The organism is Amycolatopsis sp. NPDC104587 (assembly GCF_055583645.1).
On record NZ_JBVJNO010000005.1, the window covers coordinates 332,494 to 387,507 of the forward strand.

At 71.3% G+C, this 55,014-nt stretch carries 59 protein-coding genes (2 of these 59 cut by a window edge); 17 read left to right on the forward strand and 42 right to left on the reverse strand.

What is annotated here, in order from left to right; genetic code table 11:
* Positions 1-256, reverse strand: partial view of a TetR/AcrR family transcriptional regulator gene (locus ACZ61C_RS17035; protein ID WP_465307628.1) — the beginning only. 305 nt of this gene lie to the left of the window's left edge; only the first 256 of its 561 coding nucleotides appear in the window; the start codon lies at positions 254-256; its stop codon lies beyond the left edge, outside the window.
* 135 nt (positions 257-391) lie between these two features.
* On the opposite strand from ACZ61C_RS17035, the gene ACZ61C_RS17040 reads away from it, so the two are divergent.
* Positions 392-1,816 (forward strand): MFS transporter, encoded by a 1,425-nt coding sequence (locus ACZ61C_RS17040; protein ID WP_465307630.1) that lies wholly within the window; start codon positions 392-394, stop codon positions 1,814-1,816.
* Here ACZ61C_RS17040 and ACZ61C_RS17045 read toward each other — a convergent pair.
* The 5 genes from ACZ61C_RS17045 to ACZ61C_RS17065 form a co-directional block, all read right to left on the reverse strand.
* Complete coding sequence (locus tag ACZ61C_RS17045) at positions 1,794-2,138, reverse strand: DUF3817 domain-containing protein (protein ID WP_284741204.1); 345 nt, start codon at positions 2,136-2,138, stop codon at positions 1,794-1,796. The genes ACZ61C_RS17040 and ACZ61C_RS17045 overlap by 23 nt on opposite strands.
* A gap of 10 nt (positions 2,139-2,148) precedes the next feature.
* Positions 2,149-2,541, reverse strand: coding sequence for a hypothetical protein (locus tag ACZ61C_RS17050; protein WP_465307632.1), 393 nt, complete (start codon positions 2,539-2,541; stop codon positions 2,149-2,151).
* A 66-nt stretch (positions 2,542-2,607) separates the two neighbouring features.
* Complete coding sequence (locus ACZ61C_RS17055) at positions 2,608-3,522, reverse strand: lytic transglycosylase domain-containing protein (RefSeq protein WP_465307634.1); 915 nt, start codon at positions 3,520-3,522, stop codon at positions 2,608-2,610.
* Between the two features lie 116 nt (positions 3,523-3,638).
* Positions 3,639-4,121: a helix-turn-helix transcriptional regulator gene (locus ACZ61C_RS17060; RefSeq protein ID WP_285483327.1), complete on the reverse strand. Its 483-nt coding sequence runs from the start codon at positions 4,119-4,121 to the stop codon at positions 3,639-3,641.
* 359 nt (positions 4,122-4,480) lie between these two features.
* Positions 4,481-4,648, reverse strand: a complete 168-nt coding sequence (locus ACZ61C_RS17065) for a hypothetical protein (RefSeq protein WP_465307636.1) — start codon at positions 4,646-4,648, stop codon at positions 4,481-4,483.
* Between the two features lie 104 nt (positions 4,649-4,752).
* Here ACZ61C_RS17065 and ACZ61C_RS17070 point away from each other — a divergent pair, with 104 nt between their 5' ends.
* Together ACZ61C_RS17070 and ACZ61C_RS17075 are read left to right on the forward strand one after the other, a co-directional pair.
* Complete coding sequence (locus ACZ61C_RS17070; RefSeq protein WP_465307638.1) at positions 4,753-5,526, forward strand: crotonase/enoyl-CoA hydratase family protein; 774 nt, start codon at positions 4,753-4,755, stop codon at positions 5,524-5,526.
* A gap of 273 nt (positions 5,527-5,799) precedes the next feature.
* A complete protein-coding gene (locus ACZ61C_RS17075; protein ID WP_465307640.1) occupies positions 5,800-6,330 on the forward strand; it encodes a GNAT family N-acetyltransferase in 531 nt (176 codons plus the stop codon).
* Here the strand turns inward: ACZ61C_RS17075 and ACZ61C_RS17080 are convergent.
* Both ACZ61C_RS17080 and ACZ61C_RS17085 read right to left on the reverse strand, forming a co-directional pair.
* Positions 6,327-7,463: a CaiB/BaiF CoA transferase family protein gene (locus tag ACZ61C_RS17080; RefSeq protein ID WP_465307642.1), complete on the reverse strand. Its 1,137-nt coding sequence runs from the start codon at positions 7,461-7,463 to the stop codon at positions 6,327-6,329. The genes ACZ61C_RS17075 and ACZ61C_RS17080 overlap by 4 nt on opposite strands.
* Before the next feature lie 11 nt (positions 7,464-7,474).
* Positions 7,475-8,626 (reverse strand): acyl-CoA dehydrogenase family protein, encoded by a 1,152-nt coding sequence (locus tag ACZ61C_RS17085; protein ID WP_465307644.1) that lies wholly within the window; start codon positions 8,624-8,626, stop codon positions 7,475-7,477.
* Positions 8,627-8,720: 94 nt separating this feature from the next.
* On the opposite strand from ACZ61C_RS17085, the gene ACZ61C_RS17090 reads away from it, so the two are divergent.
* The 3 genes from ACZ61C_RS17090 (at position 8,721) to ACZ61C_RS17100 (ending at position 12,178) form a co-directional block, all read left to right on the forward strand.
* Positions 8,721-9,338 carry a TetR/AcrR family transcriptional regulator gene (locus tag ACZ61C_RS17090; RefSeq protein WP_465307646.1) on the forward strand — a complete coding sequence of 206 codons (618 nt, stop codon included), beginning with the start codon at positions 8,721-8,723 and terminating at the stop codon, positions 9,336-9,338.
* Between the two features lie 85 nt (positions 9,339-9,423).
* A complete protein-coding gene (locus tag ACZ61C_RS17095) occupies positions 9,424-10,353 on the forward strand; it encodes a hypothetical protein (protein WP_465307648.1) in 930 nt (309 codons plus the stop codon).
* 214 nt (positions 10,354-10,567) lie between these two features.
* A complete protein-coding gene (locus ACZ61C_RS17100; RefSeq protein ID WP_465307650.1) occupies positions 10,568-12,178 on the forward strand; it encodes a succinic semialdehyde dehydrogenase in 1,611 nt (536 codons plus the stop codon).
* 126 nt (positions 12,179-12,304) lie between these two features.
* Here the strand turns inward: ACZ61C_RS17100 and ACZ61C_RS17105 are convergent, their stop codons facing one another.
* The 8 genes from ACZ61C_RS17105 to ACZ61C_RS17140 all read right to left on the reverse strand — a co-directional run bounded on the left by ACZ61C_RS17105 (position 12,305) and on the right by ACZ61C_RS17140 (position 21,646).
* Positions 12,305-15,328: a helix-turn-helix transcriptional regulator gene (locus tag ACZ61C_RS17105; RefSeq protein ID WP_465307652.1), complete on the reverse strand. Its 3,024-nt coding sequence runs from the start codon at positions 15,326-15,328 to the stop codon at positions 12,305-12,307.
* 61 nt (positions 15,329-15,389) lie between these two features.
* Complete coding sequence (locus tag ACZ61C_RS17110) at positions 15,390-15,599, reverse strand: hypothetical protein (RefSeq protein ID WP_465307654.1); 210 nt, start codon at positions 15,597-15,599, stop codon at positions 15,390-15,392.
* A 158-nt stretch (positions 15,600-15,757) separates the two neighbouring features.
* Entirely contained in the window at positions 15,758-15,961 is a 204-nt protein-coding gene (locus ACZ61C_RS17115) for a DUF397 domain-containing protein (protein WP_465307656.1), read from the reverse strand.
* Between the two features lie 13 nt (positions 15,962-15,974).
* Positions 15,975-16,877, reverse strand: coding sequence for a helix-turn-helix domain-containing protein (locus ACZ61C_RS17120; protein WP_465307658.1), 903 nt, complete (start codon positions 16,875-16,877; stop codon positions 15,975-15,977).
* Between the two features lie 378 nt (positions 16,878-17,255).
* Positions 17,256-18,152 carry an acyl-CoA thioesterase gene (locus ACZ61C_RS17125; RefSeq protein ID WP_465307660.1) on the reverse strand — a complete coding sequence of 299 codons (897 nt, stop codon included), beginning with the start codon at positions 18,150-18,152 and terminating at the stop codon, positions 17,256-17,258.
* Between the two features lie 36 nt (positions 18,153-18,188).
* Complete coding sequence (gene pyk / locus ACZ61C_RS17130) at positions 18,189-19,613, reverse strand: pyruvate kinase (RefSeq protein ID WP_465307662.1); 1,425 nt, start codon at positions 19,611-19,613, stop codon at positions 18,189-18,191.
* 83 nt (positions 19,614-19,696) lie between these two features.
* The gene (locus ACZ61C_RS17135; RefSeq protein ID WP_465307664.1) at positions 19,697-20,362 is read right to left on the reverse strand and encodes a DUF2461 domain-containing protein; all 666 of its coding nucleotides are present in this window, start codon (positions 20,360-20,362) and stop codon (positions 19,697-19,699) included.
* 60 nt (positions 20,363-20,422) lie between these two features.
* On the reverse strand, positions 20,423-21,646 hold the full coding sequence (locus tag ACZ61C_RS17140) for a glycoside hydrolase family 18 protein (protein ID WP_465307666.1): 1,224 nt from the start codon (positions 21,644-21,646) through the stop codon (positions 20,423-20,425).
* A 182-nt stretch (positions 21,647-21,828) separates the two neighbouring features.
* On the opposite strand from ACZ61C_RS17140, the gene ACZ61C_RS17145 reads away from it, so the two are divergent.
* The gene (locus tag ACZ61C_RS17145; RefSeq protein ID WP_465308264.1) at positions 21,829-22,137 is read left to right on the forward strand and encodes an ArsR/SmtB family transcription factor; all 309 of its coding nucleotides are present in this window, start codon (positions 21,829-21,831) and stop codon (positions 22,135-22,137) included.
* 7 nt (positions 22,138-22,144) lie between these two features.
* Here the strand turns inward: ACZ61C_RS17145 and ACZ61C_RS17150 are convergent, their stop codons facing one another.
* Positions 22,145-22,483: a winged helix-turn-helix transcriptional regulator gene (locus ACZ61C_RS17150; RefSeq protein WP_465307668.1), complete on the reverse strand. Its 339-nt coding sequence runs from the start codon at positions 22,481-22,483 to the stop codon at positions 22,145-22,147.
* A gap of 67 nt (positions 22,484-22,550) precedes the next feature.
* Between ACZ61C_RS17150 and ACZ61C_RS17155 the strand changes: the two genes are divergently transcribed.
* Together ACZ61C_RS17155 and ACZ61C_RS17160 are read left to right on the forward strand one after the other, a co-directional pair.
* Complete coding sequence (locus ACZ61C_RS17155) at positions 22,551-23,036, forward strand: group II truncated hemoglobin (protein ID WP_465307670.1); 486 nt, start codon at positions 22,551-22,553, stop codon at positions 23,034-23,036.
* 35 nt (positions 23,037-23,071) lie between these two features.
* Complete coding sequence (locus tag ACZ61C_RS17160) at positions 23,072-24,508, forward strand: aromatic amino acid ammonia-lyase (RefSeq protein ID WP_465307672.1); 1,437 nt, start codon at positions 23,072-23,074, stop codon at positions 24,506-24,508.
* Between the two features lie 23 nt (positions 24,509-24,531).
* Here the strand turns inward: ACZ61C_RS17160 and ACZ61C_RS17165 are convergent, their stop codons facing one another.
* Positions 24,532-25,557, reverse strand: coding sequence for a 6-phosphofructokinase (locus tag ACZ61C_RS17165; protein ID WP_465307674.1), 1,026 nt, complete (start codon positions 25,555-25,557; stop codon positions 24,532-24,534).
* 287 nt (positions 25,558-25,844) lie between these two features.
* On the opposite strand from ACZ61C_RS17165, the gene ACZ61C_RS17170 reads away from it, so the two are divergent.
* Entirely contained in the window at positions 25,845-26,930 is a 1,086-nt protein-coding gene (locus ACZ61C_RS17170; protein ID WP_465307676.1) for a 3-deoxy-7-phosphoheptulonate synthase, read from the forward strand.
* A 12-nt stretch (positions 26,931-26,942) separates the two neighbouring features.
* On the opposite strand, the gene ACZ61C_RS17175 is transcribed toward ACZ61C_RS17170, so the two are convergent.
* On the reverse strand, positions 26,943-27,431 hold the full coding sequence (locus ACZ61C_RS17175) for a polyadenylate-specific 3'-exoribonuclease AS (RefSeq protein WP_465307678.1): 489 nt from the start codon (positions 27,429-27,431) through the stop codon (positions 26,943-26,945).
* A 17-nt stretch (positions 27,432-27,448) separates the two neighbouring features.
* The gene (locus ACZ61C_RS17180) at positions 27,449-28,210 is read right to left on the reverse strand and encodes a lysophospholipid acyltransferase family protein (protein ID WP_465307680.1); all 762 of its coding nucleotides are present in this window, start codon (positions 28,208-28,210) and stop codon (positions 27,449-27,451) included.
* Positions 28,211-28,421: 211 nt separating this feature from the next.
* Here ACZ61C_RS17180 and ACZ61C_RS17185 point away from each other — a divergent pair, with 211 nt between their 5' ends.
* From ACZ61C_RS17185 to ACZ61C_RS17195, 3 genes are read left to right on the forward strand one after another with little or no spacing between them, the layout of a single operon-like run.
* Positions 28,422-29,189 carry an alpha/beta hydrolase gene (locus ACZ61C_RS17185; RefSeq protein WP_465307682.1) on the forward strand — a complete coding sequence of 256 codons (768 nt, stop codon included), beginning with the start codon at positions 28,422-28,424 and terminating at the stop codon, positions 29,187-29,189.
* The gene (locus ACZ61C_RS17190) at positions 29,186-29,719 is read left to right on the forward strand and encodes a hypothetical protein (RefSeq protein ID WP_465307684.1); all 534 of its coding nucleotides are present in this window, start codon (positions 29,186-29,188) and stop codon (positions 29,717-29,719) included. Before ACZ61C_RS17185 ends, ACZ61C_RS17190 begins: the two co-directional genes overlap by 4 nt.
* An 11-nt stretch (positions 29,720-29,730) precedes the next feature.
* Positions 29,731-30,870: a glutamate--cysteine ligase gene (locus ACZ61C_RS17195; RefSeq protein ID WP_465307686.1), complete on the forward strand. Its 1,140-nt coding sequence runs from the start codon at positions 29,731-29,733 to the stop codon at positions 30,868-30,870.
* Here ACZ61C_RS17195 and ACZ61C_RS17200 read toward each other — a convergent pair.
* Positions 30,867-31,709: an NUDIX domain-containing protein gene (locus ACZ61C_RS17200; protein ID WP_465307688.1), complete on the reverse strand. Its 843-nt coding sequence runs from the start codon at positions 31,707-31,709 to the stop codon at positions 30,867-30,869. The genes ACZ61C_RS17195 and ACZ61C_RS17200 overlap by 4 nt on opposite strands.
* 26 nt (positions 31,710-31,735) lie before the next feature.
* Here ACZ61C_RS17200 and ACZ61C_RS17205 point away from each other — a divergent pair, with 26 nt between their 5' ends.
* Positions 31,736-32,212, forward strand: a complete 477-nt coding sequence (locus tag ACZ61C_RS17205) for an SMI1/KNR4 family protein (RefSeq protein WP_465307690.1) — start codon at positions 31,736-31,738, stop codon at positions 32,210-32,212.
* 301 nt (positions 32,213-32,513) lie between these two features.
* On the opposite strand, the gene ACZ61C_RS17210 is transcribed toward ACZ61C_RS17205, so the two are convergent.
* From ACZ61C_RS17210 to ACZ61C_RS17235, 6 genes are read right to left on the reverse strand one after another with little or no spacing between them, the layout of a single operon-like run.
* Entirely contained in the window at positions 32,514-33,452 is a 939-nt protein-coding gene (locus tag ACZ61C_RS17210) for an ROK family protein (protein WP_400893338.1), read from the reverse strand.
* Between the two features lie 15 nt (positions 33,453-33,467).
* Entirely contained in the window at positions 33,468-33,881 is a 414-nt protein-coding gene (locus ACZ61C_RS17215; RefSeq protein ID WP_465307692.1) for a hypothetical protein, read from the reverse strand.
* Positions 33,878-35,005: an ArsA family ATPase gene (locus tag ACZ61C_RS17220; RefSeq protein ID WP_465307694.1), complete on the reverse strand. Its 1,128-nt coding sequence runs from the start codon at positions 35,003-35,005 to the stop codon at positions 33,878-33,880. The genes ACZ61C_RS17215 and ACZ61C_RS17220 overlap by 4 nt, the downstream gene beginning before the upstream one ends.
* Before the next feature lie 4 nt (positions 35,006-35,009).
* The gene (locus tag ACZ61C_RS17225; RefSeq protein WP_465307696.1) at positions 35,010-35,444 is read right to left on the reverse strand and encodes an SRPBCC family protein; all 435 of its coding nucleotides are present in this window, start codon (positions 35,442-35,444) and stop codon (positions 35,010-35,012) included.
* A gap of 27 nt (positions 35,445-35,471) precedes the next feature.
* Positions 35,472-36,266 carry a metallophosphoesterase family protein gene (locus ACZ61C_RS17230; RefSeq protein WP_465307698.1) on the reverse strand — a complete coding sequence of 265 codons (795 nt, stop codon included), beginning with the start codon at positions 36,264-36,266 and terminating at the stop codon, positions 35,472-35,474.
* Between the two features lie 11 nt (positions 36,267-36,277).
* Positions 36,278-36,688 (reverse strand): polyketide cyclase / dehydrase and lipid transport, encoded by a 411-nt coding sequence (locus ACZ61C_RS17235; protein ID WP_465307700.1) that lies wholly within the window; start codon positions 36,686-36,688, stop codon positions 36,278-36,280.
* Between the two features lie 127 nt (positions 36,689-36,815).
* On the opposite strand from ACZ61C_RS17235, the gene ACZ61C_RS17240 reads away from it, so the two are divergent.
* Positions 36,816-38,612, forward strand: a complete 1,797-nt coding sequence (locus tag ACZ61C_RS17240; RefSeq protein WP_465307702.1) for an AMP-dependent synthetase/ligase — start codon at positions 36,816-36,818, stop codon at positions 38,610-38,612.
* Between the two features lie 7 nt (positions 38,613-38,619).
* Here the strand turns inward: ACZ61C_RS17240 and ACZ61C_RS17245 are convergent, their stop codons facing one another.
* From ACZ61C_RS17245 to ACZ61C_RS17260, 4 genes are read right to left on the reverse strand one after another with little or no spacing between them, the layout of a single operon-like run.
* The gene (locus tag ACZ61C_RS17245; RefSeq protein WP_465307704.1) at positions 38,620-39,984 is read right to left on the reverse strand and encodes a GH1 family beta-glucosidase; all 1,365 of its coding nucleotides are present in this window, start codon (positions 39,982-39,984) and stop codon (positions 38,620-38,622) included.
* A gap of 16 nt (positions 39,985-40,000) precedes the next feature.
* Positions 40,001-40,885 carry a carbohydrate ABC transporter permease gene (locus ACZ61C_RS17250; RefSeq protein WP_465307706.1) on the reverse strand — a complete coding sequence of 295 codons (885 nt, stop codon included), beginning with the start codon at positions 40,883-40,885 and terminating at the stop codon, positions 40,001-40,003.
* Positions 40,886-40,894: 9 nt separating this feature from the next.
* Positions 40,895-41,815, reverse strand: coding sequence for a carbohydrate ABC transporter permease (locus tag ACZ61C_RS17255; RefSeq protein ID WP_465307708.1), 921 nt, complete (start codon positions 41,813-41,815; stop codon positions 40,895-40,897).
* Entirely contained in the window at positions 41,815-43,101 is a 1,287-nt protein-coding gene (locus tag ACZ61C_RS17260) for an ABC transporter substrate-binding protein (protein WP_465307710.1), read from the reverse strand. Before ACZ61C_RS17260 ends, ACZ61C_RS17255 begins: the two co-directional genes overlap by 1 nt.
* Positions 43,102-43,261: 160 nt before the next feature.
* On the opposite strand from ACZ61C_RS17260, the gene ACZ61C_RS17265 reads away from it, so the two are divergent.
* Entirely contained in the window at positions 43,262-44,299 is a 1,038-nt protein-coding gene (locus ACZ61C_RS17265) for a LacI family DNA-binding transcriptional regulator (protein ID WP_465307712.1), read from the forward strand.
* On the opposite strand, the gene ACZ61C_RS17270 is transcribed toward ACZ61C_RS17265, so the two are convergent.
* From ACZ61C_RS17270 to ACZ61C_RS17280, 3 genes are all read right to left on the reverse strand, one after another.
* Complete coding sequence (locus ACZ61C_RS17270) at positions 44,296-45,393, reverse strand: FAD-dependent monooxygenase (RefSeq protein ID WP_465307714.1); 1,098 nt, start codon at positions 45,391-45,393, stop codon at positions 44,296-44,298. The two genes, ACZ61C_RS17265 and ACZ61C_RS17270, sit on opposite strands and share 4 nt — an antisense overlap.
* A gap of 67 nt (positions 45,394-45,460) precedes the next feature.
* Complete coding sequence (locus tag ACZ61C_RS17275) at positions 45,461-46,429, reverse strand: ferritin-like domain-containing protein (RefSeq protein ID WP_465307716.1); 969 nt, start codon at positions 46,427-46,429, stop codon at positions 45,461-45,463.
* 116 nt (positions 46,430-46,545) lie between these two features.
* The gene (locus tag ACZ61C_RS17280; RefSeq protein ID WP_465307718.1) at positions 46,546-47,787 is read right to left on the reverse strand and encodes an aspartate aminotransferase type Ic; all 1,242 of its coding nucleotides are present in this window, start codon (positions 47,785-47,787) and stop codon (positions 46,546-46,548) included.
* Between the two features lie 63 nt (positions 47,788-47,850).
* Here ACZ61C_RS17280 and ACZ61C_RS17285 point away from each other — a divergent pair, with 63 nt between their 5' ends.
* Positions 47,851-48,327: a hypothetical protein gene (locus ACZ61C_RS17285; protein WP_465307720.1), complete on the forward strand. Its 477-nt coding sequence runs from the start codon at positions 47,851-47,853 to the stop codon at positions 48,325-48,327.
* Here the strand turns inward: ACZ61C_RS17285 and ACZ61C_RS17290 are convergent.
* The 8 genes from ACZ61C_RS17290 to ACZ61C_RS17325 all read right to left on the reverse strand — a co-directional run.
* A complete protein-coding gene (locus tag ACZ61C_RS17290) occupies positions 48,324-48,902 on the reverse strand; it encodes a DUF4760 domain-containing protein (RefSeq protein WP_465307722.1) in 579 nt (192 codons plus the stop codon). The genes ACZ61C_RS17285 and ACZ61C_RS17290 overlap by 4 nt on opposite strands.
* Before the next feature lie 63 nt (positions 48,903-48,965).
* Positions 48,966-49,448 carry a hypothetical protein gene (locus ACZ61C_RS17295; protein WP_465307724.1) on the reverse strand — a complete coding sequence of 161 codons (483 nt, stop codon included), beginning with the start codon at positions 49,446-49,448 and terminating at the stop codon, positions 48,966-48,968.
* Positions 49,445-49,912 (reverse strand): hypothetical protein, encoded by a 468-nt coding sequence (locus ACZ61C_RS17300; protein WP_465308266.1) that lies wholly within the window; start codon positions 49,910-49,912, stop codon positions 49,445-49,447. Before ACZ61C_RS17300 ends, ACZ61C_RS17295 begins: the two co-directional genes overlap by 4 nt.
* Before the next feature lie 5 nt (positions 49,913-49,917).
* Positions 49,918-51,153, reverse strand: coding sequence for an MCE family protein (locus ACZ61C_RS17305; RefSeq protein ID WP_465307726.1), 1,236 nt, complete (start codon positions 51,151-51,153; stop codon positions 49,918-49,920).
* Entirely contained in the window at positions 51,150-52,295 is a 1,146-nt protein-coding gene (locus ACZ61C_RS17310; protein WP_465307728.1) for an MCE family protein, read from the reverse strand. Before ACZ61C_RS17310 ends, ACZ61C_RS17305 begins: the two co-directional genes overlap by 4 nt.
* On the reverse strand, positions 52,292-53,485 hold the full coding sequence (locus ACZ61C_RS17315; RefSeq protein WP_465307730.1) for an MCE family protein: 1,194 nt from the start codon (positions 53,483-53,485) through the stop codon (positions 52,292-52,294). The genes ACZ61C_RS17310 and ACZ61C_RS17315 overlap by 4 nt, the downstream gene beginning before the upstream one ends.
* Positions 53,482-54,513 carry an MlaD family protein gene (locus ACZ61C_RS17320; RefSeq protein WP_465307732.1) on the reverse strand — a complete coding sequence of 344 codons (1,032 nt, stop codon included), beginning with the start codon at positions 54,511-54,513 and terminating at the stop codon, positions 53,482-53,484. The genes ACZ61C_RS17315 and ACZ61C_RS17320 overlap by 4 nt, the downstream gene beginning before the upstream one ends.
* Positions 54,510-55,014: the 3' end of an MCE family protein gene (locus tag ACZ61C_RS17325; RefSeq protein WP_465307734.1), read on the reverse strand. The gene runs 533 nt beyond the window's last position; only the last 505 of its 1,038 coding nucleotides appear in the window; its start codon lies beyond the right edge, outside the window; its stop codon occupies positions 54,510-54,512. Before ACZ61C_RS17325 ends, ACZ61C_RS17320 begins: the two co-directional genes overlap by 4 nt.

The window sequence follows — 55,014 nt, forward strand, 5'->3', positions numbered from 1 at the left end:
ACGGCGCCAGCTCGTCGTGCAGCACGTACGCGCGGTCGGCCAGCACCTCGATCTCGTCGCGGTAGACCGCTTCGAAGAGCTTCTCGCGGGTCGGGAAGTGCCGGTAGAGCGTGCCCGCTCCGACGCCCGCCTTCTTGGCGACGTCGTCGAGCGGCACGTCGGCGCCGTGCGCGGTGAAGAGCTCGTTCGCCGTCGCGACGATGCGCTCGTAGTTGCGCCGCGCGTCCGCGCGCATCGGCCGCTCCGTGCCCGGCATCCCGGCCTCCTCGCCACGTAACCGGAGAGATTCTCCGAATTCACTTGCGCATCCGGAGACGCTCTCCATATTATCGGATCGCACGCAAGTGGAGAACATCTCCGCTTCTTCTCTTACTCCTCGGGGGAGTATCTCTTGTCCCAGCAAACGATCCATCGTGCGGTCGAGCCTGCCCCGGCCCGCCGCAGCGGGCTGGTCCTCGCGATCATCCTCACCTGCCAGCTCATGCTCATCCTCGACGCGACGGTGATGAACGTCGCGCTCCCGCGCATCCAGGCCGACCTGGGGTTCTCCGCCACCGGCCTGTCCTGGGTGATGACGGCCTACAGCCTGGTCTTCGGCGGCCTGCTGCTGCTCGGCGGCCGGGCGGGCGACCTGTTCGGGCGGCGCCGGATGTTCGTCGCCGGGGTCGCCGTGTTCACGCTCGCCTCGCTGGCCGGCGGCCTCGCCGACTCGGCCGCCCTGCTCATCACCGCCCGCGTCCTGCAGGGTGTCGGCGCCGCGATGGCGGGGCCGAGCACCCTGGCCCTGGTCACGACCACGTTTTCCGAGGCCAAGGCCCGCGTCCGGGCGCTGGCGCTGTTCTCCGCCATGTCCAGCGGCGGGTTCGCGATCGGCCTGATCGTCGGCGGCCTGCTCACCGAGTGGATCTCCTGGCGGGCGGCGCTGTTCATCAACGTCCCGTTCGGCCTCGCGATCGTCCTGCTCGCACCGCGGTTCGTGCCCGAGCCGCCGCGCCGGCCCGCCCACCTGGACCTGCCCGGCGCGGTCACCGGCACCCTCGGCGTCGGCTCGCTCGTGTTCGCCTTCACCCACGCCGCGTCCGACGGCTGGGGCAACACCGTGACGCTGTCCTCGCTCGTCGGCGGGCTCGTGCTGCTCGCGGCGTTCGTCGCCATCGAAGCCCGCACGGCGACGCCGCTGGTCCCGCTGCGGCTGTTCGCCGACCGCAACCGCAGCGCGGCCTACGTCAGCTTCTTCCTCGGCCCGATGGCCATGATGTCGATGTTCTTCTTCCTCACCCAGTTCATGCAGGACATCCGGCACTTCGCCGCGCTGGCCACCGGGTTCGCGTTCCTGCCGATGGCGGTGCTGATCTTCACGATGAGCCGGCTCGTGCCGCGGCTGCTCCCGCGGTACGGCCCGAAGCCGCTGGCGATCACCGGGTCGCTGCTCATGGTCTCCGGCGTCGTCTGGCTCGCCCAGCTCACGCCGGAAAGCACGTACTTCCCGGCGTTGTTCGGGCCGCTGCTGCTCATGGGGCTCGGCGGCGGGCTGGCGTTCGCGCCGCTCAACGTGATCGTGATGGCGACGGTGCCGAACGAGGACGCGGGCGCGGCGGGCGGCGTGCTGCAGACGATGCAGCAGGTCGGCAGCACGCTGGGCCTCGCCGTCCTGGTCACGGTGTTCGGCGCGGTGACGCGCTCGGCGGGCACGACCGGAGCCCAGCTCACGGTCGACGGCATGACCGCCGCGTTCGCGACCGCCGCGGGGTTCGCGGCGTGCACGTTCTTGGTGGCGCTGACCTTCCGGCGGGTTACAGCTTCTGCCCGGCCTTGACCTTGTGCGTCACCCGGCGCTCGACGAGGAACGAGACGAACGGGACGCACCCGGCCAGCAGCACGAGCACGGTGCCCTTGATCGACCAGCGGGCCTTGATCGCCAGGTCGATGGTCAGCACCAGGTAGATCATGTACAGCACGCCGTGGATCGGCGAGTACACCGCCGACGGCGTCGGGTTGTCGAAGCCGTACCGCAGCACCATCACGAAGCACAGGCCGAGCAGGCCGACACCGGTGACGTAGGCGGCGGTGCGGAACCGGACCAGGGGGCCGGTGAGCGGCACCGCGGTCTGCGCGGCGCCTTCGGTGCTGGTGGTCATCGGGTCGTCCTCACTCTGCGGCCTGCTGGTCGCGGGCGTTCAGCTCGCGCAGGTACCGGTTGTAGGCGGCCAGCTCCTCGTCTTCGTCCGTGTCGTGCCGCGGCGCGTCCGGACGGGGGCGGGGGGCGGGCACCTCGGCGACCGGCGTCACGACGGGCGCCGGTTCGGCTTCGGCCTTCTGCCGCAGCTTCCGGATCCGCCAGAACATGAACGCCGGGAACAGCCCGAACAACGGCCACTGCAGGACGTAACCGAGGTTCTGGAACGTGCCGTTGGCCGAGGTGAAGCGGTCCCACTGCCACCAGGCGAGCCCGCAGCAGACGAGCAGGCTCACCAGGCACGTCGCGACGATCGCGATCCGGCGTCCCCAGGGGGACCCCGCCGGCGGAGGGGAGGCTGGCACGGATCCGACGCTAGCACTGGGCGGCTGAGGCCCGGCGGCCGACCGCAGTGCGGGGTGGCCGGGCTCTCAGCCCTGCTTGCGGACCGACTGGGCGGCCTTCGCGTACCCGTCCGCGAGGCCGAACACCTTCTGCGCGTACTCCGTCGAGTTGTTGTAGGAGAGGATCCCGGCCCACCAGCCCGACGGGCTCGCCATGTCCCGGCCGCCGGCGCACAGGTACCGCGCCGCTGCCAACGCTGCGTCATCGATCTGCTGCGGATCGCCCAGACCGTCGCCGTTGCCGTCGGAGGCCCACTTACGCCACGTGCTCGGAATGAACTGCATCGGGCCCACGGCGCGGTCCACCCCGGCGTCGCCGTCGTAACGGCCGCCGTCGGTGTCCCCGATCGCTTGCACGCCCGAGGAGCCGTCGAGCGGGACGCCGATGATCGGCTTGGACGGACGGCCGTCGGCGCCGAGCACCGCGCCGGCGTACTGGCCGTGGTTCGACTCGATCCGGCCGATGCCGGCGAGCGTCGCCCACGAGATCTTGCACTTCGGCTGGTCGGCGCGCATCGCCAGCTCGGCGTTGCCGTAGGCCTGCAGCGCTCGCGCGGGCACACCGCTGGCCCCCGCGACCTGGCTCGCCCACTGGGAAAGCGTCGCGGGACCGGTGCTGCGGGCCTGTTGGGGAGACGTCTGCTGTTCAGCGCCGCCAGCGACCGCGCCCCCGGCCGGGGCGACCGATCCCGGGCGGACGTCGGCCGCCTTGACCTGCAGGGCGGGGATCTCGGTGGTGAGAGGGCTCGCCTCGGGCGTCGACGCGCGGGTCACGAGCCAGATCCCGCCGCCGGCCACGGCCAGCACGGCGAGGACGACGACCAGCCGGGTGAGCACCGCGACACTCGCGGAGCGCGGCGCCGGTGCCGGTGCGGCGGGGGCGGCTTCCTCGACGCTCGCGTCGATCGGGTCGTCCTCGTTCTTTCCGGTACGGGTGCGCACGAAACTCCGGTCCTCCAGCGTGGTGTCGACAGACTCTCAACGAGCCCGCGCAGGTTACCGTTACGCGGGTCGCCGAAATCGTCTCACCACACCGGTTCACCCGGCCGTGTGGAAGGTCAGGCGGACTTCTGCTGCCGCGCGAGGCGCGCGACGCACCAGGCCGGGGCGCTGCCGCGGCGAAGGTGCTGCAGGACGGTCATCGGGCCGAGGCGCCGGCTCAGGTCGGACGGCGCGAGGCCGGCCGCCCGGTAGTCGAGCGCTCGCTGGTCGAGCGGGCTGAGACCGGCGTCCCACCACTCCTCGGCCTCGGCGACGCCGCCGACCATCTGCCACCAGCCCGCGGCGGCCGTGAGCAGCTCTTCGGGCACCTCCGGCAGGCGGCGGCGCATGGCGTCGAGGTAGCCGGGGTCGGCCGACTCGACCGGGACGAACCGCTGCTGCCCGGACCGGGCCCGCTGGCCCGGGATGCCCGGAGCCTGGGCAGGCGCGTCGGCCAGCCACGCGGAAGCGATGCGGTCGACCTCCTGCTCTTCGGGAGTCTGCTCGCGCTCGGCGGCCCATTGCCGGATCAGCGCGTCCACTCCGGGATCTCCGGTCATCCCTGCCTCCTTGTAGGTCCCCGACGGACAGGCCCTGACGCCTGTCCCACGCGGTGGTGCCGCACGCACCCACCTGCACCTTGCTGAGTGGAAACTGCCTGCGTACCGGGGGTCTCCGAGAGGGAGGGCGAACCACCCGATCACGCAATGTGAGCACCGTAGGGCCGGGGTGGTCTCCTTCGCCAGACCCCCGGTGCCACGAATTCGCCGACCTGCGCGTTTTCGGCGGCAATCCACCCGGATGGTCGAGTGCAGGGTCCGAAATCCGAGATTGGTGACGCTCGGTGATTTACCGTCCGGTAACACGCACGGTGACCGCGGCGCCGCCGATGCGGTGCCGGTGAGCGGGTCGTGCGAGGTCAGGAGAAGAGCGTCCGGAAGAACGTGACGATCGCTTCGGCACCGTCCTTCAGCCAGCCGAGGACGCGGTGCACGAAGTCGGCGGACTGGTGGGGCTGGGTGATCAGGAAGAAGAGCACGAGGGCCACGACGCCCACGATCAGGACTTTCTTCACGCCACTCGACATGCGCTTCCTCCCCGGCTCGCCGTCCCCGTCCTGGGAGTGGCCACGCCCATACTCTAGGGAAGGCTTGCCCGGAAGACACCCCGATCAACCCCCTAGGAGCCGCGATGACCCGGAACGTGCTGGTTGAGCGGGACGGCGCGGTGACGACGATCACCCTCGACCGACCGGGCGCCCGCAACGCCGTCGACGGGCCGACCGCGACGGAGCTGGCTGAGGCGTTCCGCGCCTTCGACGCCGACCCCGACGCCGCGGTCGCGGTGCTGACCGGCGCGGGCGGCGCCTTCTGCGCGGGCGCGGACCTCAAGGCGATCGGCACCGGGCGGATGAACCGGACTCACCCGGACGGGGACGGCCCGATGGGCCCCACCCGGATGACGCTCGGCAAACCGGTGATCGCGGCGGTGCACGGGCACGCCGTCGCGGGCGGGCTGGAGCTGGCGCTGTGGTGCGACCTGCGGGTCGCGGACACGACGGCGGTGTTCGGCGTGTTCTGCCGCCGCTGGGGCGTCCCGCTGATCGACGGCGGCACGGTGCGGCTCCCGCGGCTGATCGGCCAGTCGCGGGCGATGGACCTGATCCTGACCGGACGTCCGGTCGAGGCGGACGAAGCGTTTTCGATCGGCCTGGCCAACCGGCTCGTGCCGGCGGGCGAGGCGGTTTCGGCGGCGCAGGAGCTCGCGCGGCAGCTCGCGGCGTTCCCGCAGGCCTGCCTGCGCGGCGACCGGCTCTCGGCGGTCGGGCAGTGGGGACGGTCCGAAGAGGACGCGCTGACGGCGGAGTTCGCCGCGGCGATGGGCGCGGGAGTCCTGGCGGCGGAAGCGGTCGACGGCGCGGCGAGGTTCAGCGACGGCGAGGGCCGGCACGGCACTTTCGCGTGACCCGAGAGGCATCACACGTGCCTGGCGAGGCATCACACGTGCTTGAAGGGGCATCACGCGTGACCCGAGGGGCATCACGCGTGATGGGCGGGGCATCGCGCTGATGCCCGCCCAGTCACGTGTGATGCCCGCTCAATCACGTGTGATGCCCGTGCAGACACGGGTGATGCCTGCCCGAGCACGGGGGATGCCCGGAGTTACCGGGCATGCCTCTAGTGAGTGGATCTCGCGAAGCCGCCGTGATTCCGGGTGAGCGGCCGATAAGGTCGCCGGATGGACGACGATGTCGACAGAGTCGTGCTCCGGCCCGTCGCCGAAGCCGATCTCGGCCTGCTGGAGCGGCTGACCAACGATCCCGCCGCGTCCGGTGAGCACCAGTGGTTCGGCTGGCACGATCCCGGTTACCTGCGCCGCCGGTGGCACGAGACCGGGATGCTCACCACCGAAAGCGGCATGCTCGTGCCGGTGCTCGGGAGCCGCGTGCTCGGGCTCGTCTCCTGGCACCGCAGCCGGACCGGGCCGACGTCCTACTGCTGGAACGTCGGGCTCGTGCTGGCCGCGGAAGCGCGCGGCCACGGCTACGGCACCGAAGCCCAGCGCCTGCTCGTCGAATACCTCTTCGCGCACACCCAGCTCAACCGGATCGAAGCGACGACCGAGACCGGCAACCGCGCCGAACAGCGCTCGCTCGAGAAGGCCGGCTTCACCCGCGAAGGAGTCCTTCGCGGCTACGGCTTCCGAGACGGCGACTGGCGCGACAGCGTCATCTACTCGGTCGTGCGCTCCGACCTGGCGAAGAACTAGGCGATCACCCCCGCCGAACGCAGCGCGCCGAGGTCCGTGACACCCAGCTCGGCAAGCACGGCTTCGGTGTCGGATCCCTTGGTGCGCGGGGCTTCCGGCGTCTCCGGCGGCGTCCGGTCGAACCGCGGGGCCGGGGCCGGCTGGACCATCCCGCCGATCTCGACGAACGTGCCGCGCGCCGCGTTGTGCGGGTGCGACGCCGCTTCGCCGGGCGCGAGCACCGGGGTCAGGCACGCGTCGGTGCCTTCGGCGCGGGCGACGAGGTCGTCGCGGGCGTGCTTGCCGATCGCCGCCGCGAGGATCTCGCGAAGGCGCGGCCACTGTGTCTTGTCCACGTGCAGCGGCAGGTCGGCCGGGTCGAGCTCGAGCACCTTCACCAGGTCGCCCCAGAACCGCATCTCGATCGCGCCGACGGCGACGTACTTTCCGTCCGCGGTCTCGTAGGTGTCGTAGAACGGCGCGCCGCCGTCGAGCATGTTGTCCCCGCGGCCGCCGCCCCACAGCCCGGCCGCGGCCATGCCGTGCAGGCTGGTGGTGAGCAGCGCGGCGCCGTCGACCATCGACGCGTCGACGACCTGGCCGCGACCGGAGCTGTTCCGTTCGTACAGCGCGGCCAGGATGCCCATCGCGAGCAGCAGCCCGCCACCGCCGAAGTCGCCGACGAGGTTGAGCGGCGGCACCGGCCGCTCCCCCGCGCGCCCGATCGGCTCGAGCGCGCCGGCGATGCCGATGTAGTTGATGTCGTGGCCGGCCGCCTTCGCCAGCGGCCCGTCCTGGCCCCAGCCGGTCATCCGGCCGTAGACGAGCCGCGGGTTGCGGGCGTGCACGACCTCGGGGCCGAGCCCGATCCGCTCGGCGACCCCGGGCCGGAACGGCTCGATGAGGATGTCGGCGGTGTCGCACAGCTTCAGCACCAGCTCGACCCCTTCGGGCGTCTTGGTGTTGATGCCGACCGAGCGGCGGCCGCGCGCGAGGGGGTCGGTCGGGATGCCGAGCACGTCCTCCCCCGGCGTCGCGCGGTCGACGCGGACCACGTCGGCGCCGAGGTCGGCGAGGATCATCGTGGCGAACGGGCCGGGCGCGAGCCCGGCCAGCTCCACCACCTTCAGGCCGCTGAGCGGACCTGCCTTCATAGTCGGTCCTCTCAGAGCGAGCGGGAGATGATTTCCTTCATGATCTCGCTGGTGCCACCAAAGATCCGCGAGATGCGGACGTCGGCCCAGGCGCGCGCGATCGGGTACTCGGTCATGTAGCCGTAGCCGCCGAAGAGCTGGACGCAGTCGTCGACCACCTTGTTGACGCGCTCGGTGGTCCAGAGCTTCGCCATCGCCGCGCCCTGGACGTCGAGCTCGCCCTTGAGGTGGCGTTCGATGCACTGGTCGAGGAACGCCCGCGCGACGGCGGCCTCGGTCGCCGCCTCGGCGAGGGTGAACTTGGTGTTCTGGAAGGAGAAGATGGGCCGGCCGAACGCCGTGCGCTCCTTCGTGTACTCGAGCGTGAGGTCGACGGCCGCCTCCAGCCCGGCCACCGCGGTGACGGCGATGATCAGCCGTTCCTGCGGCAGCTGCAGCATCAGCTGGATGAAGCCCTGGCCCTCGGCGTCGCCGAGCAGGTTGGCGACCGGCACGCGGACGTCGTCGAAGAACAGTTCGGCGGTGTCCTGGCCCTTGAGGCCGACCTTGTCGAGCACGCGGCCGCGGCGGAAGCCCGGGGAGTCGGTCTCGACCACGATCAGCGAGACGCCCTGCGCGCCCGCGTCCGGGTCGGTCTTGCACGCGACGACCACGAGGCCGGCGTGCAACCCGTTGGTGATGAAGGTCTTCGCGCCGTTGAGGACGTAGTGGTCACCGTCGCGGACCGCGCGCGTCTTGATGCCCTGCAGGTCCGACCCGGTGCCCGGCTCGGTCATCGCGATCGCGCCGACCAGCTCGCCGGTGGCCAGCTTCGGCAGCCACTCGCGCTTCTTCTCTTCGGAGGCGTACGCGTTCAGGTAGTGCGCCACGATTCCGTTGTGGACGGTGACGCCCCACGCGCTGTCGCCGGAGCGGGCCTGCTCCTCGTAGAGCACGGCCTCGTGGGCGAAGGTGCCGCCGCCCCCGCCGTACTCCTCGGGGATGGACAGGCAGAGCAGGCCGACGTCGCCCGCCTTGTTCCACAGCTCTCGGTCGACCTTCTTCTCGGCGGCCCAGCGTTCCTGGTGCGGGACGGCCTCCTTCTGCAGGAACGACCGCGACAGCTCGCGGAGGTCTTCGAGCTCGGTCGTGCTCCAGGAGCTCTTCGGGAGTTGAAGCGGCACGGGACCCTCCTGCTGGAAAACATGACGAACAGCATGTAAGTTCACTGCGGAATGTACATCCGTACCGGCCTGTAGGTAAAGCAGGGAGGCCGCGGTGACCGAAACGGCACACCGGACCCAGGCGCAGCGGCGCGAGCAGACCCGCACGGCGCTGCTCGACGCCACCATCGACTGCCTGGTGGACGTCGGGTACGCGCGCACGTCGGTGCAGGAGATCTGCGCGCGGGCGGGCGTGTCCAAGGGCGCGGTGCAGCACCACTTCACCGCGAAGGCCGAGCTGATGGCGGCCGCCGTCGAGCACCTGACGACGAAGCTGCGGCGCCAGCTCGCGGTGTCGCTCGACGAGCTGCCCAGCGGCGGCACCGGCGTCGCCGCGGCGATCGACCTGCTCTGGACCGGCTACTCGGGCACCCTTTCGACCGCCGTCACCGAGCTGTGGGTCGCCGCCCGCACCGATCCCGAGCTGCGCGCGGCCATCCGCCCGGTCGACCGCGCGCTGGGCCGCGCGACGCTCGAGCACGTCACGCAGGTCGCCGGCGACCTCCCACCCGAACGCGCCGAGATGCTGTTCTGGCTCACCGTGAACCTGACCCGCGGGCTGGCGCTGGACGCCGAGCTCGGCGGCGACCCGAACCGGCGCCGTCAGCTGCTCGAGGAGTGGAAGCGCATCGCCGTCCTGCTCTACCAGGACGCAGCGACTGCGCCGAGCTGAGCAGCCCGCCGGGCAAGAGGCGAAGTGCCCCTTATCCCGCCGTCGGATTCGTGGTCCAATCCCCTGCGAACGAGGGGAGTTCCCGATGACCTCCGGTGCGCCGGCCCCATATCCGTACGCCTACACCCCTCCGCCCGCCGCGGCGCCCACCGATCCGGGCGCGCTCTTCCGGCTGCTCGCCGGGATGCTCGGCGCGCTGGCCGCGGCGCTCGTCGTGGCCGGGTCGTTCCTGCCGCAGACGTCGTTCGAGCAGATCGTGGACAACAAGACCGAGAGCAGCCAGACGATCAGCGCCTGGTCACGCACGTTCGGCGTCGAACCGGGCGCCGAGGCCGCGAAGTTCTACGAGAACACCCACGTCGCGCACTACGGGATCCCGCTGTCCGCGGCCGCCGTGGTGCTGCTGGCCGGGGCCGTGCTGGCGTTCGCCGGCTCGCGCCGCTCGGCCCGCGCCGGGGTGCGCTCGGGCGCGCGGACCGCGCTGGTGGCCGGCGCCGCCGGGGCGGCCGCGGCGGTGTGGATGCTCGGCATGGACGTCTCGGCGACCTTGAGCTACGAGTCCGACGAGGGCACGATCCAGTCGCACTACTCGACCGGGACCGGCTTCTGGCTGCTGCTCGGCGGCGGGGCCGTCGCGGTGCTGACGCTGGTGTTCGCGGTGCTGGCCGGCCGGCGCGCGCCCGCCACCGCGCCGTCCGGGATCCCGGCGCCCTACGGCGGGCCCCAGCTGCACCAGCAGCAGTCGCGGCCCTACCCCGTTCCGCCGCAGCAGTACCCGATGGGCCAGCAGTACCCGCCTTCGCAGCCGTTCCCGGCGCAGGCGGGACCGCCGTCGCAGCCGTTCCCGGCGCAGCCCGGACCGCAGTCGCAGCCGTTCCCCGCCCAGCCGGTGCCCCAGCAGCCCGACGACCCCTACGGCGGCGCGACGCAGGCGCACCCGTACCCGGGGCAGGGGCAGGCGTCCCCGACCGAGCCGAACTACCAGCTGCCGCCACTGAACCCACCCAATACGTGAAAGATATTCACATCAGGCTGGACATCTGACGTACCGACGGTATGCTGTACTCGTCGGTAGTGTGCCATCGGTTACCAATCCGACCACAGTCACGGCCGCATGGCTTCGTGGTAACGGTTGCGTGCTGCGGGGGCAGGCGGCCTGCTTTTGGCCGGATCGGTAACACCTGCGCGCGGCGTCGCGCGGACTCCGGACGCCGCGGAACGGAGACGTCATGACCAGCACGACCCCCGCGAACGCGCTCGAAGCCACTCCCCTGCCGCCGACCGTCGGCGGGGTGGCCGGGGCGCCGGGCTCGGCGCGGGCGGCCCAGCTCGTCGCGCGCGTGGCCGGTGGCGAGGACTCGGCGACGGTCCGGATGCGGGCGCCCTTCACCGGGCAGCCGATCGCGACCCTGCCCCAGGCCACCGACTCCGACGTCCGCGCGGTGTTCGCCGGCGCCCGGACCGCCCAGCACGCGTGGGCGGACCGCTCCCCCGCCGAGCGCGCCCGCGTCCTCACCCGGCTGCACGACCTGGTGCTCGCCCGGCAGGACGAGGTGCTCGACCTGGTCCAGGTCGAAGCGGGCAAGGCCCGGCTCGACGCGTTCGACGAGGTCAGCGCGACCGCGCTCGTGGCGGCCTACTACGGCAAGCACGCGGCGAAGCTGCTCGCCCCGCGCCGCGTCGCCGGGGTCATCCCCGGTCTGACCCGCGCCGGGGAGATCCGGCACCCCAAGGGTGTAGTCGGGGTCATCTCGCCGTGGAACTACCCGCTCGCCCTCACCGCGATGGACGTCCTCCCGGCGCTCGCGGCCGGCAACGCCGTGGTGCAGAAGCCGGACAACCAGACCGCGCTGTCCGCGTTGTGGCTGCACGAGCTCGCCGAGGAGGCCGGGCTGCCGGCCGGGACCTGGCAGATCGTGCTCGGCCGCGGCTCGAAGATCGGCGACGCGCTGGTCGAGGAGTCGGACTACCTGTGCTTCACCGGGTCCACGCCGACCGGCAAGGAGCTGGCGGGTCAGGTGGCGAAGCGGCTGACGTCGTACTCACTGGAGCTCGGCGGCAAGAACCCGATGGTCGTGCTGCCCGACGCCGACATCACCAAGGCCGCGACCGGCGCGGTTACGGCGTGCTTCTCCTCGGCCGGGCAGCTGTGCGTGTCGGTCGAGCGGATCTACGTCCACGAGTCGATCCGGGAGGAGTTCACCCGCGCGTTCGTCACGCGGACCGCGGCGCTGAAGCTCGGCGGCGCGCTCGACTACCAGGCCGGGATGGGCTCCCTGACGTCGGAAGACCAGCTCGCGACGGTGTCCGCGCACGTCGAGGACGCCCGCGCGAAGGGCGCTTCCGTGCTCACCGGCGGCCGCGCGCGGCCCGACCTCGGCCCGCTGTTCTACGAGCCGACCGTGCTTTCCGGCGTCACGCCCGACATGGTGCCGTTCGCGGAGGAGACGTTCGGGCCGGTGGTCTCGATCTACGGCTACACCGACGTCACCGAAGCCATCAACCGGGCCAACGACACGCCGTTCGGGCTGAACGCCAGCGTCTGGTCGCGCAACGGCCGTGCGGGCTGGGAGGTCGCGGCGCGCCTCAAGGCCGGGACGGTCAACGTCAACGAGGGGTACGCCGCGACGTTCGGCAGCGTCGGCGTCCCGATGGGCGGCATGAAGGACTCGGGCGTCGGCCGCCGCAACGGCGCCGAAGGCCTGCTGAAGTACACCGAGGCCCAGTCGATCGCGCTGCAGCGCGGGTTGGCTCTTCGCCCGCCGAAGCGGGTCCCGGGTTCGCTGTGGTCCCGCGGCATGACCCTGGGCCTCAAGGCCCTCCGCCGCCTCCCCCGCTGACGCAACCCGGAACTCGCGTGATCCGGGCCGTAACTCACGTGACTGCGGCCGTAACTCGCGTGATTACAGCCGTACCGGCTCTGATCACGCGAGTTCCGGCTTCAATCACGCGAGTTCCGGGTCTGGTCACGCGTGTTCGGCGGTGGGGGCCGTGAGGAGGCCGCGGTCGTAGGCGATCGCGACCGCTTCCGCGCGGCGGCTCGCGCCGAGCTTGGCCATCACCCGCGAGAGGTGGACGCTCACCGTTTTTTCGCTGATGTACAGCTCTTCGCCGACCTGGCGGTTCGTGCGGCCCAGCGCGACGCGCTCGAGGACGTCGCGCTCGCGGTCGGTCAGCGGGTCGGCGACCGTGCGGGCCGGGGCCGGCGGTTCGGCGCCCGCCAGCTCGACGCGGGCCCGGTGCCCGAGGTCGCGAACCGCGTCGCGCAACGGGATCGCGCCCAGGCGCATGGCCACCGCGTGGGCCGCTTCGAGCGCCGGCTTCGCGTCCGCGTCCGTCGCCAGCAGCGCTTCGGCTTCGTGCCAGCGGCAGATCGCCTGCTCGTAGACGGCGCCGTAGCCGAACGCCTCCGCCGCGGCCGCCCACTTCGCCGCGTCACCCCGGCCGGTCAGGCAGGACGCCGCCGCCTCCAGCCGGGCCAGCCACGCCCGGCCCTCCGGCCCGAGCGTGCCCGAGCGCGGCTGCCCGACGACCGCGCACATCCGGCCGTGCGCCAGCATCCGCTCGCCCGCCGCCACCGCGGCGTCGGCCGCGGCCTGATCACCGTGGACCCGCGCTTCGGCGGCCGCCCTGGCCGCGGCGGTCACGCCGACCGCGGCCACCCGGATGCCGGCCAGCAGACCGGGTTCGATCCGTTCCAGCCAGCCGATGAGGTCTTCGGCCCGGCGTACCGCTTCGGCGTGCTCACCCTTCCAGAACGCCAGCTGGATGCCCGCGTCCCCGACCGACAGCGGGATCTGGATGTCTGCCGTCCAGTGCTGCCGCAGCCCGGCGATGAGCTTCGCGGCTTCGTCGAACCGGCCGCGCGCGACGACGAACAGCGACCAGATCGCCAGGATGCGCGCGGCGACCGCGCTCGACACCCCGCGCCCGGCCCGGCTCGCGCTCTCGTCCGGCCAGTCGCCCATCAGGTAGCGCAGGGTCAGCTGCCGCGCGCGCAGCTCCAGCCCGTAGACGCTCCAGCTGAGCCCGGCCTCTTCGGCCCGGGTGACGCCGGTCGCGACGTGCTCCAGCGCTTCGGCGAACTCGGCGTGGTCGTCGTGGCTCAGCGCGAGGAAGTAGGTCGCGCGGATCTCGGTGTTGGGGGCGCCGGCGTCCCGCGCCTTCCGCTGCGCCTTGCGCAGCCATTCACGCGCTTCGACGGGATCACCCGCGGAGTCGGCGAGCGTGCCCAAGGTGATCAGGGCCGCGGCTTCCGCGGCCGCCGCCCCGACCGCCTGCGCGTCGGCGACGGCGTCACGCGCGCTCTCCAGCGCCGCCTCCGGCTGTTCGAGGATCCGCAGGAACCCGGCCCGGCCCGCCAGCACCCACGCGCGCGTCCCGCTCGGCTCGGTGTCCTTGACCAGGTCCCAGGCCCGGTCCATGGCCGCGGTCGCCTCGTCGAGCGTGCCTTCCAGCGCCAGCAGGGCTTCCGCCAGCCGGCGCCACGTCTTCGCCGCGCGGTCGTTCGAGGTCTCCGGGGTCAGGGCCTGGGTGGCCGAGCGCGCGAATGCGGCGGCCCGCTCGGGCTCGCCGGACGTGCCCGCGAAGTACGACGCCTCGTGCAGCAGCCGCAGCTCATCGAAGCCCTCGGGCCGCTCGGCCTTCGGGACGGCGTCCCAGATGGACAGTGCCTGCTCGACGTGCTGCAGCGCCGACCCGGGCGCGCCGAGCTTCTCGGCCTCGTCCATCGCGCGCAGCGACGCCGGCAGCGCGGTGACGAGGTCGCTGCTCTGCATCGAGTGGTAGGCCAGCTTCGCGTCGTGCCCGCGGCCCTGCGGCCGCGCCTGGATCCGGGCCGCGTACGCCGCGTGCGTGCGCGAGCGCTCTCCCGGCAGCAGGTCGCCGTACACCGCTTCCTGCAGCAACGCGTGCCGGAACGTGTACGAGCCGTCCGAGAGCACCACCAGCACGTGGTGCTGGACGGCTTCGCGCAACGCGTCGTCGAGCTCCAGCTCCCCCAGCCCGGACACCTCGGCGAGGGCGCCGTGCATCACCGGCTCGTTGGCCACGGAGATCACTCGGACGACCCGGCGGGTGTCCGGCGAGAGCCGCTCGAGCCGGGACAGCAGCACCTCGGCGAGCCCGGCGGGCAGGTCGTTGCACTCGGTCTTGGTGGCGAGCAGCTCCTCGGCGAAGAACGGGTTGCCCTCGGAGCGGCTGACGATGTCGGCCACGACGTCCGCGGCCAGCGGCTCGTCGGCCAGCGCTTCGACGAACCGGCGGGCGTCGGCGGCGCCGAACGGGTGCAGGTCCACCCGCTCGACGGTGTTGAGCCGGACCAGCTCCGAGAGGAGGCCGCGCAGCGGGTGGCGCCGGTGCACGTCCTCCTCCCGGTAGCTGCCCACGACCAGGAGCCGCTGCGCCCGCAGCCTGCTGAGCAGGAACGACAGCAGGTTGCGGGTCGAGGCGTCGGCCCAGTGGAGGTCCTCGAGCAGGATCACCACCGGCCGCGTCTCGGCGATCTCGGTCAGCACCCCCAGTACCGCGTCGAACAGCTGCAGCTGACCGAGATCCTGCTCCGGCCGGGGACGCACCATGGTTTCCCGGTCGTTCGAAGTCATCGGCGGGTGTTCCGCCGTACGGGGTTCCTCGACCCCGGCGCCCTGCGGCAGGAGCCGCCCGAGCGCGGGCCGGGACCGCACCGCGGCGGCGACCGCCGGGTCCGTCGCGCTGCCCAGCGGGGCGAGCGCCTCGGCGAAGGGAAGATAAGGAAGGCCGCCCTCGCGGACGTCGATGCAGCGGCCGGTGAGCACCAGCCCACCGCAGCCGCCGACGTGCTCGCCGAGCGCGGTCAGCAGCCGGGTCTTGCCGACCCCGGCGTCCCCCGAGAGCAGCACCGCGCCGGCTTCGCCCCGTTCGGCCCGGGCGAAGGCGGCGCGGAGCCGCCGCATCTCGTGGGTACGGGCGACGAGCGGGATTCCGGAGCCGAGTCGGGGCACGATGAGCATTCTGTCTCACCCCACCGACAAGTTCCGCACGCTTATCGCCTTGGACACCATCACCCGCCCCTTACCGGGCGGTCTCGCCGACACCCGCGGTCTCCCGCGTGGCTTCGCGGCGCTCCTGCGCCGGGACGTCGACGTCGCTCCGCGCGGCCCGGATGTGCCGGACGGCGCGGCGTGCGCGGGCGGCCCAGGCGCTGCGCCCGGCCTTCCGCAGTTCCTCGGCCCGGTAAGCCGCTTCGGCCCGGACCGCGTCGAGCAGCAGATCGCTGTGCATCGTGTTCCCCTGTTCCCGAGTTCACCGGTTGGTAGCACTCAGGTTCGTCCTGAGGGGACCCCTCAGGCATCGGGTGATCACGCAGGCCTGGGCGTGAAAAGACCCCTTACTCCCGGCCGAGCCCAGCTCGGCGGGGGTAAGGGGTCTTCGCAACCGCCTCAGTCGCGGGCCGGGCCGCCGGGCCGCACCGCGGCCAGCAGCCCACGCCAACCCGATGCGGGCAGGCGGAAGGCACCACCTTCGGGGTCCTTCGAGTCGCGCACGGCGGCGCCGCCGGTGACGAACGCGACCTCGACGCAGTCGTTGCCGCCGCCGCTGTGGCTGCTCTTGCGCCACCGCGCCCCGGAAAGTTCGGTTTCCATGGTCCCCACTCCCTTACTGTGTCCTCGGTTCCGGATGGTGCACCGGAGCCGGTACGGCCGCCTGCTCGGCGAACCGCCCGGCCGCCTCGGCGATCAGCGCCACCGAGTCGTCCGGCTTCAGTGCGGCCGCGCGCAGATGGTCGAACATCAGCCCGTAGCGCCGCACGTCTGTGGGTTCCTCCAGGTAGAGGCCGCTGGACGTGCTGTCGTCGACGTAGACGACGTCCGGGTCGGCCTGCTCGGGGAACCCCATGATCAGGAAGGGGCCCTCCATGCCCGGGTGCGCGCCGGCGCCGAACGGCACGACCTGGATGGTCACGTTCGGCTTCTCGGCGAGCGCGACCATGCGGTAGAGCTGCTCGGCCATCACCTCGGGCCCGTCGACGACGCGGCGCAGCACGGCCTCGTCCATCACCGCCCAGTACTCCGGCGGCGGGGTGTCGGACAGCAGCTCCTGGCGCGCCATCCGCGCGGCGACGCGGCGGCGGGTCTCGGCGTCCTCGGCGTCCGGCCGCAGGGCCCGGATCACCGCGCGGGCGTACCGCTCGGTCTGCAGCAGCCCCGGGACCAGCAGCGCCTGGAACGCGCGCAGCGAGCTGGCGTCGGCCTCGAGCCCGACGAAGGTGCCGGTGAAGACCTCGTTGTAGGCGTGCCACCAGCCGCGCTTGCGGGCCTCCCTGGCCAGCTGGACGAGCGCCTCCTGCTCGTCGCCGGTGATCCCGTAGAGCGCCAGCATGTCGCGGGCGTCGCGCGGGGTGACCCCGACGTGCCCGGTCTCGATGCGGCTCACCTTCGAGGCGGAGCACTCGAGCTTCTCGCCGACCTCGTCGATCGTCAGGTCCGCGGCTTCCCGCAGCCGGCGCAGCTCGCCCGCGAGCCTCCGGCGGCGAACCGTGGGGCTCTGTCCCCTTGCCATCGCGCACCTCCGGATGTCGACGGCGTCGTAGCCGTTCGCTTGCTGCCAGTATCTAACAGGGACGTTCGAGTAATCGCACGGTACCTATTACCGCCACGCCGCCGGTGTCGTATCTGCAATTTGCAGAATGCTTCTGTATGCTCGCATCCTGCACTGCGGCAGGCCGCGAGAAGCGCCCGGAAGGATCACCTTCCGGCCCCGTTCAAGGCCTGTGAGCAGCGTAGACGATGACTTCGCGGCGCGCCGCGCGGTCGTCGGGAGAAGAGGTCCGGGGCCGTCCCCCGATCGGTCCCGGCCCTCTTCACCGGTCTTGGTGCCCTATTGGCAGATTGATTATTCTGCCTATTCGTCGCCCGTAAGGGTGATTTCCGGCGGGCTTCAGAGGACGCGCAAGAGTCCTTCTTGGACGACCGTCGCGATGAGCGTGCCGTCCGCGCCGAAGAACCGGCCCGTGGCCAGGCCGCGCGCGCCGGAGGCGGTCGGGGACGCGCTGTCGTAGAGGAACCACTCGTCGGCGCGGAACGGCCGGTGGAACCAGAGCGCGTGGTCGAGGCTCGCGCCGAGCACCTGGTCGGTGTCCCAGTAGACCCCGTGGCGCGCGAGCACCGAGTCCAGCAGCGTCATGTCCGAGGCGTAGGTCAGCACGCAGACGTGCAGCAGCTGCTGGTCGGGCAGCTTCCCGTCGGCGCGCATCCAGACCTGGTTGCGCGCGGGCCGCTCGCCGGTCTGGCGGGTGACCCACGGCGGCTCGTTGACGTAGCGCAGGTCGATCGGCCGCGGCCGGCTGTGCGCGCCGATCGAGTAGCCCTCCGCGCGTTCCATCAGCGTCGGCAGGGTCTCGGGCGCGGGCACGCCTTCGGGCATCGCCTCGGCGTGCTCGATGCCCGGTTCGTCCTTCTGGAACGACGCCGAAAGCGAGAAGATCGCCTTGCCGTGCTGGATCGCGACGACCCGGCGGGTGGTGAACGAGCGGCCGTCCCGGATCCGGTCGACCTCGTAGATGATCGGGACGCTCGGGTCGCCGCCGCGGATGAAGTACGCGTGCAGCGAGTGCACCCGGCGTTCGTCGGGGACGGTGCGCCCGGCCGCGACCAGCGCCTGCCCGGCGACCTGCCCGCCGAACACCCGCACCGGCGAGTGGGCGGGCGAGACGCCGCGGAAGATGTTCTCTTCGATCTTCTCGAGGTCCAGCAACGCGATCAGGCGGTCCAGCACCGGCTGGCCGCCACCCGGGATCTCCAGTTCGGTGGCGGCCGTCCTGGCCATTTCAGTCATGGCCAGACCCTATGTGCTGGACGGGTGGGACGTCCCTTATGCGTGGTCGTCTTCACCGAGGCGGTGCACGTGGATCAGGTTGGTCGAGCCGACGGTGCCCGGGGGCGAGCCGGCCACGATGACGACCAGGTCGCCCTTCTGGTACTTGCCCATCTCCAGCATCGCGTGGTCGACCTGCTGGATCATCTGGTCGGTGGACTCCACCCGCGGCACGATGTGGGTGTTGGTGCCCCAGGTCATCGACAGCTGGCTGCGCACGCAGTCCTCCGGCGTGAACGCCAGCAGCGGCAGCCGCGTGTGCAGCCGGGCCAGCCGGCGCACGGTGTCGCCGGACTGGGTGAACGCCACCAGGGCCTTCGCGTTGAGGCGCTCGCCGATGTCGCGGGCGGCGTAGGAGATCACGCCGCGCTTGGTGCGCGGGACGTGCGTCAGCGGCGGGACGACCGGCGAGTCGGTCTCGACCGCCTCGACGATCCGGCCCATGGTCTGCACGGTCTCGATCGGGTACCGGCCGACGCTGGTCTCGCCGGACAGCATGACCGCGTCGGTGCCGTCGAGCACCGCGTTCGCGACGTCGGAGGCTTCGGCGCGGGTCGGCCGGGAGTTGTTGATCATCGACTCGAGCATCTGCGTCGCGACGATGACCGGCTTCGCGTTCTCGCGGCAGATCTGGATGGCGCGCTTCTGCACCAGCGGGACCTGCTCCAGCGGCAGCTCGACTCCGAGGTCGCCGCGGGCGACCATCACCGCGTCGAAGGCCAGCACGATGGCCTCGAGGTTGTAGACGGCCTCGGGCTTCTCGATCTTCGCGACGACCGGCAGGCGGCCCTTGCCGACCCGGTCCATCACCTGGTGGACCAGGTCGATGTCGGCCGGCGAGCGGACGAAGGACAGGGCGATGAAGTCGACCCCCAGCTCGAGCGCGAACTCGAGGTCCTCGATGTCCTTCTCGGACAGCGCCGGCACGGAGACGTCCATGCCCGGCAGCGAGACGCCCTTGTTGTTGCTGACCGGGCCGCCCTCGGTGACCTCGCACACCACGTCCTGGCCGTCGACCTCCTTGACCACCAGGCCGACCTTGCCGTCGTCGACCAGGAGGCGGTCACCGGGCTTGGCGTCCTTGGCGAGGCCCTTGTAGGTCGTCGAGACGCGGTCGTGGGTGCCGGCGACGTCCTCGACCGTGATCCGGACGATGTCGCCGCTCTGCCACTCGACCGGCCCGCCGGCGAAGGTGCCCAGCCGGATCTTGGGGCCCTGCAGGTCGGCGAGGATGCCGACGGCCCGGCCACTCGCGGCCGCGGCGTCCCGGATCAGGTCGTAGACCTGCTTGTGGTCGCCGTGGCTGCCGTGGCTGAAGTTCATCCTGGCCACGTCCATGCCCGCGTCCACCAGGGCCCGCATCTTCTCGGGCGTGGCGGTGGCAGGACCCAGGGTACAAACGATCTTCGCGCGTCGGCTCACGTTCGCACAGCGTAGTCCCTCGCCGCGCGTTCGTCTGTACCGATCCCGAAAAGTTCAGAGAAACTGTTCAGAAACCTGTCCGGTCAGCGACGTGGCTTTTCGGTGGGTCCGACCCGGTCACGGGCCCATTCGTTGAACTCGCGGACCTGCCGCCAGGCCTTGCGCACCCGGTCGAGGGCGCCCCGTTCGTGCAGCACGTCGTCCGGCTCCCAGGCGCGCACGGCGTAGACCGAGCGGTACCGCAGCAGGTCGAGGCGCGGGTGCTCGGCGTCGAACCCGCGCGGCTTCGACTTGAGGCGGTCGCCGCGGACCTCCCAGCCGGCGCGCTCGAGCTTCGTGATGATCTTCTGGAGCGCTTCGCCGTGCAGCTCGGTGTCGACGGCCGAGCGGAACCGGGCGATCTGGTCGGACTCGAGGTGGAAGCAGCCGCCGCCGACCCGCAGGCCGTCCGGCCCGACCTCGACGTAGTAGGCCCCGCCGCCGCGGCCCTGCTCGATGACGCCGCCGCAGTGGGTCTTGTACGGCGTCTTGTCCTTGGCGAAGCGCACGTCGCGGTAGGGGCGGAACACCTTGGGCTCGCCGAAGCCGTCCCCGAACTCGGGAGCCAGCTCCGCGAGCAGCGCCTCCATCGGGGCGCGGACGTCGTTCTTGTAGACCTCGACGTGGTCGTCCCAGTACGGCTTGGAGTTGTCCTCGACGAGGCCGTCGAAGAAGTCGACGGCGTACTCGCCGAATCCGCTGAACTTCACGGGGGAACGATAATCGGGGGGACCGACGGTTTTCCGCCGGTCCCCCCGCTGCCGGAGGCCCTACTTCGCGACGGCGGTGATCAGCTCGCCGTCGGTGGTGTCACCCGAGAGCTCCCAGAACATCGCGCCGCCCAGGCCCTGGGTCTTCGCGTAGGAGACCTTGCCGGCGACGGTCGACGGCGTGTCGTAGCTCCACCAGTTGCTGCCGCACTTCGCGTACGCCGTGCCCGCGACGGTGCCGGTCGCCGGGCAGGACGTCTTCAGCACCTTGTAGTCCTCGATGCCCGGCTCGTACTTGGCCGGGGCGGCGCCGGTCGCCGTGCCGCCCGGGGCGTCCTGCGTGACGCCGGTCCAGCCGCGGCCGTAGAAACCGATGCCCAGCAGGAGCTTGCCCGGTGAGATGCCCTTGCTCTTCAGCTTCTGGATCGCCGCGTCGGAGTAGAAGCCCGGCGTCGGGATGCCGTCGTACGACGTCAACGGCGAGTGCGGGGCGGTCGGGCCCTGCGCGGCGAAGGCGCCGAAGTAGTCGTAGGTCATCACGTTGTACCAGTCGACGTACTGGGCGGCGCCGGCGTAGTCGGCCGCGTCGATCTTGCCGCCGTCGGTGCCGTCGGCGGTGATCGCCGCGGTGACCAGCTGCGAGCCGAACTTGGCGCGCAGCGCGGACATCAGGTTCTTGTACGCCGCCGCGCCACTGCTGTCACAGCTCAGGCCGCAGGCGTTGGGGTACTCCCAGTCGATGTCGATGCCGTCGAAGACGCCGGCCCAGCGCGGGTCGTTGACGAGGTTGTAGCAGGAGTCGGCGAAGGCGGCGGGGTTCTGCGCGGCCTGCCCGAAGCCGCCCGACCACGTCCAGCCGCCGAACGACCAGATCACCTTGAGGCCCGGGTGCTTGGCCTTGAGCTTCTTGAGCTGGTTGAAGCTGCCGGCGAGGGGCTGGTCCCAGGTGTCCGCGACGCCGTCGACGCTGCCCGCCGCGTCGTAGGTCTTCTGGTAGTCGGCGTAGGCGTCGCCGATCGCGCAGCCGCCGTTCGTCACGTTGCCGAAGGCGTAGTTGATGTGGGTCAGCTTGGCCGCCGAGCCCGACGTCTCGATGTTCTTGACGTGGTAGTTGCGGTCGTAGACCCCCCATTCGGTGAAGTAACCGACGACCTTGCCGACGGAGGCTTCGGCCGACGCGGGTGCGGCGGTGGCGGCCGGGGCCGCGGCGGCACCCGCCGCCAGGCCCGCGGCGGCGGCCACGGTCAACAGCGCAGAGAAGCTCTTCCTGCGGAAACGGGACATGCCTTCTCCCTCCGGAGAATTACTCACGGCGACGGTGCCGGAGTGGTGGGGACCACACCACCGTAAATGGACTAGACCATTAGGTCAATGGTCTAGTCCAGCCTGCGCCGCTCCGGAGATTCTGGTAAGCGGGTGCGCATGCCTTGACAGGAATATGCCCGCCGGAGCACATTTCCAGGGTGATGCAGACTTTCGACGTCCTCGCCGAACCCCGTCGCCGGACGATCCTCGACCTGCTCCGCGACGGCGAACGCTCCGTCGGCGAGCTCGTCGAGGAGCTCGAGCTGAGCCAGCCCGCGGTGTCCAAGCACCTGCGGGTGCTGCGCGAAGCCGGGCTCGTGACGGTGCGGGTCGCGGCGCAGCGGCGCTGTTACGCGCTGCGCCCGGAGCCGCTGGCCGAGGTCGACGCCTGGCTCGCGCCCTACCGCCGCTTCTGGTCGGACCGGCTGGACGCGCTGGAACGCCGTCTCGACGAGACCGACCCGCACTGACCGGGAGCTAGGCCTCCGTCGGCTCGAACGTGATCCCCGCGGCCGCCGCGCGGCGCTCGCCCCACTCGTACAGGGCCGTCAGGGCCGGGCGGAGCTCCTCCCCCACCGCCGTCAGGTGGTACTCGACGTGCGGGACGCGGCCGTCGAACTCCTCGCGGCGGACGATGCCGTCGGCGGCCAGCTCCCGCAGCTGCTGGGTCAGCATCTTCTCGCTGATCCCCGGCATCCGGCGGCGCAGCTCGCCGTAGCGGTGGGCGCCTTCCTTGAGGTGGGCCAGGATCACCGGCTTCCACTTGCCGCCGATGAGGTCGAGCGCCAGCTCCGTCGCGCAGTGGTAGCGCTTCATCCCGCTCCTCCCACGCACCGGAAAGTAAGTGGTTGCCCGGCCGGGCCGCCGCTGGTTGCCTTGCCGGGTGATCGTGCCAGAAGACCCGCCCGCCACGCCGACCCTCTACGAGTGGGCCGGCGGCCACGAAGCCCTCGTGAAGCTGCTCACGATCTTCTACGGTCACGTCCTCGAAGACCCGCTGCTCGAGCCGGTCTTCCGGGACATGGACCCGCGGCACGCCGAGCACGTCGCGGTCTGGCTCGGCGAGGTCTTCGGCGGGCCGGCCGCCTACTCCGGCAGCCACGGCGGCCACGCCCACATGATCGGCCGCCACCTCGGGCGCGGCATCACCGAGCCGCAGCGCCGCCGCTGGGTGAGCCTCCTGCTCGACGCCGCCGACGAAGCCGGCCTGCCCGGCGACCCGGAGTTCCGCGCCGCGTTCGCCGGCTACCTCGAGTGGGGCAGCCGGCTGGCCGTGCTCTTTTCGGCGCCGGGAGCCGAGCCGAACCTCCACGAACCGGTCCCGAAGTGGGACTGGCCGATGCCGCCCTGGCAGCCACCGGCTTCCTAGCCGCATAGTGAGGGCAGCCGGAAAGGAGGCTGCCCTTGATCCGGGTGGACGGCCGGACCCTGCGCTGCGCGGACGTCGTCACGGCGGCGCGCACCGAGGGCCCACTGGGAGTCGACGTCTCGATCGCCGCGCTGCGCGGCGCCGAGCACGCCTGGAAGCTCGCCGAAGAGCTCAGCACACGGCGGATGGTCTACGGCCGGACGACCGGCGTCGGGGCCAACAAGGACGACACGGTCGCGAGCTCGAAGGAGCACGGCCTGCGGCTGCTGCGCAGCCACGCGGGTGGCAGTGGCGAGGAGATGCCGCGCGGCCAGGTCCGCGCGATGATGCTGATCCGGCTGAACCAGCTGATGGCCGGCCGCTCGGGCATCAGCCCCGAGCTGATCGGCGCACTCGCCGAAGCGGTCCGCACCGGTGCGCTGCCGCTGGTGCACCGGCTCGGCGCGATCGGCACCGGCGACCTCGCGCCGCTGGCGGAGGCGGCGCTCGCGCTCACCGGTGAACGCTCGTGGGTCGACGGGCACGTGCCGCCGGTGCCGGTGCACGCCGGGGACGCGCTGGCGTTCATGAGCAGCAACGCCGCGACGCTCGCCGAAGCGACCCTCGCGGCGATGCGGCTGGACACGCTGACCCGCGCGAGCCACGCGATCGCCGCGCTGACGTACGTCGCGCTCGACGGCAACCCCGAGGCGTACGCGACACCGGTGCACGAAGCGCGACCGCACGCCGGCCAGGTCGCGTGCGCGGCGGAGATGCGGCGGCTGCTGGGCATGCACCAGACGCCGAAGCCGGGACGGCGCATCCAGGACCCGTTCGGGCTGCGGGCGTTCCCGCAGGTGCAGGGCCCGGCGCTGGACGCGATCCACTACCTGCGCGACGTGCTCGCCGTGGAAATCAACGCCAGCACCGAAAACCCGATGATCTCGACGGTCCACGGGGACGCCTACCACCACGCGCACTTCCACACGGCGTACGTCTCGACGGCGCTGGACCAGGCCCGGGCGACCGTGCACCAGGTGGCGGAGCTGTCGGTGGCGCGCCTGGGCGACCTCGTCGAGCCGGAGTTCACCGGGCTGCGGCCGTTCCTCGCGGCGGGCCCGGCGGGCAGCTCCGGCGTGATGATCCTGGAGTACGTGGCGCACGACGCGCTCACTGAGCTGCGGCAGGCGGCGCTCCCGGCGACGCTCGGCACGGCCGTGGTGTCCCGCGGCATCGAGGACCACGCGAGCTTCTCGACGCAGGCGGCGCGCGCGGCGACCGCGGCTTGCACGGCGTACCAGCAGGTGCTGGCGTGCGAGCTGGTCGCGGCGGTCCGCGCGCTGCGGATGCGCGACGCGGACCTGGTCGACCTCCCGGTGCGCGACGCCTTCGAAGCGGCGTCGGCGGTGCTCGACCTCAGCGTCGAGGACCGGCCGCTGACCGACGACATCGCCGCCGCGGTCGGCGTCCTGGACTCACTCGCCCGGATCTGACGCCGACCGCGGAGACGGGAACCTCAGCCGAAGAAGACTTCGGCTTCCTGGTAACGCTCGACCGGGACCGTCTTCAGCTCGGCCGTCGCCTCGGACAGCTTCACGCGGACGATGTCGGTGCCCTTCAGGGCGACCATGACACCGAAGTCGCCGTCGGCGACCGCGTCCACGGCGTGCAGGCCGAAGCGGGTCGCGAGCACGCGGTCGTAGGCCGTCGGGGTGCCGCCGCGCTGGACGTGGCCCAGCACGACCGCGCGGGACTCCTTGCCGGTGCGGTGGGCGATCTCGTCGGCCAGCCAGGTGCCGATGCCGCCGAGGCGGACGTGCCCGAAGGCGTCCTTCTCGCCGGTGAGCAGCTTCTCCTCGCCGCCCTCGGGCAGTGCGCCCTCGGCCACGACGATGATCGGCGCGAACTCCTTCTCGAAGCGGCGCTCGACCCAGGAGACGACCTGGTCGACGTTGAAGTGCCGCTCCGGCACCAGGATCACGCTCGCGCCGCCGGCCAGGCCGGAGTGCAGCGCGATCCAGCCGGCGTGCCGGCCCATGACCTCGACGACCAGCGCGCGGTGGTGCGACTCGGCGGTGGTGTGCAGCCGGTCGATCGCCTCGGTCGCGATGGAGACCGCGGTGTCGAAGCCGAAGGTGTAGTCGGTGGCGCCCAAATCGTTGTCGATCGTCTTGGGCACGCCCACGACGCCGACGCCGTCGTCGGTGAGGCGCTTCGCGACGCCGAGGGTGTCCTCGCCGCCGATCGCCACGAGGGCGTCGACACCCTGGTCGGCGAGCACCTGCTTGATCTTGTCGACGCCGCCGTCGACCTTGTACGGGTTGGTGCGCGAGGACCGCAGGATGGTGCCGCCCCGGGTCAGGATGTCCTCGACGTCGTTCAGGCCGAGCGGGCGGCTGTCGCCGGTCAGGGGGCCGTTCCAGCCGTTGCGGAAGCCCACGAAGTCCCAGCCGTGCACCTCGACGCCCTTGCGCACCACGGCGCGGATCACCGCGTTGAGCCCCGGGCAGTCGCCGCCGCCGGTCAGCACACCGACACGCATGAGAAGCCTCCGTCTGTTCTCTGGAGATGACAGTCACAGTTCGTCGAGCGCCAGCGTAGCGGCTTTCGTCTGGATCGGTGCAGCCCGTACCACCTGCCGAATCGGTCCGGCTCCGGGTTGTGCTAACTTGAGTCTGTGCAGCGCTATTACTGGTTTACGAAGCCGGCCCCGGGTGGGCTCGGCGGCGTGAACCTGCGCTGACGTCCACCCCCGAGCCGGATTCGTGAACCGGCTCGGCGAGGGTCCCCCGCGCGGGTCGGTGTCCATCAGGAAGGAACACCCCCGCCATGACGCTCTCCGCCGGTCCAGCGACCACCATCGGTGACCTGGACGCCGCGCGCACCACGTCGATCAGCCCGCTCATCTCCCCCGCGATGCTGCGCGAGGACCATCCGGCCGACGCCGGGGTCGCGAAGGTCGTGCGGCACGGCCGCGCCGACACCGTCGACATCCTCGAAGGCCGCGACGATCGCCTCCTCGTCGTGGTCGGCCCGTGCTCGGTCCACGACCCGGAAGCCGCCCTCGACTACGCCCGCCGGCTGGCCGCGAAGGCCGACGACCTGCGCGGCGAACTGCACATCGTGATGCGCGTGTACTTCGAGAAACCGCGCACCACGCTGGGCTGGAAGGGCCTGATCAACGACCCGGACCTCGACGGCACCTTCGCCGTCAACAAGGGCCTGCGGATGGCGCGGAAGCTGCTGCTCGACGTCTCCGCGCTCGGCCTGCCGGTGGGTTGTGAGTTCCTCGACCCGATCACGCCGCAGTTCATCTCCGACGTCGTGACGTGGGGCTCGATCGGCGCGCGCACCGCGGCGAGCCAGGTGCACCGCCAGCTGTGCAGCGCGCTGTCGATGCCGGTGGGGATCAAGAACTCCACCGAGGGCGACGTCCAGGTGGCGGTCGACGCGACCCGCGCGGCCGCGGCCAGCCACGTGTTCCCCGGCATCAACACCGACGGCCTCGCGGCCCTGCTGACGACGTCCGGCAACCCGGACTGCCACGTGATCCTCCGCGGCCACAACGCCGGCCCGAACTACGACGCGGCGACGGTGGCGGACACCCTCGCGCGGCTGGCCAAGTCGGGGCTGCCGGAGCGGGTGATCATCGACGCTTCGCACGGCAACAGCGGCAAGGACCACGTCCGGCAGGCCGGGGTGGTGCGGGAGCTGGCTTCGCGCATCGGCGAGGGTGAGCGCGGGATCGTGGGGCTGATGATGGAGAGCTTCCTGGCGGCGGGGCGCCAGGACCTGGACCTGGGGCACAGCGAGAAGCTGACCTACGGGCAGTCGATCACGGACGCGTGCCTGGCTTGGGACGACACCGCGCCGCTGCTGGACGAGCTGGCCGGGGCGGTCCGGGCGCGCCGCTGACGGCGGTCCCGCTCAGCGGCGGCGGAAGTACTCCTCGATGACTTCCCACCGGGCCAGGTTGTGCTTCGCGTCCGCCAGAGCGTCGTGCTGGTCGGTGGGGGCCGCCGGGAGCTTCGGCTTCCCGGCGTCCTCCCACCGCTGGCGCAGGTCGCGCGTGAAGCGCGGCAGCTGCCGCGGCAACGCCGGCATCGGGCCCCACAGCTGGGCCAGCGCCACGTGGTCGTAGGCCGCGAACCAGGCCCACAGCTCGATGCCGCCCGGGGGCTTGCCGAAGAACTCCAGCAGCCCCGCGCGGATCTTCTCGCGGCTTTGCCACGCCGGATCCGCCGGGGACGGCAGCTTGTCCAGGACGTTGTCGCGGACCCACGGCCCGGCCTTGGCCGGGTCGAAGTCGGTCGAGACCGCGTAGAACTCGCGGCCCTGTTCGTCAACGACACCGATCGACACCAGGTCGATCGTCACGCCGTCCTCGATGAACTCGGTGTCGTAGAAGAAACGCACCGGTGAACCTTAGTGGGTCAGCCGACCTTCGAATCGGGCACCCGGGCCGCGTCCGACGCGGACGGCTGCGCCGGCACCTTCGGCTTGACCCCGGACGCCTCCGCGGCGAGCAGTTCCTTCGCCTTCGCCGCGTAGATGTCGACGTACTCCTGGCCGGAGAGCTCCATGAGCGCGTACATGATCTCGTCGGTGATCGACCGCTCGATGAAGCGGTCGCCCGCGAGCCCCTCGTACCGCGAAAAGTCGAGCGGCTTGCCGAAGCGGACCTCGAGGCGGCGCGGCCACCACATCTTGGAGCCGATCGGGTTGACCTTGTCCGTGCCGATCATCGCCACCGGGACGACCACGCCGCCGGAGTCCAGCGCGATCCGGGCGACGCCGGTCTTGCCCTTGTACAGGCGGCCGTCCGGGGAGCGGGTGCCCTCGGGGTAGATGCCGAGCAGGTGGCCGGCCTTGACCAGGCGGGTCGCGGTGTCGAGCGCGGCCTGCGCGGCGTTGCCGCCGGAGCGGTCGATCGGGAACTGGCCGACGCCGGTGAAGAACCACTTCTTGAGCAGGCCCTTGAAGCCGGGCTCGGTGAAGTACTCGGACTTGGCCGGGAAGGTCACCTTGCGCTTGACCCGCAGCGGCATGAAGAACGAGTCCGCGACAGCCAGGTGGTTGCCGGCCAGGATCGCGCCCCCGGTCTCGGGGATGTTTTCCGCGCCGACGACCTTCGTCGGCCACAGCGTCTTGAGCAGCGGACCGATGAACACCCACTTCATGAGCCAGTACAGCACCGGTGCCTCAGTCCTCCATCGCAGCTGTAGCCCCTGTCACCCGCGTCGGCCAGCCTACGAACCCCGGGGCCCGCCGCACAACGGCGGCCACCCGGTTACCACTCGGTCAGCGATCGATCTCACAGCGAATTCCCGGTCCGGGCGGAGCCCCACAAGGCCCGTCGGCCGTGAGAGCATGGACAGATCCACCGCTCACACGGAAGGCGATCGCATGGGCGTGCTCGCCGGCGCGGAACCGTTCGGCCACACCGGTTCGGCCGACACCGGGTTCCTGCTTTGCCACGGGTTCACCGGGACCCCGGCGAGCATGCGGGCCTGGGGTGACCACCTGGCCGGGGCCGGGTTCACCGTGCGCTGCCCGCTGCTGCCGGGTCACGGCACCCGCTGGCCGGACCTCAACCGCACGACGTGGGAAGACTGGTACGGCGCCGTCCGCGAAGCGCTCCTCGAGCTGCTCTCGACGTGCAAGACCGTCTTCGTCGGCGGCCTCTCGATGGGCGGCACGCTCACCCTGCGCCTCGCCGAGGAGTTCGGCGACCGGATCGCCGGGATCGTCCTGGTCAACCCGTCGGTGACGCGGCTGAAGTGGGACACGAAGCTGCTGCCGGTGCTGGGGAAGATCGTGCCGTCGGTGCCGGCGATCGCGAACGACATCAAGAAGCCGGGCGAGACGGAGCTGGCCTACCCGCGGACGCCGGTGCGCGCCGCGGCGAGCCTGGCGAAGCTGTGGGCTGTCGTGCGCGCCGACCTGGGCAAGGTGACGCAGCCGGTGCTGCTGCTGCACTCGTCGGTCGACCACGTCGTCGAGCCGGTGAACTCGCAGCTGGTGCTGCAGGGCGTCGCCAGCACCGACGTCACCGAGGTCGTGCTGGAGAACAGCTACCACGTGGCGACCCAGGACAACGACGCCGAGGTGATCTTCACGCGCAGCGTCGAGTTCGCCAAGGCGCACGCCGGACAGCCGGAGGAGACCGCATGAGCCGGGGGAAGGACGGGCCGGAGGACGTCGACGCGACGTTCGCCGAGATCGTCGCCGACCTGCGGGCCGACGGGTTCGGGCTGCCCGAGCTGGACACCGCGGACACGGCGGACACCGTCGACGCGGCGGACACCGCCGACGCCGCGGGCCCGGGGACCGAGTCGCGCAAAACGCCGGACCGGCCGGCCGAGCCGCCCGCGGCCGAGAGCCCGCCGGAGCCCGGCTGGCGGTCCGGGGGCACGACGTGGGACGCCACGATGTTCTCCGACGACCCGGCCGACGACGACGAGCACTACGTCCCGCCGGAGCCGCCGCCGTTGCCGCGGCCGAAGATGGGCGCGTTCCTCATCCTGCTGCTGTTCCTGGCCGGGCTGTTCCTGCTGATCGTGCCCGGGGCCATCGGCGTCGGCCCGACGGTCGCGACGCCGCTGGGCATCCTCGCGCTGGCGACGGCGATCGCGCTGCTGCTGCTCCGCGTCCGCCAAGGTCCGCCGCCCGGCGCCGACCCGAGCAACGGCGCCCAGGTCTGACCGGTCGGGCGATGACCATCGAGTTCAGTCCCTCGCGGCGGTCGACCGTCGGCGCGGAGTGGGAGCTCGGCCTCGTGGACCGCCGCAGCGGCGAGCTGTCCTCGGTGGCCGGGCAGATCCTCGAGGCGGTGCGCCCGGACGGCGCGGCCGAGCACCCGAAGATCAAGCAGGAGCTGCTGCTCAACACCATCGAGGTGATCACCGGCGTCTGCGACACGATCGCCGAGGCGAAGGCCGACCTGAACGACTCCCTCGACGTCCTGCACAGCGTCGCCGACCCGCTCGGCGTGGAGATGTTCTCGGCCGGGACGCACCCGTTCTCCAACTGGTACCAGCAGAAGGTCACCGACAAGGAGCGGTACGCGAAGCTGATCGACCGCACCCAGTGGTGGGGCCGGCAGATGCTGATCTACGGCGTCCACGTGCACGTCGGGGTCGACCACCGCGACAAGGTGCTGCCGATCCTCGACGCGCTGCTCAACTACGCGCCGCACCTGCAGGCGCTCTCGGCGTCGTCGCCGTACTGGGGCGCCGAGGACACCGGGTACGCGTCGAACCGGGCGCTGATGTTCCAGCAGCTGCCGACGGCCGGGCTGCCGTTCCAGTTCCGGAAGTGGGCCGAGCTGGAGAGCTACGTCGACGACATGTTCACCACGGGCGTGATCGACCACTTCTCGGAGATCCGCTGGGACATCCGGCCGGCGCCGCACCTGGGCACGATCGAGATGCGGGTCTGCGACGGTCTGCCGACGCTGGAGGAGGTCGGCGCGATCGCGGCGCTGACGCAGTGCCTGGTGGACGACTTCAGCGAGCGCCTGGACGACGGCGAGATCCTGCCGTCGCTGCCGCCGTGGCACGTCCAGGAGAACAAGTGGCGCGCGGCCCGCTACGGCACCGACGCGATCATCATCCTGGACGCGGCCGGGCGCGAGCGCCTGGTCACCGACGACGTCGCCGACCTGCTCGACCGCCTGGAGCCGGTGGCGCGGCGCCTGGACTGCGTCGCCGAGCTGCGCGACGTCGAGACGATCCTGGAGTACGGCCCGAGCTACCGGCGGCAGCGGGCGGTGGCGCAGCAGCACAAGGGCAGCCTGAAGGCCGTGATGGCGTCCCTGGTCGCCGAGATGCGCGACGGCATCTCGAAGGACTAGAGCTCGTCGAGCCGGCTGCGCAGCGTGCCGGGGCCGAGAATCGACGCACCGAGGGCCTCGACCCGGCCCCGCAGCTCACGGTCGGCCGTCGCGACGAGCACCCGGCCCTTCTGCTGCCCGACGACCTCGACGATCTTCGAGTCCCCATCGGCGTCCGCGGCGACAACCTCGACCCCGGGCACGGACTCGACGTGCTTGGCCTTGCCCTCGACGACGAGGACAACGCGCGGCCACCAGGTCACGGCCGGGTCATCCGGGTCCGGTACGCCGGCCTCGGCGAGTTTCACGAGCTGGTCACGCAGGCGTTCGGCGGCTCCGTGCCGATCCCGCCACCAGCCATCCGGCCGCGAGCCGACGACGTTGGCCGCGTCGACGACAAGAACGAGCTCCTCCCCGACGCGGTCACGCAGGCGCGGCCACGCGGCGGCGAAGTCGCGGTGCAGCCGGTAGGAGGGGACGTCGTCGGGATCCACCCAGCGCACCTCCGCACTTTCGGTGTTGGCAACCCGCGCCTCGGCCCCATCGGCCAGGGCGAGGACGGTCGTGTAGCTCCAGTCCCCATGGTCCACCACGGAGGCGGACACCGCTCGAAAGGCATCGGCGGGAACGGAGGCTTCTTCGAAGGCTTCGCGTGCGGCGGCGATCACGGCGGTCTCACCGGCTTCGATGGCCCCGCCGGGCAGCGCCCAGGTCCGGCCGTGGTGCACCCACCAGGCACGGCGCTGCAGGAGGACACCCCGAGCGGGATCGAAGAGCAGCAGCCCGGCGGCGCCGTAACGGCCCCAGTGCAGGTGCCCGCAGGAGCACCGGACGAAGACGCTGGCCGAAGGGGCACTCACCAAGCCAGCCTGTCACACTCTCGCGGGTGACCCGGTTCGATCAGCTCAAGCCCACGTTCTGGGACCGCGGTCCCGGCGAGCCGTTGTCCAGCCGCGAATTCGCCCACGCCGGCCGCGAGCTGGGCGTCCGGCTGCCGATCGAGCTGGGCGAACTGCTGGGGCTGCGCAACGGCGGCACGGTGGCCGGCGCGTTCGACGCCTTCCCGACGAGCAGGCCGACGTCGTACAGCGCCACGCACGTGCCGTTCGACCAGCTCCTCGGCGTGGGCGGGCGGCTGTCGATCCTGGATTCGCCGTACCTGAGCGACGAGTGGGACCTGCCCAAGCAGGTCGTGGTGCTGTCGGGCGACGGCCACACGTGGGTGGCGTTGGACTACCGCGGGTCTTCGGAGCCGTCGGTGACGTGGTTCGACGTGGAGCTGGAGTCCGAGCTGGCGCTGGCGCCGACGTTCCGTGCGTTCCTCGAAGGGCTGGTGCCGTCGGGGAGCTTCCCGGAGGAGTGACCCCGCCGGCCGCCGATGACCGCGGCCGCCAGGACTCCCGCCACCAGGATGCCGATCAGCACGTACCCGAGCGTGTCGCCGTGGACGAAGGGGGCGATCAGGAACTGCGCCGTCAGTGCTGAGCCCAGGCCGGTCATCAGCGTCGCAGCTGCCTGGTGCCAGCCGTTGCGCGGCTTCCACGCCAGGAAGCCACCGATCACCAGCAGAACCACGCCTGCCAAGCCGATCCCCACGTCGAGCGCCATGTCCGCTCCCCCCTCGATGGTGGTGGGGTACCCGCAGCAGACAGCTCTCTACCGCGTCAGACCGGGGTCTTGGCCGCTTCCAACGCCAACGCCGCCGCCCCCACGATCGCCGTGTCGTCGCCCAGGTGCGCAGTCCGTATCCGCGCCAACGGCCGATGCCGAGCCCCGGTGATAGCCCCCGCGTAATGCTCCCGAGCCTCATCCAAAAACAGCGGCGCCGACTCCGAAACACCCCCACCGATCACGATGATCTCCGGGTCGAAAACATCCGCCACCAGAGCCAGGCCCTCACCGAGCCACTTGGCCAGCTCCGCCATCGCCAGCTGGGCGATCGGATCACCGTCGCGAGCCGCTCCCGCCACGCGCCGTCCCGTGACCGAGCCCGGGTCGCCCGCAACCTGCGGGGCCAGCACCGTCGACCGCCCCGGGTGCCGCGCGAGCAGCTCCACCGCTGTCGCCGCCAGCGCCGTTCCGCTGCAATAACGCTCCCAGCAGCCGTACTTGCCGCACGGGCAGGGCCGCCCGCCCCGCACGACCGTCAGGTGGCCCAGCTCCGGCGCCACGCCGTACGCGCCGCGGAACAGCTTGCCGTCCAGGAGCAGGCCCGCGCCGATCCCGGTCCCCAGCGCCACCAGCGCCGCCACGTGGGCGCCGCGGGCCGCGCCGAAGCGGTGCTCGCCCACCATCGCCGCGTTGACGTCGTGCTCCAGCAGCACCGGCAGGCCGACCCGCTTCTCGATCCGGTCCGCGACCGGCGCGCCGCGCCAGGCCAGGTGCGGCGCGAACATCACCGACCGGCGGTCGCGCGCCACGAACCCGGCCACGGCCAGGCCGACCCCGGCCACCTCGTGCCGGTTGCGCAGGTCCTCGACCACACCCGCGATGGCGTCCTCGAGGGCGCCTTCCTCGCTCGGCGTCGCGACCCGCGCCGTGTCGAGCAGGGAGCCGCGCTCGTCCACCACGCCGGCCCGGACACTCGTCCCGCCGACGTCCACCCCTATCGTCCGCACTCAGCTCTCCCGATCCGGCCGCCACTCGTCCCGTCTGCGGACGGTGATGTGCTGCACCCGCGGCGACGCCGCCGAAGCGGCCGCCGGCGGCCGCGGCGCGGGCCGGAACCCGGGCATGTGCACACCCTCGTCCGGCTCCCAGCGGTCCGCGAGCACCGCGCGCAGCAGGGCGACCAGCTGCGCGAGCTGCTCGACCAGCCGGGCGGCCAGCTCGGGGCGCTCACCTCGCACAACGGCGACGATCGCACACAGCGGGCACCAGCCGCACGCCGAGCCGTCCGCGTTCGCCTGGTCAGGGTCACCGTGCCCGGCGGCGAGGACGCCCTCCAGCCACGGCGCCGCCTTCTCCACGACCAGCTCGGCGAGCAGGCGGATCTCCTCCGCGAGCCGCGGCCCGTGTTCGTCTTCGCTCACCCGCGTCCCCGGTTCCCGGCCAGGCTCACCAGCAGGCCGTCGGCGTCGGATTCCGCGCCGGTGATCCGGCACGGCCGCAGCGCCTCCGGCAGGGCGATGAGCCTGCGGAAGCCGTCCACGGTGATCGCCAGGTCGTCGTCGACGCGGGCGAGGTCGACCTCGGCGTCCCGGCCCAGCGGGATCGCGACGCGCAGGGTGTACCCGCCGGCCGCCGGCCGCACGCGCAGCAGCGGGGTGACGGGGGTCCCGTCGCCGTCGAGGGGGTCGCCGTCGCGGTACAGCTCGGCGGCGATCTCCAGCAGCGCGGGCAGCCCGACCGGCTCGACGGCGCGGTGCTCGACCCGGGCGACCCGGGTGAACCCGGCCGCGGTGAGCTCGGCCAGCACGGCGTCCTGCTGGGTCCGGCGCGTGCGCAGCCACGACGCCGCCCCGCCGCGCCAGAAGCCGGGCGCGGGCATCAGCCGGTTGGCGACCAGGCCGTCGACGGCGATGCCGCGCAGGGCGAGCGAGCTGAGCGTGCGCCGCGCCTCGGCGACCACCACGCGCTCAGGGGTCAGCACCAGCCGGACGGTGGTCACCGACGGCTCGGTCAGCAGCGTGCGCAAGCCGTCGAGGTGGGTGCCGAGGCGGTGCACGGACTCGCTGACGCGGCGGTTGAACAGCCGGGTCAGGTACCCGGAGACGGCTTCGGGCAGGGCGAGCAGCCGCAGCGTCTCGGCCGTCGGACCGCAGTCGACGACGATGGTCTCCCACGGCCCGTCCTCAGCCAGCCGCCGGACCTCGGTGAGCGCGAGCAGCTCGTCGACGCCGGGGAGGACCGTCAGCTCTTCGGCATCGAGAGTGTCGAGTCCCGCGCCGGACAGCACGGTCTGCAGCTCGGCGCGCAGCCGGTGCCAGCTGGTGTCGACGAGCGTCCGGGAGTCCAGCTGGACGGCCGAGAGCAGAGCGTCCACTTCGGACGGTTCGGCGCCGAGGGTGTGGCCGAAGGCGTCGCCGAGCGAGTGCGCCGGGTCGGTGGACACGACGAGGGTCTTCCTGCCGCGGGCGGCCAGTGCGGCGCCGGTCGCCGCGGCCAGCGTGGTCTTCCCGACACCCCCCTTGCCGGTGAACAGCAGGATCCGCACCCGGTTACCCCTCGGCCCGCTTCTTGAGCTCCTTGAGCGCGGTGTCCATGACCATCTTCTCGGCCTTGCGGCGCAGCAGGCCGATCATCGGCAGCGCCAGCTCGACCGACAGCGTGTAGGTGACACGGGTGCGGCCGCCGAGGTCCTCCAGGGCGTACCGGCCGTTCTGCGCCTTCTGCATCTGGCCCTTGACCAGGTGCCAGCTGACGCCGAGGCCGTCGCCGTCCCAGTCGTAGGAGAGGGTGTAGACGTCCTTGATCGGGCCCGCGTCGAGGGTCAGCTTGACCTGCTTGGCCCGCCCGTCACCATCGGTGTCGAGGACCTCGGCCTGCTGGACCGCCTTGGCCCATTCCGGGTAGGCGGGGAAGTCGGCGATCACGGCCATCACCCGCGTGGGCTCGGCGTCGACCTCGATGGACTGTGTGGACTGCTCGGCCATGGGACGAAGCGTAGCCGCCGCGGTCGGTCACCAGCGCAGCACGTAGGGCTGCCCGGTCTCCTTGAAGTGACCCACGTTACGGCACTCGGTCAGCCCGACCCGGGCGCGCGCGGACAGCGGCTGGTGCACGTGCCCGAACACCGACCAGCGCGGGCGCTGCTCCCGGATCAGCTCCAGCAGCGCCGTGGAGCCGATCTCGTTGCGCCGCGCGACGACGTCGTAGGTCAGCTCCGGCAGGGCGGGCGGGCCGTGGGTGCAGAGCACGTCGACGTCGGTGAGCGCGGCCACCCCGCGGTCGTAGTCCTCACGATCCCGCAGGTAGGGACGCCAGGCGGCGCCTTTCCGGCGGCGCGGGACGACCCCGTCCGGCAGCAGCGCGCCGCCGACGAACCCGAAGCGGAGGCCGCCGATCTCGGTCACCTCGCCGTCCAGGACGCGGATGCCCTCGCCGGTGAACTCGGGCCACATCGCCGGGGTGTCGACGTTGCCCGGGGTGGCGTAGGTGGGCGCGGTCATCGCCGCGAACAGCGTCGCGTACTGGGCGCGGATGGCCTCGTCGACCGCGGCGGCCGGGTCGTCGAGGCTCGCCCAGAGCGTCCGCGAGTAGGCAACGGTTTCGTCACGGGTGCCCTCACGGCGCAGCCGGGCGAACTCACCGACCTTTTCGGCGCCGAACAGCGCGCCCATGATGCCCTTGTCGTGCTCCCGGTAGTCGACGAAGTCGAGCAGGTCGCCGAGCACGACCAACGCGTCGGCCCCGTCCCCCGCCCGCTTCAGCGCGTCGGCGTTGCCGTGCACGTCCGAGACGACGTGTACCCGCACCCAGCTTCCCCTTAGCTTTCGCCCCGAGGAGGAACGCCGGGCTCACGCCCGTCCTCCAGGATCTCCTTCAGCCCGAGTGCGATCGCCTTCGCCGCGCGGGCCCGCCGGTCGAACTCCCGGCGCAGGTCGCGAGGCGCCAGCGCCCGGGGCGTCCCGGCCGCGTCGGCGGGGGTCGCCCGCAGGAAGTAGTGCAGCAGGGTGCCGTCGAGCACCGGCTCGAGCCACACCTCCATCGTACCGACGAGCGCGCCCCGCACGGTCCAGCGCAGGCCCTTCTCGCCCCGGTCGGTGTAGACCTCGAGGACCAGGTCGGGCCAGTAGCGCCGCCAGGACGCCGGTGCGGCGAAGACCGCGGCCACGGTGGCCGGCGGAACGGCGAGGAACGTCTCGTCGACGATGTCGAGTGAGGGTGGCGCGTTCACGTGCGAAGAATGTCACGCCCTCGCCGTGCGACGGCGATCAGCATGGTCTTAAGGTGCTCACCACGCTAAGTTGACTGGCGGGTAACAGCGGTGTCGCCTGCCGCACGCGTTGAACACGGAGGTCCACGTGCGCGAATACAGCGCTCCCGCCGGGAAGCCGGTGGCCGACGACGAAAACATGTCCGACGTCGTCTGGGCGAACGCCGAGCGGTTCTCCGACGTGGTGAGCTTCCGCCGCCAGGTCGAGGGCAGCTGGCTGGACGTGACCGCCAAGGAGTTCGCCGGCGAGGTGCTGGCCGTCGCCAAGGGCATGGCCCAGGCCGGGATCGGCCGCGGCGACCGCGTCGCGATCATGTCGAAGACCCGCTACGAGTGGACGCTGATCGACTTCGCCATCTGGGCGGCCGGCGCGGTGACCGTCCCGATCTACGACACCTCGTCCCCCGAACAGGTGCACTGGATCCTCTCGGACTCGGCCGCGAAGGCCGTGTTCGTCGAGACGAACGGCCACGCGGCCGCGGTCGACGAGGTCCGGAGCCGGCTCACCGACCTGGACCACACCTGGCAGATCGAGGGGGACTCCCCCGCTGTCGAGGAGCTGTCCGCGCTGGGCGCCGGGCTGTCCGACGACGAGCTGCACGAGCGCCGCCGCGAGGTCGTCGCCGACGAGCTGGCCACGATCGTCTACACCTCGGGCACCACCGGCCGCCCCAAGGGCGTCGAGCTGACCCACCGCAACCTGCTGGCCGAGATCCGCGCCGACATCGAGGCGTTCCCGCAGCTGATGGAGCAGGGCAACTCGCTGCTGTGCTTCCTGCCGCTGGCGCACGTGCTGGCCCGCGCGATCGCCGTCACCGCGCTCACCGCCCGGGTCACCCTCGGGCACACCCCGGACGTCAAGAACCTGGTCGCCGACCTGGGCACCTTCCGGCCGACGTTCGTCGTCGCGGTGCCGCGGGTGTTCGAGAAGGTCTACAACTCGGCGAAGCAGAAGGCCCACGGCGACGGCAAGGGCAAGATCTTCGACGCCGCCGAAGCCGTGGCGGTCGCTTACAGCGAGGCGCAGGACAAGGGCGGCGCCGGTGTCGCGCTGAAGCTGAAGCACCTGGCGTTCGACAAGCTCGTCTACGGCAAGCTGCGCGCGGCCCTCGGCGGTCGTTGTGTGGCGGCGGTGTCCGGCGGCGCCCCGCTCGGCGCGCGGCTGGCGCACTTCTTCCGCGGTATCGGTGTCCCGGTGTTCGAGGGGTACGGCCTGACCGAGACGTCCGCGGCGGCGAACGTCAACACCCAGACGGCGTTCCGCGTCGGCACGGTCGGCAAGCCGGTCAACGGCACGTCGGTCCGCATCGCCGACGACGGCGAGGTCATGCTCAAGGGCGACGTCGTCTTCCGGGCGTACTACAACAACCCGCAGGCGACGGCCGAGTCGCTCACCGACGGCTGGTTCCACACCGGCGACCTCGGCGAGCTGGACGCCGACGGCTTCCTCAAGATCACCGGCCGCAAGAAGGAGATCATCGTGACGGCGGGCGGCAAGAACGTCGCCCCGTCCGGCCTCGAGGACACGATCAAGGCGGCCCCGCTGGTGAGCCAGGCGATGGTGGTCGGCGACCAGCGCCCGTTCATCGCGGCGCTGGTGACGGTGGACGAGGAGTACTTCCCGTCCTGGAAGTCCCAGCACCACAAGCCGGCGGCGGCCACGGTCGCCGACCTGGCCACCGACGCCGACCTGCTCGCGGAGATCCAGGCCGCGGTCGACGAGGCGAACAAGCAGGTGTCCAAGGCCGAGGCGATCAAGAAGTTCACGGTGCTGGCCAACGACTTCACCGAGGCCGGGGGCGAGATCACGCCGAGCCTCAAGCTGAAGCGCAACGTGGTCACGAAGAACTACGCGAACGACATCGAAGGCCTGTACAAAAAGTAGCCCGACGTCACTCGAGCCGCTGGGCCGCGATGAAGTCGCGGTACCAGCGGAAACTCGCCCGCGGCGTGCGGGCCTGCGTCGCGTAGTCCACGTGCACCAGGCCGAACCGGTGCTTGTACCCGTGGGCCCACTCGAAGTTGTCGAGCAGGGACCAGCAGAAGTACCCCCGCAGGTCCACCCCCGCCGCCGCGGCCGTGCGCGCCGCCTCGATGTGCTCGCTCAGGAACGAGATGCGCTCGTAGTCGGCGAAGTCGCTCCGGTCGGCGTACACGCAGCCGTTCTCCGTGACGTACATGGGCGGCAGCCCGGGATAGCGGTTGTGCAGGCCCACCAGGGCTTCGGTGAGGCCCTCGGGCTCGACCGGCCAGCCCATGCCCGTGCGCGGGACGTCCGGCACGCGTGTCGTGTCGACGCCGATGTCGGCCACCGTGCGGCGGGCCGGGACCGGCTCGCGGTGCGGCGCGTCCGCGACGTGCAGCCGGTAGTAGTAGTTGACGCCCAGGTAGTCCAGGGGCTGCCCGATCGTCGCCAGGTCGCCGTCGTGGCGGAACGAGAAGTCCGTGACGCCGTCGAACATCGCCGCCAGGCCCGGCGCGTAGCGGCCGCCGAACAGCGGGTCGGTGAACTGGCGCCGCAGCAGCGTGTCCTGGCGGGCGGCCGCGGCGGCGTCGGCGGCCGAGTCCGTCACCGGCACCGCGGGCGACTGGTTGAGCACGATCCCGAACTGGTGCTGCGGTGGTGCCTGCGCCCGCATCGCCCGGACGGCCAAGCCGTGGCCGAGCAGCAGGTGGTGGGCGGCGGCGAGCGCGCCGTGCCCTTCCCGCGCGCCCGGCGCGTGCCGTCCTTCGCCGTATCCCGCGACCGCGCACGGGTACGGCTCGTTCAGCGTCGTCCAGTGGTCGACGACGTCGCCGAGCTCGGCGTGCACCAGCGCGGCGTAGTCGGCGAACCGGGCCGCCGTGTCGCGCGACCGCCAGCCGCCGTTGTCCTCCAGCGCCTGCGGGAGGTCCCAGTGGTAGAGCGTGAGGAACGGCTCGATCTCGCGCTCCCGCAGGGCTTCGACGAGCTTCCGGTAGAAGCCGATCCCCTCCGGTGCGGCGCCGCCGCGGCCGGACGGCTGGATCCGCGGCCAGGACACCGAGAACCGGTAGGAGTCGACGCCGAGCGCGGCGAGCAGGGCGACGTCACGCGGCCAGCGGTGGTAGTGGTCGGCCGCCGGCTCGCCGGTGTCACCCCCGGCCACCGCGCCGGGGACCGCCGCGAAGGTGTCCCAAATGGACGGTCCGCGGCCGTCGGCGGCGGTCGCGCCCTCGACCTGGAACGCCGAGGTCGCGACACCCCAGCGGAAGCCGGGCGGGAAACTGGTGGTCACGGTCATCTCCGGGAGGTCAGCCCTTGAGCGCGCCCTGCATGATGCCGCCGACGATCTGGCGGCCGAACAGCAGGAACACGAGCAGGACGGGGACGGTGCCGATGGTGGCGGCGGTGAGCACGAGCGTGTAGTCGGTGGTGTAGCCGCTGGCCAGGGTGGACAGTGCGGTTTGGACGGTCGGGTTCTCCGGCACCAGCACGACCAGCGGCCAGAAGAAGTCGTTCCACGCCTGCATGAACGTGAACAGCCCGAGCACCGCCGCGGCCGGGCGGGCGGCCGGCAGCGCGACGTGCCAGAAGAGCCGCAGCGAGTTGCAGCCGTCCATCCGCCCGGCTTCCAGGAGCTCCAGCGGCAGCGCGCGTTCGAAGTACTGGCGCATGAAGAACACGCCGAACGCGGTCACCAGGCCGGGCACGATCACCGCCTGCAGCTGCCCGGCCCACCCGAAGTCGGCCATCATCATGTAGAGCGGCACGACACCCAGCTCGGTCGGGATCGCCTGGGTGGCGATGACGACGAGCAGCAGCACGGTCCGGCCGCGGAAGCGCAGCTTGGCGAAGGCGAACCCGGCCAGCGTCGAGAACAGCACCACGGAAACGGTGATCGTGCCCGCGACGATCATCGAGTTCCCCAGGGCCAGCGCGAACTCCGACTCGTCGAAGACCCGGGCGATGTTTTCGAACAGGTGCCCGCCGGGCACGAGCACCGGCGGCACGCTGCCGACGGCTTCCGTCGTCTGCGAAGCCACGACGAACGACCAGTACACGGGGAACGCCGAGCCGGCCAGGATCGCGATCAGCGCGGCGTAGGTCCACGGGCTCGCGACCCGGCGCACGAGGCGCCGGGCCCGCCCGGGTGCCGCCGGCGGCGCGGGCGCGGCCGGGGTCAGCACGGTGGTCATGTCCGCTCCTCAGTCGGTTTGGATGCGCCGGGTCACCAGGTACGACAGGCCCGCGACGAGCATCGTGACGACGGCCAGGACCAGCGCGATCGCCGAGCTGTACCCGAAGTCGTACTTGGTGAAGCCCTGCTCGTAGAGGTAGAGCGCGGCGGTCTGGAACTGCCGGTCCGAGCCGCCCGTGGCCGCCGCCGTGCCGGGGTTGAACAGCAGCGGCTCGGCGAGCAGCCGCATGTTCCCGGTCGTCGCGATCACCGTCGAGAAGATGATCTGCGGCCGCAGCAGCGGGACGGTGATCCGCCAGAACTGCTGCCACCCGCGGGCGCCGTCGAGGGTGGCGGCCTCGTACATGGTCGACGGGATCGCCTGCATCGACGCCAGGAAGATCAGCGCGTGGTAGCCGGTCCAGCGCCACACCACCATCGCCGCGATGGCGGTGTGCGAGCTGGCCGTGCCGGCCTGCCAGTCGACGTGCCCGCCGCCGAACCAGCTCAAGCCCCAGTTCACCAGGCCGAAGTCCCGGCCGAACAGCTGCGCGAAGATGATCGTCACCGCCGCCACCGAGGTGATGTTCGGCAGGATCATCCCCATCCGGAACAGCGTCCGCCCGCGCAGCCGGCGGTTGAGCAGGTGCGCGATGCCGAGCGCGAACAGGATCTGCGGGATCGTGGTCAGCAGCCACAGGCTGACCGTGTTCCCCATCGCGTTCCAGAAGTACGGGTCGTGGAACAGCAGCTGGTCGTAGTTGCCGAACCCGATGAACGTCGCGCCCTCGGCGTCGAGCAGGTTGCGCTTCTGCAGCGACACGAAAGCCGTGTACAGCAGCGGGAACAGCCCGAAGACGCCGAAGATCAGGAAGTACGGGCTGATGAAGCCGAACGGCGACAGCTTGACGTCCCACTTGTGCCGCCGGTCGGCGAACGTCAGCGCCATTACTTGATCTTCGCCACGTCACCGACCAGCTGCTGCCAGGCCGCCGCGCCGTCCTGCTTGCCCTGCTCGACGCGCTGCATCGCGTTGCCGAACTCGGTCTGGACGTCGCCCGCCTTCGGACCCTGGTACTGCGGGTTCAGCTTCTTGGCAGCGTCGGTGAAGAGCTTGCCGACGGGCGCGTTGTTGAAGAACGGGTTGGTGTAGCCGGTGATCTTCGGGTCGGTGTAGAGCGACGGCGTCGAGGGCAGCAGGCCCTGGCTGGTGAAGACCTTCGCCTGCTGCTCGGGCGCGGTCAGCCACGCGGCGAGGTCGGCGGCTTCCTTGGTGTGCTTGCCCTGCTTGGGCACGGTCAGGTACGAGCCGCCCCAGTTGCCGCCCCCGCCGGGCACGCTCGCGACGTCCCACTTGCCCGAGGTGTCCGGGGCCTGGTCCTTGATCTTGGTCATCATCCAGGCGGGACAGGTGACGGTGGCGAACTGGCTCTGCGTGAAGCCGGTGTTCCAGGTCGGCGTGCTGTAGAGCAGGCCGGCGCTCAGGTTCGCCTTGACGGCGTCGACGACCTGGTCCCACCCGGTGCGCAGCGCCGGGTTGCTGCCGACGACGAGCTGGTCGTTCTGGTCGTAGTACCCGACGGGCGCCTGGCCGAAGATCGCGTTGAGCACGGTCGGGCCGCCGTCCATCCACTTGACGCCGTTCGGCGCCTTGGCCTGGAAGCGCTTACCGGCGTCGAAGAACGCCTGCCAGGTGGGCCAGAGCGCGGAGACGGCGTCGCGGTCGGCGGGCAGTCCGGCGGCCTGGAGCAGGTCCCGGCGATAACAGATGGCCAGGCCGCCGACGTCGGTGCCGTAGCCGATCTGCTGGCCGCCCTTGCCCAGCGAGGCCGCCCACTTCCAGCCCAGCCAGCGGTCCTTGAGCTTGTCGCCGCCGACGGTGTTGAGGTCGACGAACTTGTCCGGTGTCGCCTTGAACTGGGCGACGTACCCGGTGTCGATCGCCTCGATGTCCGCGGCGCCGCCGCCGGTGGCCAGGTGGGCGGCGAGGTTCTTGTGGTGGTCGGAGTAGGACGCGGTCCGCTCGGTAATCTCGATGCCCGGGTGGGCCGCCTGGTACTCCTTGATCAGGTCGGTGTAACCGAAGTTGCCGAAGAGGCCGAGGCTGAGCTTGACCTTCCCGCCTCCGCCGGCGTCGCTGCTGCCGCAGGCGCTCAGCGCGGTGACCGCGGCCAGGCCGGCGCACACCACGCCGGCGATCAGGCGGATCCGGCGGGTTGTCGTTTTCGGGCGCATGAGATCTCCGTTGTTCTGCGGGCCGATCGGAAAACGCGGGACCCATGAGAGCGCTCCCAGGCCCGGTTCGTCAAGTAACGAAAAGGTAACTTACCGACGGGTTTCCGCAGACAGAGATCATGTGCTACAGATGTAACCGGTTACAGCTCAGGAGGTCGCCATGGTCACCGCGCGCGAAATCGCCCAGCTCTGCGGGGTCTCGGTCGCGACCGTGTCCCGGGTGTTCAACCGCCCCGCGACGGTCAGCGCGGCCACGCGTGAACACGTCGAGCGGGTCGCCCGGGAGCTCGACTTCTCGCCGAACGAGTCGGCGCGGGCGCTGTCCCGGCAGCGGTCGGCGATGGTCGGGCTGGTCTGGGACACCGACCACCGGCGGCCCGGCTGGCGGCACCCGTTCCTGCAGGACCTGTTGCTGGGCCTCAAGTCCGCGCTCAGCTCGCACGGGTACCACCTGCTCCTGCTCGCCACGAGCGACGACGCCCGCGACCGCAACCCGGGCGTGTCGCTGGCCGACCCGGTCGCCTACATCGGGATGACCCGGCGGCACCACCTGGCCGGGCTGGTGCTGATCGACAGCGGGACCGACGCCGAGGCGTTCACCACGTTCGCCCAGTCCGGGCTGCCGTGCGTCGCGGTGGACGTGGCGCTGTCGGGGCCGCGGGCGACCTACGTGACGTCGGACAACGCGGCGGGCGCGGCGGAAGCCGTCCGGCACCTGGCCGCGCTCGGCCACCAGCGCATCGCGACGATCACCGGCCCCCGCGGCAACACCCCCGCCGCCGCCCGCGCCGAGGGGTACCGGCGCGGGCTGGCCGAAGCGGGCCTGCCGGCGCGGGAGGATTACGTGGTCACCGGGGACTTCTACCGCGAAAGCGGGTTCGTCGGCATGCGCCGGCTGCTGGCCCGCAAGGACCCGCCGACGGCGGTGTTCGCGGCCAGCGACGAGATGGCGGTCGGCGCCCTGCTGGCCGCCCGCGCGGCCGGCCTGCGGGTGCCGGCGGACCTGGCGGTGGTGGGCTTCGACGACATCGAGGTGGCGTCGCTGGTCGACCCGGCGCTGACGACGGTGGCCCAGGACAAACCGGGCTTCGGCACGGCGGCGGCGGGCGCGCTGCTGGCGATGATCGAAACCGGGACGGCCCCGGACCCGGTGCACCTGCCGACGAAACTGGTGGTCCGTGACTCCTGCGGCACCTAGCCGGTGATCTTCGTGTCCCAGTCGATGTGGTGCGCGTAGACCCAGCCCGGCTTTTCGCCGACGTCCTGCCCCGAACTCGACGCGACCAGCTTCTCGACGCGCTCGCGCCGAAGTCCTTCGTACGCCTCGAACGCCGATGCCGGGTCCGGCAGGTCGCGCAGGCACTGGGCGAGAACGACGCTGTCTTCGATCGCCATCGACGCGCCCTGCGCATCGGCTGGGGCCGCGGCGTGCGCGGCGTCGCCGACGAGCACCATTTCCGGTGTCGACCAGATCCGCGTCCGCGGGACGTCGTAGGAGTGGCCGCCGAACACCTCGTCGCCGGTGGCCGCGATGATGTCCGCGCAGGGCAACGGTTCCCCGGCGAACGCCGCGTGCGCGAACTCGCGCCACCCTTCCGCGCTCACCGCCGCGATCGCCTCGCGGGAGCGCTCGGCGTCCGGGATGCGGGCGAACCAGAACGTCGCGCCGTCCGGGGCGGTCGTGAACCCGAAAGCCGCTTTGCTCCCGCGGACCATGCGGTAGATCCCGGCCGCCGACGGCAGCCCGGGCGCACGCGTGTAACCCCAGACGATGGTCTGGCCGGTGTAGCGCGGTGCGTCGGCGTCCGGGTCGATCAGCTTCCGGACCACCGAGTGCAACCCGTCCGCGCCGACCACCACGTCACCTGTTTCGGTGGTGCCGTCGGCGAATTCGGCCGCGACGCCGGTCCCGTCCGGCTTCGCGCCGACCAGACGCTTGCCCCGTTCGATCGGGACGCCCCGGCGCGCGGCTTCGGCTTGCAGGACGCGGTAGAGCGCCGCGCGGGTCATCGTGCGTGGGCCGTCGGCGCCGAACTCCCGGCGTCCGGCGGTCTCGCCGGTCGGCAGGACGAGCTCGACGCCGTACGCGGCGAAGGAGGCGTCGATCACCGGCCGGTCGGCGCCGATCGCGCGCAGGGCGTCCATGCCGTTGTGCATGATCGTGAGGAACGCGCCGATGTCGTCCCCGCCGGCCGGGTAGGCCTCGAAGACGACCGGGTCGTGCCCCGCCAGCTTCGCCGCCATCGCCGTGACCGTGCCGGAGATCCCGCCACCCGCGACCAGTACCCGCACTCTGCTCCCCCTCGTGGACTCCGCGTGCCGCCGAGCACGACGTTACCGTGACGGCGGCACGCGGCGCTCACTCCTTGGCACCACTGGTGGCGATGTCGCCGTTGAGGCCCCGGGGGTAGAAGCCGCCCGAGCTCACCTTGTCCGGGTTGAGGTAGGCGATGTTGAGCACGCGGTCGGCGGAGCGCCCGAACGCGATGCCGTTGGCGTCCGCGGGGACGAGGTTCGCCTTGCCGTCCTTGAGCACGCCTTCGTCGTCGTCGGCCTTGCCGTCGAGGCTGTCGCGGGCGTCGGAGATCTTGTTCGTGATGTCGCCGAGGCCGCGTTCGAACAGCTGCCCGCGCACGATGCCCGCGTGGTAGGCCTCGACCGCGAGGATGCCCGCCGCCGCGCCGAGGAACGTCTTGTTGTTCACCAGCGGCGCCGCGCCCTTGTAGGCGGACACGCCGACGTCCTCGAAGAGGAACGCGGCGAGCAGGAAGTTGTTCTCGCTCGCGAACGGGTCGAAGGTCTGGCCTTCCTTGATCACGCCCGCGGCCTGCATGGCGGCGGTGAAGCTGTTCTGGAAGTCGATCTCCGGCTGCGCGACGGCGGCTTTGTCGAGCGCCTTGCGCAGGAAGGTGACGTGGGCGACCTCGTCGCCGGCGATCTCCTGGACGATCTGCTTGGTGTGCTCGCTCTTGAACTTCACGGCGTGCCCGCCGGAGACCTTGCCCAGGTTGCCGACGCCGTTGACGTACTTCTCGTTCAGCCCGTAGCCGTAGACGGCGAACGAGTACAGGTTCGCCTCGAGGTACTCCAGGTTGAGCGCGAAGTTCAGCACCGCGGCGTCGCTGGCGGCGGCGTCCTGCGCGTTCTGCTCCGGGTACTGCGAAGTCGCGCCCGCCGAGCCGAGGCCCAGCGAGAGCGCGGTTCCGAGCGCGCCTGCACCTGCGACGCCGAGCCCCGCCGCTCCCGCAGCCTTGAGGAAGCGGCGGCGGTCGGTCGCGTTCTCCGCGCTGCGCTCGACGAGCTGCTGTGTGTAGCGTTTTCCGAACACCGGGGGACGTCCTCTCGTGACGAGTTCGTCCACCTCACCCACCGGTCATACGTACGGGGGAGGCCCCCGGCTCGGTCAAATCGGGAAAAAGTTCTTCCGGATTCTGTTTGCGCAGGTCAGGAGCGCTGCGCGGCGGCGAGCCGCACGCAGACGGCCAGCGCCCGCACGGCCTCCTCGACGTCGGCGAGCACCGGGAAGGTCGGCGCGATGCGGATGACGGCGTCGGCCGGGTCGTTCCCGTGCGGGTGGGTCGCCCCGGCGGGGGTCAGCGCGACACCGGCCTCCTTCGCCAGCCGCACGACCTCCTTCGCGGTGCCCTGGGGCACGGTCAGCGAGATGAAGTACCCGCCGGTCGGCTTGGTCCAGGACGCCAGGTCGGACAGCTCCTCGGTGAGGATGCGGTCGACGGCCGCGAACTTCGGCCCGATGACCTCGGCGTGCTTGCGCATGTGCGCCCGGACGCCGTCCTCGTCCTTGAGGAAGGCGGCGTGGCGCAGCTGGTTGACCTTGTCCGGGCCGATGGTGCGCTTGCCGATGTTGCCGGTCCACCAGGCGAGGTTGGCCTCGGACGCGCCGAAGAAGCCCACCCCGGCGCCGGCGTGGGTGATCTTCGAGGTCGAGCCGAAGACGAAGACGCGGTCGGCGTGGCCGGCCTCGGTGGCCAGCGCGAGCACGTCGGCCAGCTCCGGCTCGGCGTCGGTCAGGTGGTGCACGGCGTAGGCGTTGTCCCAGAAGATCCGGAAGTCGGGCGCCGCGGTGGTCATGGTGGCGAGCCGCCGCACGACGTCGTCACTGAACGTGACCCCGGTGGGGTTGCTGTACTTCGGCACGCACCAGATGCCCTTGACGGCGGGGTCCTCGGCGACCAGCGTCTCGACGGCGTCCATGTCGGGGCCTTCGTCGGTCATCGCGACCGGGACCAGCTCGATGCCGAACCGCTCGGTGAGCGCGAAGTGCCGGTCGTAGCCCGGGACGGGAGCGAGGAACTTCACCTGCGGCTCGTCGGCCCACCGGCGCTCGGCCCCGGGCAGCTTGCTCAGCAGCGCCTGCACCACGGCGTCGTGCATCAGCTCGAGGCTGGAGTTGCCGGCGGCCAGCAGCTGCCCGGCCGGAACCTGCAGCGGCCCGGCGAAGATGCGACGCAGCTCCGGCAGGCCCTTGAGGCCACCGTAGTTGCGGACGTCGGTGCCGTCCTCGGCCTTGAAGGCGCCCTCGCCGGGGAGGGTCAGCAGGCCGTTCGCGAGGTCGAGCTGCTCCGGGGAGGGCTTGCCGCGGGTGATGTCGAGGGAGAGGCCGCGGTCGACCAGGGCCGCGTAGTCGCGGCGGGCCGAGTCGACGTCGACGGAAGCAGTGGTCATGGCGTTTACGCTAAACCCGGCGTCGATACCATTTCGGGGCGGGTCCTGGCTAGGGTGGTTGGTGTGCACTTGGTAGTCCACGCCGACCAGCGGCAGTTCTCGTTGCGCGACTCGGCTTCCCGCCTGACCGGAAGCGGCTGGACCCCGGCGGCGGTGGACCACCGCGTCGGGGCGGAGCCGGGCGGCGTGGCCATCGCCACGGCGCGGTCGGACCTGGTCGAGTCGTCGGTGACGCTGGTTCCGTCGGCGCCGGCTCTGGTGGCCGACGCGGAGCACGTCGTGGAAGCAGATCTTCCGGTTCCGAGCGGGAAGCTGGTGATTTCCGGTCCTGTCGACTATCCGTCGCAGGAAAAGTTCTTTTCGGTGCTGCCGGGTTTGTACCGGGCGCGGGTTTCGTACGTGCCGGCCGGACCGCCGCCGGTCGACTGGAACGACCACGAGTACGGGGAGCACTACCGGTACGTGGTGGAGCTGTGGCCGGTGGCGGCGGAGTCGGAGGTCGAGGTGCTCAGGCAGGGCGCGGCGGTCTGGGACGGTTAGGTCGGGCCGTGTGGGTCGGCGGCTAACCCTGCGCAGCCCGAGTTCACTTCAACGGGCACACGTCCCAGACGCATCTTGATCGTTATCTTCCGGTTGAGTTCGTCAGCGCCGATCTTCTCCGAGAGTGCAGCGAGCGCCTCAAAATACCCGAGGTAATAGTCGACTTCCCTCAACCGCCGTTCTACCGCAACATGCGGCGCGAGCTTCTCCCATAGCTTCTCACACCCGACTCCAAAGAAAGAGATCATCGGCCTGGCCGGCACGAGACGATGCCCTACCAAGAGTCCGACATGATCGAAATACTGCGCAACCCGCTCAGCCGCTCTCCTTGCCTCGGCTGGTAAGTCCCGCAGGGCCGGAGCCGTTTCTGCGTCGGATTCCGACATCTCGAAGATCGTCCGCCGGGCCGCTTTGAGATCGTCTGACCGGTACTCTTCGAACAACTTCAAAATGGCAGCCACCGCGTTCGCGTTCCGCGCGGACCGCCACTGCCGTCGCATCGATACCACCGCGACTGTCAGGGCGATAGCAGAGATGACTATCGGAAGCACGTCAAGAGCGACCTGAGTTGCCATTTTCCGACCTTAGCCCCGCAGCGTCGATCTGGTAGTCAACCCGTCAACGCTTTCCGAACGCGGCTAGAGAGGCGTGAGCGTCGCCAGCTTCCAGTGGCCGTCGATCCGCTTCGCCGTCACCGCCAGCTGGGCCACCGAAGACGACGGCGCTGCGCCGGACTGGGTCACCGTCTGCTGGTCCAGGAACAACAGCAGCGACGCATCGTCACCCACCAGCGTCCGCACCCCCACCGCGCGCACCGTCGTCGTCCGGACCAGCTTCTCCGCGGTGGCCCGGGTGCGCGCCGAAGCGAACTGGTCGCGGTACTGGCCGACCGCCGCTCCCGTCAACACCTCCGACGCCGCTCGCTCGGTGCGGGCCAGGTTCGCGTAGTCGTACGAAAACACCGACTTCACCGCGTCACTCACCTCCGACGTGACCGAGGAAGTCGCCGCGGTGTCGACCAGTGCGAGATTGTCGCCCGGGGACAGGGAAGCCGTCTCGATGCCGAACCACACCGCGCAGCCCAGGGCCACCGCCACGACCAGAGCCAGTACCCGCGTCATGAGCCCGCCGCCTGGACTCCCGCGATCTTCCAGCCGTCCGGAGTGCGCGAAACGTCCACCGTGAGCCGGTTCAAACGCGGAGTGACGGCCGCCCCGCCGGTCGAGACCCGGACGTCCAGCACCGCCAGCAGGCGAGCCGAGTCGGCGGAAACCTCGGTCACCGCGGCCTGCACCAACGAAGCTGTCGACACCGTCCGAGCCGTCGTCGCCCGGTCGATCTGCAACTGCCGATCGCCGGAGAGGTCCTTTCCGTACTGCCCCGTCGTCGCGGCGATCCAGCGGTCGACGTCCGCTCCGGCGGAGCGGTAGTCGATCGTGTTCAGCGTGACCAGCTCCGGGCCCGACGCGGCCAGCACGGCGTCGCGGTCCCGGCCTCGGGCGGCCGAGTCGTCCGAAGCGGCCCGCCACCAGGACCAGCCCGTAAAACCGGCCGCCAGCACGGAAAGCACCGCGGCCACGACCAGAACCTTCACGGCGCGCCCAGCAGCCGGCCGAGCCCGCCCGCCGACGGCCCGGTCAGCAGGCTCAGCATCCCCGGCAGCTGCGACTGCGCCGGCGCCGACGCCGGCTGCGAAGGCGCGGCCGGGATCGCCGGCGGCTTGCCCGCGTACGGCGCGTTCTGCGAGCCGCGCACCCCCGTCGGGCTGCCCGGCGGCTCCGCGCAGTACGCGTTCATGTTCACCGGCGCCTCGGAAGTGTCATTCGCCGGACGCTGCTTTGTGCTTTCGTAGCCCTTCGTGCACGAAGCCGGGTCGAAGAAGTTCAGCACCACACCGAGGTGACCCGTGCCGTCCGGGGACGTCGACGGCGAGAACGCCGAGATGATCGGGTACGCCACCAGCAGTTCCTCGACCGAGTCCTGCCGTGACGACGTGATCTGCGCCGTGGTCAGCAGGTTCGCGAACAGCACCCCGAGATCGGTGCCGGACGCGGCGAGCACGTCGCTGATCTGACGGCTCAGCTTCGGCGCCTCCGCGATCACGCGCCGCAGGTCCGGGTCGGACGTCTTGAGCCGGCCCGAAATCGTGCGGAGCCCGGAGGCGAAGTCGGTGATGTTCGCCGCCTGCCGCTGCTGGGTGTCCAGCACGATCCGCGAGTTCGCGAGCAGCCCCTGCGTCTGCGGGACGTACTGCGCGGCCGCCGCCGTCAACGACCCCGTGCTGTCCAGCAGCTGCTGCAGCTCGGGCCCGGAACCGGCGAACGCGTTGTACGTCTCGTCGACGACCGTCCGCAGCGACTCCGGGTGCACACTCGCGACCAGGTCGTCGAGGTGGGTCAGCACGGTGTCCGGCGACGGCGGCAGCGACGTCTTGTCGGTGGTGATCACCGATCCGTCCTTCAGGAACGGCCCGCCGTCGTGCAGGGGCAGCAGGTCGACGAACTGCTCCCCCACCGCCGACCGGTTCGCCACCTGCGCGTGCGCGTCGGCCGGGATGTCCGGTGCGCCGGCGTCGATGTCGAGGGCGACGTCGACGCCGTGCTCGGTGAGCGTCATGCCCGTCACCCGGCCGACCGTGACCCCGCGGTAGGCGACCTCGGAGTTGACGAAGACCCCGCCGGAGTCGGTCAGCTGCGCCGTGACGACGTAGCCGCGGTTGCCGAAGAGCCGGTCCAGCCCGGCGTACCGGCCGCCGGCGTAGACGACCGAGACCACGGCGATGACGACAAACGCGATCAGCTGGATCCGGATCTTTCGGGTGGTCACTTGCCACCCCCGATCAGGCCGAGCAGCCCGCCCAGGAGGTTCGGGCCCGCCTGCTGCGGACCCGAGCCGAGGTCGGGCAGCGGCAACGGCGGCGCGAGCGCGGACGGCTGCCCGGACGGCAGCGCGATCGGCGGCTGCGACGAGTTGGTGAAGTTCTGGATCAGCGTGTCCAGGTCGAGGTTCACGTTCGCCTCGACGTTCGCGTAGTCCCCCTTGATCACGTTGCCCGCGTAGTCCGGGAACGGGTAGGTCAGCAGGATCTGCAGCGCCTTCGGCAGGTTCGAGCCGGCCTCGCCCAGCTTGGTCAGCGACGGCTGCAGCGCCTTGAGGTTCGCGACGAGCTGGTCACGGCTCTTCGTGACCGTGTCCACGGCGACGCCCGACAACGAGTTCAGCGCGTTCAGCATCCCCACGAGCTGGTCACGCTGGTCGGTGACGACCTTCAGGCCCGGCGCGAGGTTGTCGAGTGCGTTCGACAGGTTCTGCGTCTGCCCCGTCAACGTCCGGGACAGCTTCCCGAGCCCGTCGATCGCCCGCAGGATCTCGGTCCGGTGCCCGTCGAGCTGCGTCGCGAGATCGTCCACCCGGGACAGCAGCGCGCGGATCTCCGGCTCGTTGCCGGACAGCGCGTCGTTGAGCTCGTGGCTGATCTTCTGGATCTGCTCGACGCCGCCGCCGTTGAGCAGCAGGGAAAGCGCGCCGAGCACCTCCTCGACCTCGGGGTTGCGGTTGGTGCGCCCGAGCGGGATCCGCGCGCCGTCGCCCAGCCGACCGGACGCCGGTTCGGCCGTCGGCACGCTCAGCTCGACGAACTTCTCGCCCAGCAGCGAAGACTGCTTGAGTTCGGCGTGCGCGTTGGCCGGCAGCGCGATGTCGCCGTTCACGGTCATCGCCACCTGCGCGGACCTCGTGTCCGGCGTCAGGGTGATCTTGTCGACCCGCCCGACCGCGACGTCGTTGACCTTCACACTCGACTGCGGCACCAGGTCCAGCACGTCGGTGAACAACGCCGTGACGTGGTACGGGTGGTCGCCGACGTCGGCGCCGCCCGGCAGCGGCGTGCCGTAGAGGCCGTTGAACCCGCCGTCGCTGCAGGCCGCCAGCACGAGCACCCCGGCGAGCACTCCCGCGAGCCGCTTCACTTCGCACCGCCGGAAAGCTGTTCCATCACGTCGACGAGCGGGAGCGGCAACGGTGGCAAGGTGCCGTTCTGCAGGGAGTTCAGCACCTGCGGGATCGTCGGCAGCTTCAGGGCGCCGTCGAGGATCGGCGCGAGCTGCTTGCAGATGTTCCCCAGTGTGTCGGGGATCTGCTTCGGGGTGCCCGCGCTGATCAGGCGGCACACGGTGAGGATCGGTGGGTTGGTGAGCTCGTTCAGGTTGTCGCGGACGGCGATGGTGCCCGACGCGGCGTCGTAGGAGTTGATGAAGTTCGTCGCGCCGGTCGGGGCGATGTCGAGCACCTCGGCCAGCGCGGCACGCTGGTCGACCAGGACCTTCGACAGCGACGCCAGCTTGTCCACATTGGACTCCAGCGCGCCCTTGTTGTCGTTGACGAACTGCTGGACGTCGCCGAGCGCCCCGCCGAGGGACTGCAGCGCCGCCCCGACGTCGGATGAGTCCGCGGCGAGGAACTGGCTCACGTCGGCGACGCGCCCGTAGAACTCGTTGAGCTGCTGGTCGCTCTGGGCCAGCGCGCCGGTGAAGGAGTTGAGGTTCTGCACGGTCGAGAACAGGTCGTCCTTCGAGCCGTCCAACGTCTTCGCGAGGCCGGCGAGCTGCCCGACCGTCGAGTTCAGCGAAGCGCCGTTGCCCTTCAACGCGCCGGCGGCGGTGTCCAGGACGCCGGACAGCGCGCCGTCCTTGTTGGCGCCGTTGGGGCCCAAAGCCGTCGACAGCTTGTCCAGGCTGGAGTACAGGTCGTCCAGCTCCACCGGCGTCGCCGTGCGGTCGCGCGGCAGGACCGTCCCGGTCGCCAGCGTCGGGCCGCTGTCGTACGCGGGCGTCAGCTGGACGTACCGGTCGCTGACCAGGCTCGGCGCGACGACCACCGCGCCGACGTCGGCGGGCAGCTCCGCGGAATCGACCTGCATGTCCACGCGCACCGCGTCCCCGGCCGGCGTGACGTCGGTGACCTGCCCGACCGGCACGCCGAGCACCCGCACCGACGAACCCGCGTAGAGCCCGACGGTCTTGCCGAAGTAGGCGGACAACGTGGTGCCGGTGGAGGCGCGGAACACCAGCCAGAGCCCGGCGGTGACGACAAGCGCCAGGACACAGGCGAACGCCAGCCACGTCACCAGGCTGCGGCCGCGGTAGGTGCGGATGGTCATCGGCCGCCCACCCCCTGGTTCGGCGCCGCGATCGGCGGGGTGCAGCCTTCGGGGTTGATGGACAGCCCGGCCGCGGTGATCGTCGGCGGCAGGAGCCCGCACAGGTACCCCTCGAACCAGCGGCCGTTGCCGGTGGCGTTCGCGCCGACGCGGGCGAACGGCGCCATCAGCGCCAGGCTCTGGTCGAGGTTGCCCTGGTTGCGCTGCAGGATGTCGGTCACCTTCCCGAGCTTGTCCAGCGTCGGCTTCAGCTGCGCGCGGTTGTCCTGGACCAGCCCGGTCAGCTGCTGCGAGAGCTGCTGGGTGCCGGTGAGCAGGGCGTGGATCGCGGTCTTGCGGTTCTGCAGCTCGGTGAGCAGCAGGTTGCCGTCGCTGATCACGCGTTGGAGCTGCGCGTTGCGGTCGGACAGCGTCTTCGACACCTGGCTCGTGTTCGCCAGCAGGGTGTGCAGGTCGTTGTCGCGGGAGGACACCGTGCGCGCCAACGACGACAGCCCGTTCAGCGTGTCCTTCAGGTACTGCGGGCTGTCCTTGAGGCTGTCGGACAACGCGGTGAAGCTGTCGGCCAGCTGCTGGGTGTTGATGTCGCCGACCGTCGTCGACAGCTGCTCGAAGGCGTCCTGCAGCTGGAACGGCGTGCGGGTGCGGGCCTGCGGGATCGTCGTGTCCGGCTCCTGCGCGCCGCCGCCCTTCGGGTCGAGCGCGAGGTACTTCTCCCCTAGCAGCGTCTTGATCTCGATAGATGCCGTCGTCGCGTCCCCGACCCGGACGTCCTTGACGCGGAAACGGACCAGCACCTGTTTCCCGGCCAGCGCCACCGACGACACCGTGCCGACCTTCACGCCGGCGACCTCGACCTCGTTGTCCGGGGCCAGCCCGGCGGACTCGCCGAAGTAGGCCGAGTACGTCGTGCCGTTGCCGAAGAACGGGAGCTGGTCGGAGAAGTACGTCGTGGCCGTGACGAGCACGATCAGCACGAGCGCGACCGCGCCGACCGCGGCCTGGTTGCGATCCTTCAGCCGTTTCACGGACCACACCTCTCCGCGCGTTGCGTGCCGGGGATCGGGATGATCGGCAGGGTGATGTCGAGCGAGGAAATGCCGATGGTGCCGGTGATCCCGCACAGGTAGTAGTTGAACCAGCTGCCGTAGGACAGGGTCCGGGTGAACTTCTGGAGGTTGCCCGGCAGCACCTCCAGCAGGTGGTTGAGCAGCTCGCCCGAGTCGCCGAGGTTCTGCGACAGCACACCGAGCTGCGCGACGTCGTCCTTGAGCGCCGGGCGCGCGTCGGCGAGCAGGCCGGTGGTCGACACGGCGAGGTCGCCGAGCGCGGTCACCGCGTCGCCGATCGGCTTGCGCTGCTCGGCCAGGCCGCTGACCAGCTTCTGCGTCTGCTCGATGAGGTCGCCGAGCTGCGGGCCGTGCGCGTTCACCGTGCCGAGGACCGTGTTGAGGTTCGTGATGACCTGCCCGATCACCTGGTCCTTGCTCGCGATCGCCGTGGTGAGCGACGCGGTGTGCTGCAGCAGG

What these genes read in the sequence shown, in the direction of transcription:
- ACZ61C_RS17045 (WP_284741204.1), bottom strand. Translation starts at nt 2,138, where the DNA reads ATGACCACCAGCACCGAAGGCGCCGCGCAGACCGCGGTGCCGCTCACC.
- ACZ61C_RS17060 (WP_285483327.1), bottom strand. Translation starts at nt 4,121, where the DNA reads ATGACCGGAGATCCCGGAGTGGACGCGCTGATCCGGCAATGGGCCGCC.
- ACZ61C_RS17065 (WP_465307636.1), bottom strand. Translation starts at nt 4,648, where the DNA reads ATGTCGAGTGGCGTGAAGAAAGTCCTGATCGTGGGCGTCGTGGCCCTC.
- ACZ61C_RS17070 (WP_465307638.1), top strand. Translation starts at nt 4,753, where the DNA reads ATGACCCGGAACGTGCTGGTTGAGCGGGACGGCGCGGTGACGACGATC.
- ACZ61C_RS17075 (WP_465307640.1), top strand. Translation starts at nt 5,800, where the DNA reads ATGGACGACGATGTCGACAGAGTCGTGCTCCGGCCCGTCGCCGAAGCC.
- ACZ61C_RS17080 (WP_465307642.1), bottom strand. Translation starts at nt 7,463, where the DNA reads ATGAAGGCAGGTCCGCTCAGCGGCCTGAAGGTGGTGGAGCTGGCCGGG.
- ACZ61C_RS17095 (WP_465307648.1), top strand. Translation starts at nt 9,424, where the DNA reads ATGACCTCCGGTGCGCCGGCCCCATATCCGTACGCCTACACCCCTCCG.
- ACZ61C_RS17100 (WP_465307650.1), top strand. Translation starts at nt 10,568, where the DNA reads ATGACCAGCACGACCCCCGCGAACGCGCTCGAAGCCACTCCCCTGCCG.
- ACZ61C_RS17105 (WP_465307652.1), bottom strand. Translation starts at nt 15,328, where the DNA reads ATGCTCATCGTGCCCCGACTCGGCTCCGGAATCCCGCTCGTCGCCCGT.
- ACZ61C_RS17110 (WP_465307654.1), bottom strand. Translation starts at nt 15,599, where the DNA reads ATGCACAGCGATCTGCTGCTCGACGCGGTCCGGGCCGAAGCGGCTTAC.
- ACZ61C_RS17115 (WP_465307656.1), bottom strand. Translation starts at nt 15,961, where the DNA reads ATGGAAACCGAACTTTCCGGGGCGCGGTGGCGCAAGAGCAGCCACAGC.
- ACZ61C_RS17120 (WP_465307658.1), bottom strand. Translation starts at nt 16,877, where the DNA reads ATGGCAAGGGGACAGAGCCCCACGGTTCGCCGCCGGAGGCTCGCGGGC.
- ACZ61C_RS17125 (WP_465307660.1), bottom strand. Translation starts at nt 18,152, where the DNA reads ATGACTGAAATGGCCAGGACGGCCGCCACCGAACTGGAGATCCCGGGT.
- ACZ61C_RS17140 (WP_465307666.1), bottom strand. Translation starts at nt 21,646, where the DNA reads ATGTCCCGTTTCCGCAGGAAGAGCTTCTCTGCGCTGTTGACCGTGGCC.
- ACZ61C_RS17145 (WP_465308264.1), top strand. Translation starts at nt 21,829, where the DNA reads ATGCAGACTTTCGACGTCCTCGCCGAACCCCGTCGCCGGACGATCCTC.
- ACZ61C_RS17150 (WP_465307668.1), bottom strand. Translation starts at nt 22,483, where the DNA reads ATGAAGCGCTACCACTGCGCGACGGAGCTGGCGCTCGACCTCATCGGC.
- ACZ61C_RS17165 (WP_465307674.1), bottom strand. Translation starts at nt 25,557, where the DNA reads ATGCGTGTCGGTGTGCTGACCGGCGGCGGCGACTGCCCGGGGCTCAAC.
- ACZ61C_RS17170 (WP_465307676.1), top strand. Translation starts at nt 25,845, where the DNA reads ATGACGCTCTCCGCCGGTCCAGCGACCACCATCGGTGACCTGGACGCC.
- ACZ61C_RS17185 (WP_465307682.1), top strand. Translation starts at nt 28,422, where the DNA reads ATGGGCGTGCTCGCCGGCGCGGAACCGTTCGGCCACACCGGTTCGGCC.
- ACZ61C_RS17190 (WP_465307684.1), top strand. Translation starts at nt 29,186, where the DNA reads ATGAGCCGGGGGAAGGACGGGCCGGAGGACGTCGACGCGACGTTCGCC.
- ACZ61C_RS17195 (WP_465307686.1), top strand. Translation starts at nt 29,731, where the DNA reads ATGACCATCGAGTTCAGTCCCTCGCGGCGGTCGACCGTCGGCGCGGAG.
- ACZ61C_RS17225 (WP_465307696.1), bottom strand. Translation starts at nt 35,444, where the DNA reads ATGGCCGAGCAGTCCACACAGTCCATCGAGGTCGACGCCGAGCCCACG.
- ACZ61C_RS17250 (WP_465307706.1), bottom strand. Translation starts at nt 40,885, where the DNA reads ATGACCACCGTGCTGACCCCGGCCGCGCCCGCGCCGCCGGCGGCACCC.
- ACZ61C_RS17255 (WP_465307708.1), bottom strand. Translation starts at nt 41,815, where the DNA reads ATGGCGCTGACGTTCGCCGACCGGCGGCACAAGTGGGACGTCAAGCTG.
- ACZ61C_RS17260 (WP_465307710.1), bottom strand. Translation starts at nt 43,101, where the DNA reads ATGCGCCCGAAAACGACAACCCGCCGGATCCGCCTGATCGCCGGCGTG.
- ACZ61C_RS17265 (WP_465307712.1), top strand. Translation starts at nt 43,262, where the DNA reads ATGGTCACCGCGCGCGAAATCGCCCAGCTCTGCGGGGTCTCGGTCGCG.
- ACZ61C_RS17280 (WP_465307718.1), bottom strand. Translation starts at nt 47,787, where the DNA reads ATGACCACTGCTTCCGTCGACGTCGACTCGGCCCGCCGCGACTACGCG.
- ACZ61C_RS17290 (WP_465307722.1), bottom strand. Translation starts at nt 48,902, where the DNA reads ATGGCAACTCAGGTCGCTCTTGACGTGCTTCCGATAGTCATCTCTGCT.
- ACZ61C_RS17295 (WP_465307724.1), bottom strand. Translation starts at nt 49,448, where the DNA reads ATGACGCGGGTACTGGCTCTGGTCGTGGCGGTGGCCCTGGGCTGCGCG.
- ACZ61C_RS17315 (WP_465307730.1), bottom strand. Translation starts at nt 53,485, where the DNA reads ATGACCATCCGCACCTACCGCGGCCGCAGCCTGGTGACGTGGCTGGCG.